This is a genomic window from Actinoplanes sp. NPDC000266, from assembly GCF_042899005.1.
GTDB lineage: Bacteria > Actinomycetota > Actinomycetes > Mycobacteriales > Micromonosporaceae > Actinoplanes.
The window spans coordinates 1-55404 of the sequence record NZ_JBIAZI010000016.1; the positions used below are offsets into that span (position 1 = coordinate 1).

At 69.5% G+C, this 55404-nt stretch carries 53 protein-coding genes, 1 tRNA gene and 1 pseudogene (1 of these 55 only partly in view); 27 read left to right on the forward strand and 28 right to left on the reverse strand.

Annotated features, from left to right (window positions below):
* From ACFY36_RS44990 to ACFY36_RS45005, 4 genes and pseudogenes are all read right to left on the reverse strand, one after another.
* A pseudogene (locus ACFY36_RS44990) lies at nucleotides 1–267 on the reverse strand (hypothetical protein); the annotation flags it as partial.
* Nucleotides 268–271: 4 nt separating this feature from the next.
* Entirely contained in the window at nucleotides 272–1282 is a 1011-nt protein-coding gene (locus ACFY36_RS44995) for a glycoside hydrolase family 6 protein (RefSeq protein ID WP_499752068.1), read from the reverse strand.
* On the reverse strand, nucleotides 1279–3231 hold the full coding sequence (gene glxA, locus ACFY36_RS45000) for a radical copper oxidase GlxA (protein WP_499752069.1): 1953 nt from the start codon (nucleotides 3229–3231) through the stop codon (nucleotides 1279–1281). Before glxA ends, ACFY36_RS44995 begins: the two co-directional genes overlap by 4 nt.
* Before the next feature lie 10 nt (nucleotides 3232–3241).
* Nucleotides 3242–4939 (reverse strand): glycosyltransferase family 2 protein, encoded by a 1698-nt coding sequence (locus tag ACFY36_RS45005; RefSeq protein WP_499752070.1) that lies wholly within the window; start codon nucleotides 4937–4939, stop codon nucleotides 3242–3244.
* Nucleotides 4940–5194: 255 nt separating this feature from the next.
* Here ACFY36_RS45005 and ACFY36_RS45010 point away from each other — a divergent pair, with 255 nt between their 5' ends.
* From ACFY36_RS45010 to ACFY36_RS45025, 4 genes are all read left to right on the forward strand, one after another.
* Entirely contained in the window at nucleotides 5195–5497 is a 303-nt protein-coding gene (locus tag ACFY36_RS45010) for a hypothetical protein (protein WP_499752071.1), read from the forward strand.
* Nucleotides 5494–6132, forward strand: coding sequence for an RNA polymerase sigma factor (locus ACFY36_RS45015; RefSeq protein WP_499752072.1), 639 nt, complete (start codon nucleotides 5494–5496; stop codon nucleotides 6130–6132). Before ACFY36_RS45010 ends, ACFY36_RS45015 begins: the two co-directional genes overlap by 4 nt.
* Nucleotides 6129–6734 (forward strand): DUF6232 family protein, encoded by a 606-nt coding sequence (locus ACFY36_RS45020; RefSeq protein WP_499752073.1) that lies wholly within the window; start codon nucleotides 6129–6131, stop codon nucleotides 6732–6734. The genes ACFY36_RS45015 and ACFY36_RS45020 overlap by 4 nt, the downstream gene beginning before the upstream one ends.
* A 200-nt stretch (nucleotides 6735–6934) precedes the next feature.
* On the forward strand, nucleotides 6935–7384 hold the full coding sequence (locus tag ACFY36_RS45025; RefSeq protein WP_499752074.1) for an SUKH-4 family immunity protein: 450 nt from the start codon (nucleotides 6935–6937) through the stop codon (nucleotides 7382–7384).
* A 35-nt stretch (nucleotides 7385–7419) separates the two neighbouring features.
* Here ACFY36_RS45025 and ACFY36_RS45030 read toward each other — a convergent pair whose 3' ends face one another.
* From ACFY36_RS45030 to ACFY36_RS45055, 6 genes are read right to left on the reverse strand one after another with little or no spacing between them, the layout of a single operon-like run.
* Entirely contained in the window at nucleotides 7420–8592 is a 1173-nt protein-coding gene (locus ACFY36_RS45030) for an McrC family protein (protein ID WP_499752075.1), read from the reverse strand.
* Nucleotides 8589–10718 (reverse strand): McrB family protein, encoded by a 2130-nt coding sequence (locus ACFY36_RS45035; protein WP_499752076.1) that lies wholly within the window; start codon nucleotides 10716–10718, stop codon nucleotides 8589–8591. Before ACFY36_RS45035 ends, ACFY36_RS45030 begins: the two co-directional genes overlap by 4 nt.
* 17 nt (nucleotides 10719–10735) lie before the next feature.
* Nucleotides 10736–11776 (reverse strand): hypothetical protein, encoded by a 1041-nt coding sequence (locus ACFY36_RS45040; RefSeq protein WP_499752077.1) that lies wholly within the window; start codon nucleotides 11774–11776, stop codon nucleotides 10736–10738.
* 2 nt (nucleotides 11777–11778) lie between these two features.
* Nucleotides 11779–12348, reverse strand: coding sequence for an RNA polymerase sigma factor (locus tag ACFY36_RS45045; protein WP_499752078.1), 570 nt, complete (start codon nucleotides 12346–12348; stop codon nucleotides 11779–11781).
* A gap of 19 nt (nucleotides 12349–12367) precedes the next feature.
* The gene (locus ACFY36_RS45050; protein WP_499752079.1) at nucleotides 12368–12790 is read right to left on the reverse strand and encodes a hypothetical protein; all 423 of its coding nucleotides are present in this window, start codon (nucleotides 12788–12790) and stop codon (nucleotides 12368–12370) included.
* 6 nt (nucleotides 12791–12796) lie between these two features.
* Nucleotides 12797–13636, reverse strand: coding sequence for a S1 family peptidase (locus ACFY36_RS45055; protein WP_499752080.1), 840 nt, complete (start codon nucleotides 13634–13636; stop codon nucleotides 12797–12799).
* Nucleotides 13637–13726: 90 nt separating this feature from the next.
* Between ACFY36_RS45055 and ACFY36_RS45060 the strand changes: the two genes are divergently transcribed.
* From ACFY36_RS45060 to ACFY36_RS45080, 5 genes are all read left to right on the forward strand, one after another.
* Nucleotides 13727–14386 (forward strand): response regulator transcription factor, encoded by a 660-nt coding sequence (locus ACFY36_RS45060; RefSeq protein ID WP_499752081.1) that lies wholly within the window; start codon nucleotides 13727–13729, stop codon nucleotides 14384–14386.
* Nucleotides 14383–15447, forward strand: a complete 1065-nt coding sequence (locus tag ACFY36_RS45065) for a sensor histidine kinase (RefSeq protein WP_499752082.1) — start codon at nucleotides 14383–14385, stop codon at nucleotides 15445–15447. Before ACFY36_RS45060 ends, ACFY36_RS45065 begins: the two co-directional genes overlap by 4 nt.
* A gap of 164 nt (nucleotides 15448–15611) precedes the next feature.
* Entirely contained in the window at nucleotides 15612–18950 is a 3339-nt protein-coding gene (locus tag ACFY36_RS45070; protein ID WP_499752083.1) for a CARDB domain-containing protein, read from the forward strand.
* A 115-nt stretch (nucleotides 18951–19065) separates the two neighbouring features.
* On the forward strand, nucleotides 19066–19569 hold the full coding sequence (locus ACFY36_RS45075) for a GNAT family N-acetyltransferase (protein WP_499752084.1): 504 nt from the start codon (nucleotides 19066–19068) through the stop codon (nucleotides 19567–19569).
* Between the two features lie 70 nt (nucleotides 19570–19639).
* Nucleotides 19640–20704 carry a CE1758 family FMN-dependent luciferase-like monooxygenase gene (locus tag ACFY36_RS45080; RefSeq protein ID WP_499752085.1) on the forward strand — a complete coding sequence of 355 codons (1065 nt, stop codon included), beginning with the start codon at nucleotides 19640–19642 and terminating at the stop codon, nucleotides 20702–20704.
* A 2-nt stretch (nucleotides 20705–20706) separates the two neighbouring features.
* Here ACFY36_RS45080 and ACFY36_RS45085 read toward each other — a convergent pair whose 3' ends face one another.
* Nucleotides 20707–20928, reverse strand: coding sequence for a hypothetical protein (locus tag ACFY36_RS45085; RefSeq protein WP_499752086.1), 222 nt, complete (start codon nucleotides 20926–20928; stop codon nucleotides 20707–20709).
* 119 nt (nucleotides 20929–21047) lie between these two features.
* Here ACFY36_RS45085 and ACFY36_RS45090 point away from each other — a divergent pair, with 119 nt between their 5' ends.
* Nucleotides 21048–21935, forward strand: a complete 888-nt coding sequence (locus ACFY36_RS45090) for an aldo/keto reductase (RefSeq protein WP_499752087.1) — start codon at nucleotides 21048–21050, stop codon at nucleotides 21933–21935.
* Nucleotides 21936–21980: 45 nt separating this feature from the next.
* On the opposite strand, the gene ACFY36_RS45095 is transcribed toward ACFY36_RS45090, so the two are convergent.
* The 5 genes from ACFY36_RS45095 to ACFY36_RS45115 form a co-directional block, all read right to left on the reverse strand.
* The gene (locus tag ACFY36_RS45095; protein WP_499752088.1) at nucleotides 21981–22412 is read right to left on the reverse strand and encodes an RDD family protein; all 432 of its coding nucleotides are present in this window, start codon (nucleotides 22410–22412) and stop codon (nucleotides 21981–21983) included.
* A 23-nt stretch (nucleotides 22413–22435) separates the two neighbouring features.
* Complete coding sequence (locus ACFY36_RS45100) at nucleotides 22436–22852, reverse strand: DUF2752 domain-containing protein (protein ID WP_499752089.1); 417 nt, start codon at nucleotides 22850–22852, stop codon at nucleotides 22436–22438.
* Nucleotides 22853–23059: 207 nt separating this feature from the next.
* Nucleotides 23060–26227 carry a ThuA domain-containing protein gene (locus ACFY36_RS45105; protein WP_499752090.1) on the reverse strand — a complete coding sequence of 1056 codons (3168 nt, stop codon included), beginning with the start codon at nucleotides 26225–26227 and terminating at the stop codon, nucleotides 23060–23062.
* Entirely contained in the window at nucleotides 26224–27309 is a 1086-nt protein-coding gene (locus tag ACFY36_RS45110) for a sugar phosphate isomerase/epimerase family protein (RefSeq protein ID WP_499752091.1), read from the reverse strand. Before ACFY36_RS45110 ends, ACFY36_RS45105 begins: the two co-directional genes overlap by 4 nt.
* A gap of 190 nt (nucleotides 27310–27499) precedes the next feature.
* Nucleotides 27500–28042, reverse strand: a complete 543-nt coding sequence (locus ACFY36_RS45115; RefSeq protein WP_499752092.1) for a TetR/AcrR family transcriptional regulator — start codon at nucleotides 28040–28042, stop codon at nucleotides 27500–27502.
* A gap of 96 nt (nucleotides 28043–28138) precedes the next feature.
* On the opposite strand from ACFY36_RS45115, the gene ACFY36_RS45120 reads away from it, so the two are divergent.
* Together ACFY36_RS45120 and ACFY36_RS45125 are read left to right on the forward strand one after the other, a co-directional pair.
* A complete protein-coding gene (locus ACFY36_RS45120) occupies nucleotides 28139–29599 on the forward strand; it encodes an aldehyde dehydrogenase (RefSeq protein WP_499752093.1) in 1461 nt (486 codons plus the stop codon).
* On the forward strand, nucleotides 29596–31032 hold the full coding sequence (locus ACFY36_RS45125; protein WP_499752094.1) for an MDR family MFS transporter: 1437 nt from the start codon (nucleotides 29596–29598) through the stop codon (nucleotides 31030–31032). The genes ACFY36_RS45120 and ACFY36_RS45125 overlap by 4 nt, the downstream gene beginning before the upstream one ends.
* A 199-nt stretch (nucleotides 31033–31231) precedes the next feature.
* Here ACFY36_RS45125 and ACFY36_RS45130 read toward each other — a convergent pair whose 3' ends face one another.
* Nucleotides 31232–32665, reverse strand: a complete 1434-nt coding sequence (locus ACFY36_RS45130; protein WP_499752095.1) for an MFS transporter — start codon at nucleotides 32663–32665, stop codon at nucleotides 31232–31234.
* A 102-nt stretch (nucleotides 32666–32767) separates the two neighbouring features.
* Between ACFY36_RS45130 and ACFY36_RS45135 the strand changes: the two genes are divergently transcribed.
* From ACFY36_RS45135 to ACFY36_RS45145, 3 genes are read left to right on the forward strand one after another with little or no spacing between them, the layout of a single operon-like run.
* Nucleotides 32768–33151: a MarR family winged helix-turn-helix transcriptional regulator gene (locus ACFY36_RS45135; RefSeq protein WP_499752096.1), complete on the forward strand. Its 384-nt coding sequence runs from the start codon at nucleotides 32768–32770 to the stop codon at nucleotides 33149–33151.
* Between the two features lie 20 nt (nucleotides 33152–33171).
* Nucleotides 33172–33735 carry a hypothetical protein gene (locus ACFY36_RS45140; protein ID WP_499752097.1) on the forward strand — a complete coding sequence of 188 codons (564 nt, stop codon included), beginning with the start codon at nucleotides 33172–33174 and terminating at the stop codon, nucleotides 33733–33735.
* Nucleotides 33735–34652, forward strand: a complete 918-nt coding sequence (locus tag ACFY36_RS45145) for an aminoglycoside phosphotransferase/kinase family protein (protein WP_499752098.1) — start codon at nucleotides 33735–33737, stop codon at nucleotides 34650–34652. The genes ACFY36_RS45140 and ACFY36_RS45145 overlap by 1 nt, the downstream gene beginning before the upstream one ends.
* Here the strand turns inward: ACFY36_RS45145 and lpdA are convergent.
* Complete coding sequence (gene lpdA, locus ACFY36_RS45150) at nucleotides 34642–36024, reverse strand: dihydrolipoyl dehydrogenase (protein ID WP_499752099.1); 1383 nt, start codon at nucleotides 36022–36024, stop codon at nucleotides 34642–34644. The two genes, ACFY36_RS45145 and lpdA, sit on opposite strands and share 11 nt — an antisense overlap.
* Before the next feature lie 82 nt (nucleotides 36025–36106).
* On the opposite strand from lpdA, the gene ACFY36_RS45155 reads away from it, so the two are divergent.
* The gene (locus ACFY36_RS45155) at nucleotides 36107–37060 is read left to right on the forward strand and encodes a beta-ketoacyl-ACP synthase 3 (protein WP_499752100.1); all 954 of its coding nucleotides are present in this window, start codon (nucleotides 36107–36109) and stop codon (nucleotides 37058–37060) included.
* Between the two features lie 29 nt (nucleotides 37061–37089).
* Here the strand turns inward: ACFY36_RS45155 and ACFY36_RS45160 are convergent, their stop codons facing one another.
* The 3 genes from ACFY36_RS45160 to ACFY36_RS45170 all read right to left on the reverse strand — a co-directional run bounded on the left by ACFY36_RS45160 (nucleotide 37090) and on the right by ACFY36_RS45170 (nucleotide 40437).
* On the reverse strand, nucleotides 37090–38067 hold the full coding sequence (locus tag ACFY36_RS45160; RefSeq protein WP_499752101.1) for a hypothetical protein: 978 nt from the start codon (nucleotides 38065–38067) through the stop codon (nucleotides 37090–37092).
* Nucleotides 38068–38077: 10 nt separating this feature from the next.
* Nucleotides 38078–39601, reverse strand: coding sequence for an alkaline phosphatase D family protein (locus tag ACFY36_RS45165; protein WP_499752102.1), 1524 nt, complete (start codon nucleotides 39599–39601; stop codon nucleotides 38078–38080).
* 191 nt (nucleotides 39602–39792) lie between these two features.
* The gene (locus ACFY36_RS45170; RefSeq protein ID WP_499752103.1) at nucleotides 39793–40437 is read right to left on the reverse strand and encodes an O-methyltransferase; all 645 of its coding nucleotides are present in this window, start codon (nucleotides 40435–40437) and stop codon (nucleotides 39793–39795) included.
* A gap of 89 nt (nucleotides 40438–40526) precedes the next feature.
* Here ACFY36_RS45170 and ACFY36_RS45175 point away from each other — a divergent pair, with 89 nt between their 5' ends.
* Nucleotides 40527–41096 (forward strand): TetR/AcrR family transcriptional regulator, encoded by a 570-nt coding sequence (locus tag ACFY36_RS45175; RefSeq protein ID WP_499752104.1) that lies wholly within the window; start codon nucleotides 40527–40529, stop codon nucleotides 41094–41096.
* 282 nt (nucleotides 41097–41378) lie between these two features.
* Here the strand turns inward: ACFY36_RS45175 and ACFY36_RS45180 are convergent, their stop codons facing one another.
* Complete coding sequence (locus ACFY36_RS45180) at nucleotides 41379–42344, reverse strand: NAD(P)-dependent alcohol dehydrogenase (protein WP_499752105.1); 966 nt, start codon at nucleotides 42342–42344, stop codon at nucleotides 41379–41381.
* Nucleotides 42345–42434: 90 nt separating this feature from the next.
* On the opposite strand from ACFY36_RS45180, the gene ACFY36_RS45185 reads away from it, so the two are divergent.
* Both ACFY36_RS45185 and ACFY36_RS45190 read left to right on the forward strand, forming a co-directional pair.
* Nucleotides 42435–43145, forward strand: coding sequence for a TetR/AcrR family transcriptional regulator (locus ACFY36_RS45185; RefSeq protein WP_499752106.1), 711 nt, complete (start codon nucleotides 42435–42437; stop codon nucleotides 43143–43145).
* A gap of 704 nt (nucleotides 43146–43849) precedes the next feature.
* Complete coding sequence (locus ACFY36_RS45190; protein ID WP_499752107.1) at nucleotides 43850–44371, forward strand: DNA-directed RNA polymerase subunit beta family protein; 522 nt, start codon at nucleotides 43850–43852, stop codon at nucleotides 44369–44371.
* Between the two features lie 160 nt (nucleotides 44372–44531).
* On the opposite strand, the gene ACFY36_RS45195 is transcribed toward ACFY36_RS45190, so the two are convergent.
* Complete coding sequence (locus ACFY36_RS45195) at nucleotides 44532–44882, reverse strand: immunity protein TriTu family protein (protein WP_499752108.1); 351 nt, start codon at nucleotides 44880–44882, stop codon at nucleotides 44532–44534.
* A gap of 477 nt (nucleotides 44883–45359) precedes the next feature.
* Here ACFY36_RS45195 and ACFY36_RS45200 point away from each other — a divergent pair, with 477 nt between their 5' ends.
* Nucleotides 45360–45773, forward strand: coding sequence for a hypothetical protein (locus ACFY36_RS45200; protein ID WP_499752109.1), 414 nt, complete (start codon nucleotides 45360–45362; stop codon nucleotides 45771–45773).
* Nucleotides 45774–45792: 19 nt separating this feature from the next.
* Here ACFY36_RS45200 and ACFY36_RS45205 read toward each other — a convergent pair whose 3' ends face one another.
* A complete protein-coding gene (locus tag ACFY36_RS45205; protein ID WP_499752110.1) occupies nucleotides 45793–46533 on the reverse strand; it encodes a hypothetical protein in 741 nt (246 codons plus the stop codon).
* 81 nt (nucleotides 46534–46614) lie between these two features.
* Here ACFY36_RS45205 and ACFY36_RS45210 point away from each other — a divergent pair, with 81 nt between their 5' ends.
* Complete coding sequence (locus ACFY36_RS45210) at nucleotides 46615–47094, forward strand: hypothetical protein (RefSeq protein WP_499752111.1); 480 nt, start codon at nucleotides 46615–46617, stop codon at nucleotides 47092–47094.
* On the forward strand, nucleotides 47013–47876 hold the full coding sequence (locus ACFY36_RS45215) for a site-specific integrase (RefSeq protein WP_499752112.1): 864 nt from the start codon (nucleotides 47013–47015) through the stop codon (nucleotides 47874–47876). The genes ACFY36_RS45210 and ACFY36_RS45215 overlap by 82 nt, the downstream gene beginning before the upstream one ends.
* Nucleotides 47877–48126: 250 nt before the next feature.
* Here the strand turns inward: ACFY36_RS45215 and ACFY36_RS45220 are convergent.
* A tRNA-Lys gene (locus ACFY36_RS45220) sits at nucleotides 48127–48202 on the reverse strand.
* Nucleotides 48203–48348: 146 nt separating this feature from the next.
* On the opposite strand from ACFY36_RS45220, the gene ACFY36_RS45225 reads away from it, so the two are divergent.
* From ACFY36_RS45225 to ACFY36_RS45245, 5 genes are all read left to right on the forward strand, one after another.
* Entirely contained in the window at nucleotides 48349–49593 is a 1245-nt protein-coding gene (locus ACFY36_RS45225; RefSeq protein ID WP_499752113.1) for a L,D-transpeptidase, read from the forward strand.
* Nucleotides 49594–49717: 124 nt separating this feature from the next.
* A complete protein-coding gene (locus tag ACFY36_RS45230; RefSeq protein WP_499752114.1) occupies nucleotides 49718–50938 on the forward strand; it encodes a L,D-transpeptidase in 1221 nt (406 codons plus the stop codon).
* An 81-nt stretch (nucleotides 50939–51019) separates the two neighbouring features.
* Nucleotides 51020–51427 carry a hypothetical protein gene (locus tag ACFY36_RS45235; protein WP_499752115.1) on the forward strand — a complete coding sequence of 136 codons (408 nt, stop codon included), beginning with the start codon at nucleotides 51020–51022 and terminating at the stop codon, nucleotides 51425–51427.
* A gap of 192 nt (nucleotides 51428–51619) precedes the next feature.
* Nucleotides 51620–52486: an MHYT domain-containing protein gene (locus ACFY36_RS45240; protein WP_499752116.1), complete on the forward strand. Its 867-nt coding sequence runs from the start codon at nucleotides 51620–51622 to the stop codon at nucleotides 52484–52486.
* 349 nt (nucleotides 52487–52835) lie between these two features.
* Nucleotides 52836–53858, forward strand: coding sequence for a 3-oxoacyl-ACP synthase III family protein (locus ACFY36_RS45245; protein ID WP_499752117.1), 1023 nt, complete (start codon nucleotides 52836–52838; stop codon nucleotides 53856–53858).
* On the opposite strand, the gene ACFY36_RS45250 is transcribed toward ACFY36_RS45245, so the two are convergent.
* From ACFY36_RS45250 to ACFY36_RS45260, 3 genes are all read right to left on the reverse strand, one after another.
* Nucleotides 53821–54168: a PRC-barrel domain-containing protein gene (locus ACFY36_RS45250; RefSeq protein ID WP_499752118.1), complete on the reverse strand. Its 348-nt coding sequence runs from the start codon at nucleotides 54166–54168 to the stop codon at nucleotides 53821–53823. The genes ACFY36_RS45245 and ACFY36_RS45250 overlap by 38 nt on opposite strands.
* A 29-nt stretch (nucleotides 54169–54197) precedes the next feature.
* A complete protein-coding gene (locus ACFY36_RS45255; RefSeq protein WP_499752119.1) occupies nucleotides 54198–54635 on the reverse strand; it encodes a response regulator in 438 nt (145 codons plus the stop codon).
* A 93-nt stretch (nucleotides 54636–54728) separates the two neighbouring features.
* Nucleotides 54729–55404, reverse strand: the 3' portion of a protein-coding gene (locus tag ACFY36_RS45260) for a hypothetical protein (protein ID WP_499752254.1). 29 nt of this gene lie beyond the right edge of the window; only the last 676 of its 705 coding nucleotides appear in the window; its start codon lies beyond the right edge, outside the window — the gene reads right to left on this strand; the stop codon is at nucleotides 54729–54731.

Below are 55404 nucleotides of genomic sequence, written 5' to 3' on the forward strand. Positions count from 1 at the left end.
GCCGCGGGCGGTGGGGTGTCGGCGGCCCCCCCCGCGGCCCCCCCCCCCGGGGCCCCGCTGGGGGCGGTACGGGTGGGCCCGGGGGCCCCCGCCGCGCCGCCCCCGCCCGGGGGGGGCGCGCCCACGGCCGGTGATGAACTCGCGGCGCCGCCCCTCGGTGGCCCGCGCGATCAGATGTTCTTCGCCGGGGAACGGCTCCTCGCCGGGGAGGTCGCCGAACGCCTCGACGATCACCACCTCCGGCGGCACGAGGTCGATCAGCGTCACGCCGTCATGATGCCAGCGCCAGCGCGTATTCGGGCCACCACTGCCCGGCCGGCGGGGCGCCGGCGGAGCAGGCGCCGTCGGACTCGCCCGGCCTCTTCACCCAGAGATAGGCGTCGACCAGCGTGTGCCCGGTGCTGGTGGTCGGCGCCTCGCCCAGCTTGCGGCCGGGCGGGTTGCACCAGTGGCGGTCGCCCGCGCCCACCTTGGCCGGGCCGTTGCCGTTGCGGCTCGTGTCGACGACGAAGTGGGTGCCGCCGAGCTGGCGGGACAGCGCCGTGCCGTACCGGACGTTGTCCGCCGTCCTCTCGAAGTTGGCCACGTTGAGGGCGAAGCCGCTGGCCCGCTGGATCCCGGCCCGGCGCAGGGCCGCGGCCATCTGGGCCGGTTTGCGGATCCAGGTCGGGTTGCCGGCGTCCACATAGACCAGCGTGCCCGGGTTGGCCCGCAACACCGTCACGGCGTGCATGAGCAGCGCGAACCGCTCGGTCGCGGCCTTCGCGTTCAGGCAGCCGCGCACGGTCTGCGCGACCGCGTCCGGCTCCAGCACCACCACCGAGCGGTTGCCGCGGATGGCCGTGGCCAGCGCGTTGACCCACTGACGGTAGGCGACGGCGGTGGCCGCCCCGCCCGCCGAATGACCGGAGCAGTCCCGGTTCGGGATGTGGTAGAGCGTGAGCACCGGGAGCTTGCCGGCCCGGCGGGCGTCGGTGACCAGCTGCCGGGCCCGGTCGGCGTAGCCCGGCGACTCGTCGGCGAACCAGGTGGCGGTGGGCCGGTCGGCGATGCGCCGCATGATCGCGGCGTCCCTCGTCCGGCCGGCCGCCTCCCAGGCCCGGACCTGCTCGGCGGCGGCGCCGGTGGGGTCGACGTAGAGGCCCTGCCCGGTGAGACGGCCGTCCCACACTTCCTCGGGCGGCGGCGTCTCTTTCTTCTCACTGGCGCTTATGGCGACGGGGGCGGCGATGCCGGCGGCGACCAGCGCGCCGGCGGTCAGCAGGACATAGCGTCGCTTCATCGGACCCTCACCCACCGGCCCACCGACGGCACGCCCCGGTCGTCGACGAGGAACAGCATGTACCAGCCGGACGGCATCACGCCGTCGCGCTTCGGAAAGGTCAGGGTGACGCCGTGCGGCCGGCGGACCAGCGGCAACGCGACCGACCGCTGGTCGACGTCGAGCACGTGGGTGACCGCGCTCGGCCGGATCAGCCGGGCCGAGACCGCGCGCCCGGCGTCCGGGGTGGGGAAGTGGATGACCGATCCGTGCGAGACCTCGCGCGGCCCGCTCGTGATGGCCGGGCGGTCGCCCTTCTTGAACAGGTATGGCGGGCTGTAGACCTCGATCCGCTTCTCGAACGAGCCGGGGTTGCGCCCGGTCTCGTCGTACAGCGGGTCGCTGCCCAGGGTGATGACGCGGCCGTCCGGCAGCAGGATCGCCTCGGAGTGGTAGTTGCGGCCGACCGTCGAGTCGGCCGCCTTCTCGAACCGGTTCGCGCCGGGCCGGTAGATCTGCGAGTTGAACAGGTCGCTGCGCGCCTCGCCCCGATAGGGCCCACCGCGATAGCCGGACGAGCCGCCGGTGGTGAAGACGCCGTCGTCGGGCAGGATCACCGCGTTCAGATAGCGGGCCGGCTTGGGCAGGTCGGGACCGGGACGATAGGCGGGCCGGGCCGCGTTCAGGTCGATGATGTCGGTGCGGGCGGTGGACACCGGCGACTCGCCGATCGCCCCGCCGCCGAAGATCATCACCTTCTGCTCCTGCGCCGGCGGCAGCAGCACGGACGAGCTGGTCTCGGTCATCCGCGGGTTCCGCAGGCCCGGCGTCGTGGTGAACGAATTGTTGGTCAGGTCCCAGATCCCGGGCGTACGGCCGATCTTGTCGGAGCCGTAGCCGGAGTTCGACCCGGAGTAGAAGAGACGCCCGTCGTCCATGATGTGGAAGGCCGGATAGGTGGGGAACTGGCGCTTGAGCCCCGGCGTGGCCTCCCACTGCCGGCGGTCCACCAGATAGCGCTCGTTGTCGCCGGGCAGCAGACGGCCGAACTCGTCGAGACCGGAGACGGCCAGCACGTTGCCGTCCGGCATCTCGGTCAGGGTCGGGTACCAGCGGTGCTCGACCATGTCGCCGACGCGCACGTAGCGCTCGGTGCGGGGGTCGAACTCGTACGCGGTCCGGTCCCCGCCGTACTCCTGCTTCTCTCTGGTGATCTTGTCGGCCAGGCCGTAGATGTTGCGCTGGTCGTCGCCGGTCAGCCCTTCGACCCGATATTGGGCGGGCTTACGGACGATGGGCCCGTCCCCGGCCTTCTCGGCGTCGACCCAGACCTCCACCTCGGAGGCGTGGATCATGTTCTGGTCGCCGTGTTTCATCGCGGTCGCCGGTTTCAGCGTGACGTCGGCCCGTGTTCGATATTTCGTGTTATCGGCAGCCAGGAGGACGGTCCCCTTACGGAACGTCCGTGGCGCGCCGTTGGGCGACTCGTTCTTCAACTTCATCACGCCGGCGGCGTGGGTGATGTCCTTCTCCAGGCGTTCGTACGACTTCGTGCCGCCGGCCACGAGCACGTTCCCGTTGCCCAGGAACGTGTGCCCGGCGCAGAACACATCCGTCGGCGTCGGCACGTCGGTGAACCGGTCGGTGGCCGGGTCGAACAGTACGGTCCGGAACGTGCCGGCCTCGAACGCCTCCCGGTTGTTGCCGCTGCCCGCGATGATCAGCACCTTGCCGGTGTGCAGGAGCGCGGCGTGGATCGCGTTGACCCGGAAGCTCTCCGGCACGTGCAGGCGCGACCAGTGGCCGTACTTCTCCTTGTAGGACTGCCGGTTGATGGTGAACTCGCGATAGGCCTCGTTCGCGGCGGCCATCATCGGCCGGTTCACCGCTACGACGAACCCCAGCACCACCAGCGTGATCACATAGCTCAGCAGGCGCCGGGCAAGGGTTGGTCTTTGTCGGGGAGTCACGAAAAATCCTTCAGTCCGATTTCCTCGTTGCCAGCCAGATGGCTGTCGGCGCCAGGCAGATGGCCAGGTTCAAGCTGGGCCAGAGCCACATCGCGCCGTCCACGTGATCACCGATCGGGGCGCTGGCCAGCAGGACGGCGTAGAAGACCGCCCACAGCAGCCCGTGCCGAAAGGTGCTCATCCGGTCGGGGCTGGTCGAATCGCCCTTGGGAGTAACGACGAACCCCGCGCGGCGACGCAGCACGGCCCCGACGTACGAGCTCACATAGACCGGCGCGCAGAGCGTCGAGGCGATCATCCCGGTGAGCCCCGACGACCCGGCCACCTCGTGCGGCGACACGTTGTGCCGCCGGTTGAAGACGTACAGCCCGACCTGGAAGAGGGCGGCGTCCGCGTACAGCATCAGCCACACCTCGTGCGGCACCTGCACGCCCTTGGCCCCGAGGATCAGATAGCAGGTCGCGTTGACCGCGCCGAGCACCCAGGCCAGGGCGGTCAGCGGGTAGTACGACATCAGCAGCCCGTAGTGCAGGCTGCGCTTGAAGCCGAGCCGCCACACGAGCCGCCAGAACTTCGTCACGACCACCTCGTCGGTGCCGCGCGACCACCGATGCTGCTGGCTGAAATAGTCGGTCCAGGACGACGGCCCCTCACCGACCGCCAGCACGTCGGGCGTGTAGACCGAACGCCACCGGTTGCCCGACTCCTCGTTCCGGGCGGCGTGCACGGCCAGGCTGGTCGCCATGTCCTCGGTGATCGAGTCCTGAAGACCGCCGATCGCTTTCAAGGCCCTGATGCGTACGGCGTTGTTGGTGCCCACGAGCATCGCGATGCCGTGCTTGTTGCCCGCACGCTGCAGCAACGAGTGGAAAAGGTACTGCTGCGACTCGGCCCACCGCGTGACCACGTTGTCGTAGTTGCCGTAGATCTGCGGCCCGACCACGAAGGCCACGTCCTCGTCGTGGAAGTAGCCGAGCAGCCGCTCGCAGAAGTTCGGCAGCGGCACATGGTCGGGGTCGACCGAGACGAAGACGTCGTACGCGTCGCCGTGCCGGTCCACCCAGGCGTTGTAGTTGCCGTGCTTGGTGCGCGCTTTGAAAGGACCGGATTCGGTGTTGTACGCCTCGACGCCCTTCCGCGAGAAATGCCGCACCCCGATCCGCGCGCACATGCCCCGGACGTCGTCGTCATCGCCTTCGTCGAGCAGCCAGACCTCGTACGTCCCCGGATGCCGCACCTGCCGTGCCGCCCAGAGCGTCCGCTCGACCATGTCGATCGGCTCCTTGCCGGGCACGATTGTCGTCAGGAACGCCACCTTGAGACCGGCCGGCGGCACCAGCGGCTGCGGATCGCGAGCCCACAACGTGGCCAGGCACAAGGTGACCACGTTGACCAGCCGGAACAGCTCGATGAGGGCGGTCGCCCCGATCATGACGGCGGTCGCGCCGAACAGCCACGGCCGCATGCCCCGGTCCGGCAGCTCGATGGAGGACACGAGCCAGAAGAAGAAGGTCGTCTCGAACGCGAACGCCAGCACCGTGATGGCCAGCGTCGTCAGCGGCCGCCGCCGGGCCAGCCGCCGCATCCGGATCCGGCCGCCACTTTCGTCCGGCATCGCCGGCGCTCCGGCAAGCACGCTGTACGCCGGGTAGTCGTAACGTCCCGCGAGCGTGACCGTCTCCCCAGAGAGCGCGGGATGTACAGGCACTTTGACGCGACCCTGCAAAACCCACAGCCTCCCCCGAGCGCCCTGACAACGTCCGGGGAGTCTTAGGGATAATTCGGGCGCAACAACGGACACTTTGTCCGTTTGGAGAACTATAGACGGATGCCGATGCCCGCGCGGTCGATCCGCTGTTCAAAGTGGCTCACGCGGCAAGCGGCGACAAAATCTTGAGCGCGAGGGTTGCATCCGGCCGCCGGCGGCGGCCTTCCTTGGTGTACCGCTGAGGAAGGAGCAGCCGTGATTCCTGTTGCCGAGCACGTGCCGATCGTGGCGATGGTCGCACCGTGGGTCTTGTCGATGGTGGGTCAGGCCGTCACGCGAATGCGCGAGCGCGCGGAGGTCACCCGCCGGTGCACCCTCACCGAAGTGATTGGTCAACTCGGCGCCAACGGCCTTGATGGCCGTGTGACCTACCGCGATCGGCGTGGGGTGCGTTGGAGCGTTGAGGTGGCCGCGACGAACGCCGGCAGCAGTGGCGACGACGAGCCGAAGGCGGCCGCCCCTGTGCGCCCAGTCCCGGAGATTTCGTCCGCCTCATGATCAGCCCGCCGCCCGATGAACAGACCCGCGCCCAGTTGCGGGTCCTCATCGTTGCGCACCACTCGGGCATCGTCAGCCGGCTCGCTTTCTGGTCCGGCGACCGTGACCTGGCCGAGGAGTGTGCCCAACAAGTGTGGGTCCAGGTAGCGGAGAACCCGGCCGAAATCTTGCAGGACCCCAAGCCCTTGCAGACGCTGGTTCAAAAGGCGTGGAACGTCCTGCACAACGACCGGCGCCGACGCGGTCGCCGTGGTGAGCAGCAACCAGGCGGCGACACCATCGCCGCGCTGTCGGACAACGCTAACGCTGAGCGATTCGGCCGGCGGCTGCTGCGGCTGCGCCCGGGCCGGCGCGACCGCGACACCCGGGCAGTGCCCCAGGCCGCCGTGGACAGCTGCGCCGATCCGGCCACCGCGGTCGACCGGAGGATCGACCTGACCACGGCCATCAGCCAGCTGTCGGATCGCCAGCAGGAGGCGCTGTACCTGCACTACCGGGATGATCTCAGTCCAGCGGGCATAGCGTTACGCATGGGCATCAGCCGCCAGGCCGCGGAGAAACTGCTCAAGAGCGCCTTTGCGGCGCTGAGAAAGTCACCGAGACTGGCCGACTGGACCGAGGAGGTGGGCCGATGAGCCGGCACGACGACGCGGAGACCCTGGACACCCGGTTGCGCCAACGCGGCGCGGCCGCCCGTATCGAGCACAACAGGGACCAGCTCGACGACGTCTACGCCTCAGTGATGGCGCGCGTGGACGTGACGGCGAAGACTCCTGTCACCACAGCCCCCGGTGAGCTCGACGGCACCGTGCTGGTCGACTCGCCCAGAAACCAGCTCTACTACTCCGGCCCGCGCATCGTCGTCACCCGCGACTACATCGCGACGCCCAGGGGGCGCTACCTGGTCCGCGATCTCAGGTCGGTGCATACGATCCACGTCGACGACCACACGGCGCGAACCGTGGCGCTGATCTGCGGAGCGATGATGTTGCTGCTGGGCAGCGGTTTGGCAGTAACCATCGGCTCGGCCGCGCTGCTCATCGCCGGTCTCATCGCCGCGGTCGGCGTGATCGCCGGCTTCTGGGCCGACGCAAGCCACAACCCCCGGCTCGCGGAGTTCGTCGCACATCACAAGGGGAAGCGCATCGTGCTCTTCGTGACGTACGACCCGCGGGTCTTCGAGCAGGTGCGGCGGGCATTGATCCGCAGTTTTGAAGCCAACCGCAGAGCGGGCTAGCCGATGCGATCCATCGACGCTCAGCGCCGCACTCCTGGCCGGCCATTCCGCCGGATCGGCATCACGATGAACGTTGTTGCGATGCCGACCGCGGTCATGTCGGCCAGTCATTCGATCTTTGTCACTCGCGCCCAGCGACGAGTGAGGATCAGCCAGGTGTCGGGGACGCCAAATCCGGGGCCATGGCAATGAGAGCGCCGATGACGGATCGCATCCGGTACAGCGCCGACTACGTGTGGGAGGTCCGGAACGAGGCGGCGCGGGTCTATCTGATCGAGTCGGGCATCCCGCGGGTGCCCCACTTCATCGAGGACGGACCGTCCGGGGCGACAGATGCCGGAGGCGGCCCACGGTTCCTGCTGCTCGGCTACTACAGGGATCTCGACGGGGCCTACTACCTCGATCGGGAGAGCGGAGCGGTCTGGTATCTGCGGCCGGGCGGCGCCTTCTTCGTCAACTCGTCGCCGCGGCAGCTTGTCGCGTCGTTCGAGGCCTACCTCGACATCACGCGCGGCGACCTGGCCGGCGACGACGAGGCGGTCGAGGAATGTCTGCGCTCCGCGCTCCGGGCCATCGACCCGGCCGCGATCGACGACAGGCACTCCGTCTGGAACGACACGCTGGGCGATGTCTCGATGGGCGTCTACTAAGCCCTGGCACATGCCGCCCAGTCGATCAATCCCAGTCAATCAACCCCTGTCACTCGGTTTGCGATGCGCTCGATCTGCTGCCGCACATCCTTGACCGGCGCTGCCAGGTCCAGCCCGTGCGCGACGACGCGGACCCCGCTGCCGATCAGCCGGTGCTCCCGGCCGGGATCGCGGTCGGCGGCGTAGACGAGGTGGCCCTCGGCCAGGTTCAGGGCCGTGCAGTAGGCGAGCATCTGGTAGAGGTCGGCGTTCGCGCTCGACCTCTTGTACTTGGCGTCGACGACGCCGAGGCAGGCGCCGTCACGCCACCAGGTGATGTCGGGGCGCAGGTCGACGCGGGCGCCCTCGTCGAGGTGTGTCCGGTGCTGGGCCACCACCGTGCCGCCCCGCCGGGTGGTGATCGCCTCCCGGAGGACGGCGGTCAGCCAGTCCTCGAAGACGGTGTTCAGGTCGAAGGCGAAGCCGGTGGCGTGCTCGGCGCCGGACCGGTGATCGAGTCCATGGCCGCCGAGCACGAGACGGGCCAGCCGCAGAGCCGGCCGGTAGCGAAGATTCAGCCTCGTCTCCACGACCGGCGGCAGCGGCGTCCCCGGCACCCAGCGCGAGACATCGGCCAGCGCCGCCGCCAGCCGGTGCAAGGCCCGCCTGGAGGCGGCGGGCACTTCGGGGGTACGGCGAAGCCGGTCGACGGCCGCCAGCAGGATCTGGTTCTCGGGGATGTCGGCGGAGTAGTCGTCGTAGCGGACCTCGAGGGGCGGCGCCAGGCCGAGCCGCCCGCGCAGCTGATCGGCCTCACGGAGCCGGCCGCGCAGGGACGGCAGCGCCTCCTCGGCGACGCGGTATCCCTGGAGAAGCCCGGCGGCCAGCGCTCGTGACGCGGCGGCCGTGAAGGCCATGGCGAGAGCGGGCGCGAAGTCGTCCGCCGTGAGGTCGGCCGCCTCGGCCCGCCAGCCCCGGTCGTCGCGGGCGTGGCCGAGCATCCAGAACAGCCGGGCGATCGGCAGCTTCGGGCGGACCCGCAGCTCGGCGACCTCGCCGCCGGAGCGCACCTGAAGGACGCCCACGGTCGAGGCCGCGGTGAGCCGGAGCCGCCCGTCGACCGTGAGCGCGGCGGTGACCAGGCCGGTGCCGGCCAGCACCGCGCCCCACGGCCCGTCGTCCGGGCCGAAGACCGCGGTCTCGTACTCCCGGAGGCCGAACCGTCTCATCCCAGCCGGCCGCGGAGCGCGTCCAGGCCGTACCGGACCCGGACGTCGACGCCGTCGCCGAGATGCCGCTCCTCCAGCAGCGGTTCGATGGCGGTACGCCAGATGCGCGCCAGCCCGGCGTCGTCGGCCACCCGCGTATTCATGAGATACGACGGGCCCACGGCCGCGTCACGGTCGCCGATCGTCCGGTTGAGCTCGTCCAGCAGGTCGGCGCGGTCCTCGGGAAGTGAGTGGGCGCGCAGCCAGCGGCGCAGCATGTCGCGCAGCGGCGGCTCGCCCGGGAAGAGGGCCTGGAACAGGAACCGGCGGCGCATCGCGGCGTCGACGAGGGCGATGGACCGGTCCGCGGTGTTCATCGTGCCGATGATGAACACGTTCGGCGGCAGCTCGAACTCCTCCTGCGGCGAGTACTGCAGCGAGATCCGGCGGCCGCGGTATTCGAGCAGGAAGTACAGCTCGCCGAAGACCTTCGCCAGGTTGGCCCGGTTGATCTCGTCGATGATGAGCACGAACGGCTGCGACGGGTCCTTCTGCGCGTCCAGCACGAGCTGCTTGAAGGGGCCGGGCTCCAGCGAGAACGCGATGCCACCGGGCTGGTCGCCGCGAACCGGCCGGTAACCCTCGAAGAAGTCCTCGTACGAGTACGACGGGTGGAACTGGACGAGCCGGTACGCGTCGTCCCGGTCGCCGGTCAGATATTGCGCGAGCTCGTACGCCAGATATGTCTTCCCGGTGCCGGGCGGCCCGTACAGGATGATCTGCTTCTTCTCCCGGAGCAGGTCGACCGTGTCCAGGAGCCAGTCGTGGTCGATGAAAAGCTTCCCGGCGAAATCCGGTGTGGGATCAGGCAGCTCGACGTCGGAGGACTCGTCCTCGATGATCAGCGTGCCCAGCGCGGCGAACTCCTCGGTCGCCGCGCCCAGGTCGCTCACCGTGAGCTGACCGGCGAGCTTGTTGCGGGCCGTGGGCGACAGCTGCTCGCGGGCGATCGGGGCGTCCGGGTTGGCCCACTCGACCGCCCGGCGACGGCTGGAGAGGTTCCCGTTACTGGGACTCCAGGTGACGTCGCCGGTCACCCGGCCGGCGTAGACGCCTTTCCAATCCACCGTGACGACCACGTCGCCCGGCTTCATGTGGTTGAGGAAACGGTCGAGCACGCCGACCCGTACGCCTCGCTGGGCTGCGGTCAGATCGGGCATCGCCTGGTGGAGCAGCTTGTCCAGCTCGGTCTTCGGCGTTCCCGGCTTCACCTCGGGCAGTTGGGGGAAGGCCAAGGAGCAGAAGCCTTCCTTGAGCCACTTCTCTACCAGGTTGTGGCCGTGGACCTTGGCTCCGCGTACGAGCCAGCCTCTCTGGGCCTCGGGCTTCTTGTTTGTGTCCGCCGCGCGCCAGCGGTCGAGCAGCGGTGGCGCGTAGAACCGCACGGCGGCGCCGGTCTCGGCGCGGAGGGCGGCGACGACCGCGGCGAGGTCACGGTCGACATCGCCGGTCGACTTGCCGAGCGCGTCGACGATCTGCTGCTTGTGCCGCCGCGCCACCACCGCCGGGAACGTGTCGGGGAAGAGCAGGTTGAGCAGCACGTTGCGCTGGCTGTAGGCACTGTTCACGGGGACCTTGTCCACCTCGGCCCGGAAGAGCCAGGGGTCGTCGAGTGCGGCCCGTCGCTGCTCGGCCGCTAGCTGCTTCCAGGCCTGGACGAAGCGGACGAGGAACGCGATCTGCCGGTCCCGCTGCGTCATGTAGGCCGTTCCGGCGCGCACCACACCCTGGTCGAGCAGCAGGTCGAGCGCGGCCGGAACGGCGACCGGCGAGGGCATCAGCTCCAGCGCCCCGCCGATCACCGCCCGCTTGGCCGGCCCGCCGATGTCCTTGGGCAGCAGCAGATGCAGGTAGATCAGCTCGCCCATGAGCTGGATCGCCTCGCCGGACGCCGACGCCAGCTGCCCGGCGAGCTTCTGGACGAAGCTCCCCTTGCCCGCGTCCGGCTGCTGGACGAATTTCGCTTCGAGCTCGTCCGCCGTCTCCGCGGTCCAGATGGCCGCGCCCGGCGTGAACAGCGAACCGTCCTCGGCCAGGCCTGCCTTCAGGACGTTGCGAACGGCTGCGTACAAGGCGTCATCGTCCATCGACACAACATAGAGGGTCAGGAGCAGCCGAGGCCCTGGTCGACTTCTTCGGCGGTCGGCGGGTTTCCGGCCACTGTGCGGTCGGCGTACTCCCAGACGACCTCGGGGTAGTCGCCCTCGTCGTTCATGTCGTTGAGGGTCTTCCACTTGTGGCTGCCGCGCAGGGCGTCGGTGGCCTTCTGCTGGGCCGCCGTGTCGCCGGCCAGCTTGGCGCGTTTCCACTCGGCTATCCAGCCGCAGGTGATGCGGCCGGTGACCTTCGCGCCGAACTGGTAGGAGTCGTTCGCGCCGAAGCCCTTCAAAGTGGCCACGTCGAAGCCGGGCGGGACCGGCATGTCGGCCAGGACCTTCTTGGCCGCCTCGTCCTCGCGGTCCGGGGTGATGATCTCGGGCGGGAGGGCCTTCAGGAAGGTGTCCACGTCGACGCGCTTGACGTCGGCCACGACCTTGTCGAAGCCGGCCCGGTTCCATTCGCCGCCCGAGGAGCCCAGCTCGACGAAGACGCCGTCGCGCGGTTCCAGCATCACCGCGAAACGGCTTTCGCTGTACGTGAACCGGGCGCCCTTCCAGCCGTCGACCACTGTGGTCTCGGGCGGGCTGACCTCGAGCCGGTCCTTGTAGTAGCCGTCGTAGTACTTCGCGGCGTACCAGTTCATCTCGAACCCGCGCCCGGTGGCGTCCTCGAACGCGATCGTGCCGTCCTCGCCGGCGAAACCGTAGACGTGGGTGGCCTTCCAGCCGGGCTGTTCGATCAGGAGCCGGGGGAACTTCTCAGAGGCCGCGAACTGCAGTATGGCCGGGGCCGACTGGGTGGCGACGGGTGTGGCCTGATTGCTCTCGGGGCGGTCGCGGATGACGGCGGACGCCACGAGGACGCCGGTCACGGCGGCCGCGGCGGCGACGGCGGTGGCGAGGCCGCGCCAGCGCGAACTCTTGCGGACGGGCTCGGTCATGATCTCCTCCAGGAGCGCGTGCTCGGCCCCGTCGAGGGGGCCGTGCGCGTCGTGCCGGGACGGATCGGCGTCGCGGACAAGCCGGTCGATCTGCTCGTCGGACATTCTCAGGCCTCCTCGGGGGTCGGTGCGGTCAGGACGTCGAGCACATGTCCGGCCGTACGCCGGTCGTTACCGAGAAGGTCGCGCATTTTCGCCCGGGCCCGGGAAAGCCTGGTGCGCACGGTCTCCGGGCTCACCTGAAGGACGGTGGCCGCCTCGCGGGGTTGCAGCCCCTCCCAGATGGTCAGGGTGAGCACCTCGCGGTCGATCGGGCTGAGCCGGGCCAGGGCGGCCCGCACCGCGAGCCGTTCCGGGACCTCGGAGCCCGGATCGGCCGGGGCGGCCGGGGTGAGCCGCTGGCGCAGCAGGTCGCCGAGCCGCGCCCGGCGGACGCCGCCACGGTGATGGTTGGCGAGCACCCGCCGGGCGACCCCGTACAGCCAGAGCCTGGTCTCGTCGCCGGGCGGCATCTCCTCCGTACGGCGCCACGCGATCAGGAACGTCTCGGCGACCACATCCGCGGCGTCCGGCGGCTGCTCGACGCGCCGCAGCGCGTACGCCAGGAGCGCGTCGAAGTTCGCGCTGTAGACGCGCCGGAAACGTTCCTCGTGCTCGATACCGGGGCTCACGCTCATCCCATGTCCGGGCGGGCCCTTATCGTGACACGGCCGTGAAAACGAGGGCCGGCGCGAGGAACGCGTTCAGGTCGGTGATGGTTCGGCCCGCCTCCAACTCGGCCTGGACCGCCTCCAGCGCCGCACCGGAGTCGTCCCCGTATTCGGCTCGATAGCGCCGGCCGTTGATGTCGATGTCGAGGACGCCGGCGCCGACGATCAATGCGAAGTCGTCACCGGGGCTGAGGGAGATGACCGGGGCCGGCACGAGCTGGACGGGGGCGTGGCGGCGCTCCCGGAGCGCCGAGACCGGAATCGCGATGAGGTCGGCCGCCAGAGTGGCGATCACCAGGGCGCACAGCAGTTGGACGATCCAGTTGTCGTGTGCCGCCCAGAACGACCAGGCGCCGATGATCCCGGCGAGGTCGCCCACGGGGCGCTTCCAGCCTCGTTCTTCCCGCACGAACGATCAACGTAGCCGACGCCGCAAAGCCCAGAGCCCGATGACGACGGCGGCCACGGCTATCAGCGTCCACTTGACCGGAAAGCCCGACGGGTTCGTGGCGATCGTGGTGGTGATCCAGGCGTTGATGTTGTCGACGCGGGCGCTGTGGTCGGGGCCGGTGTGCGGGCAGCCGGGGCCCGAGCTGACCACCGCCACCAGCACCGGGGTCTGGCCCTTCCGCTCGTGGAAGTACGGGCCGCCGGAGTCGTGCGGGCAGGGGCTCGTCTCGTCGTGCGGGGAGACGCCACTCGTCTCGAGCAGGGAGTCGCCGACGTGGTCGATGCGGAAGCGCCCGGTCTGCAGGCGCGACACCGGGACGTACTCACCGTCTCTGGTCGTCAGCCCGAAACCGGTGAGGCGGACCGTCTCGCCCGGCGCCGGCGGCGTCGTGGCGAGGCGCAGCGGGGTGATGCCGGTGACCGGGTCGGCCAGTTCGGCCAGGGCCACGTCGTGGGTGTCCGATTGGCGGACCGCGACGACCCGTACGTCATGACCGCCCTTGCCTGTGACCTTGATCCGGCCGATCGTGGCGATCGTCTCGTCGGCGACCGGGCGGCTGACCCGCTTGCCGCTCGCGTCGCGGAAGCAGTGACCGGCGGTGATCACCCAGCGTTCGGCGATGAGCGCGCCCGAGCACGAGCTGTCCCGGGTGCCGCCGTCGGTGGTGGGCAGGCCCTTCATGGTGAGCAGCACCGCGAAGGGATAGGCGCCGTCCCGCGCGTTCTCGCCGTACGCGATCGCCGCGGCCGGGGAAGCCGGACAGATGACGATCAAAGCGGCGAACACCACGGAAAGAATTCTCATCACAGGAGACGATGGTGGTGAGCGGTCAGTCCGGCGGGCGTCAGCGGCGCCCTTATGGATCCTTTATGCGAGTTGTGCGAGCGTGACGCGGTGCGAGTGCTGGTGGCGGAGGACGAACGGGTGTTGGCCGACACCGTGGCCGAGGGGTTGCGGCGGCTGGCCATGGCCGTCGACGTGGTCTACGACGGCGACGCGGCCATCGAGCGGCTCGGCGTCAACCGCTACGACGTGGCCGTGCTCGACCGGGACATGCCGGGCCGCACGGGTGACGAGGTGTGCCGCTGGATCGGGCGGCAGGAGCAGCCCACCCGGGTCCTGTTGCTGACCGCGGCGGCCGGCATCCGCGACCGGGTCGAAGGGCTGGGCCTGGGCGCCGACGACTATCTGACCAAGCCGTTCGCGTTCGCCGAGCTGGTCGCCCGGTTGCAGGCGCTGTCGAGGCGTACGGGCCCGGCCCTGCCCCCGGTCCTGGAGCAGGACGGCGTGGAGCTCGACGTCGCCCGGCACACGGCCAGCCGTGACGGGCAGATCCTCGCGCTGTCGCCCAAGGAGTTCGCCGTGCTGCACGTGCTGCTGCGCGCCGGCGGGCGGGTGGTCAGCGCCGAGGATCTGCTCGAACAGGCCTGGGACGAGCACGCCGACCCGTTCACCAACACCGTGCGGATGACCATGATGACGCTGCGGCGCAAGCTGGGCGATCCGCCGGTGATCCACACCGTGCCGCGCGCGGGATACCGACTCGGTTCATGATCCGCCGCCGCGTGACGGCGCTGTGCGCGCTGCTCCTGTTCGCCTCATTGTTCGTACGGGCGATCGCCGATCAGCTCTTGACCCTGTGGAACGATTTCGGGCCGTCGTGGTGTCTGACCCCGGGCCCGGACAGCCCGTCGGCCGTCTGCCGTCAGCTGTTTCGGCATCCGAGCATCCCGACAATTCTCACCGTGACGATCGTCCTGGTCGCGCTGTTGGTGGCGGCTTATTTCGCCGTACGGTGGTGCTTGGCCCCGCTGAAAAGCCTGATCCCGGTGATCGACAACGTCGGGCCGCAGAATCTCGGCTATCGCCTGCGCCCGGAGAGCCGGGACGAGGTGGGCGCGCTCGGCCACGCCATCGACGACATGATGGACCGCATCGCCGTCGGCTACGAGGCCCAGCGGCGCTTCGCGGCCGACGCCTCCCACGAGCTGCGCACTCCGCTCGCCGTGCAGCGCACGCTGATCGAGGTCGGCATGGCCCGCACGCTCAACGAGGATCAGTTGTCGCTGCTCACGGCGCAGCTGCTGGAGACCAACGAGCGCAACGAGCGCCTGATCGAGGGCCTGCTGGTCCTGAGCGAGAGCGATCGCGGGCTGCTGGCCCGCACGCCGATGCGGCTCGACGAGATCACGGCCGAGGTCCTCGACGCCCACCGGTCCCGGGCCGCCGAGGCCGGCGTGGCGATCACCAGCGAGCTGAGCCCGCGGGTCGTCGAGGGTGAGCGGGTGCTGCTGGAGCGCCTGGTCACGAACCTCGTGCAAAACGCGATCAAGTACAACCGCGAGGGCGGGACCATTGATGTACGGGTCGGCGACGAGCCCGCCCTGACCGTGGCCAACACGGGCGACGACGTGCCGCCGAGCGAGGTCACGGCCCTGTTCGAGCCGTTCCGCCGGCTGCACGGGGCCCGCATCGACCACAGCGGCGGCGCCGGGCTCGGCCTGGCCATCGCCCGCTCGATCACGCGCGCCCACGACGGCGTCATCGCGGCGTCCTCCACCGGCCACGACGGCCTCCGGGTTCAGGTGTCGTTCCCGCACCCGTTGACGAAATAGTCACACATCTGAAACCTTGGATGCCTGCTCACGAAAAAACTCGGCAGGCTCCGCGCAATTTTCATGGAGACGGCCGAATCTTCGGGGCAGGACTCCCCTCCATCCCCGGCCGGCCGTCAGGACCCCGAACCCTGGCGGCCGGCATCTGCAGAACAGAGGCCTTCATGAGAAGACGACGACTGTTCGCCGGAATCGCGGTGGCCGTGCTGGTCGCCGCGGGACTCTCGCCGGGTGCGGCACACGCGGCGGGCGGCCCCAACCTGGCCGCCGGCAAGTCCGCGACCGCCAGCGCGGTGAACGGCCCGTACGGAGCTTCCAACGTCAACGACGGCAACGCCGACACCTACTGGGAGGGCCCGAACAACGCCTTCCCGCACTGGGTCCAGGTCGACCTGGGTGCCACCGCCAACATCGACCAGGTCAAGCTCAAGCTGCCGCCCGCGGCGGCCTGGGCCACCCGCACGCAGACCGTCACGCTGCAAGGCAGCACCAACAACAGCAGCTGGTCCACTCTCTCGGCCTCGGCCGGTCGCACCTTCAACCCCGCCAGCGGCAATGCCGTCACCATCGATTTCACGGCGGCCAGCATCCGATATGTCCGGGCGACCATCACCGCCAACACGGGATGGCCGGCCGCTCAGCTGTCCGAGCTGGAGATCTACGGCGTCAGCGGCGGCACGAACCCCGACCCCGACCCGCCCACCGGCACCAACCTCGCGGCGGGCAAGGCCATGGAGGCGTCCTCGAGTGTCTTCTCCTTCACGGCGCCCAACGCCAACGACAACAACCTGGCCACCTACTGGGAGTCCAACGGCTTCCCGGCCACGCTGACCACGCGGCTCGGCGCCAACGCCGACGTCACCGGCGTCGTCGTCAAGCTCAACCCCGACTCGGCCTGGGGCCCGCGCACCCAGGGCATCCAGGTGCTCGGCCGGGCACAGGGCGCCTCCGGCTACAGCTCGCTCAAGGCCCGCGCCGACTACGCCTTCGGCAGCGGCAACACGGTGACCATCCCGGTCACCGGCCGCGTCGCCGACCTTCAGCTCCAGTTCTTCACCAACACCGGCGCCCCCGGCGGCCAGGTCGCCGAGCTCCAGGTCCTCGGGGCCTGGGCGCCCAACCCCGATCTGACGGTCACGTCGGTGACCTGGTCACCCGCGTCGCCGGACGAGGCCACCGCGGTCACCGTCTCGGCCACGGTGCGCAACGCGGGTTCCGCCGCGTCGGGGGCGACGTCACTTGACGTACGCCTGAACGGAAATGTCGTCGGAAGCGCGAGCGTCGGTGCGCTGGCCGCCGGCGCGACGGCGACCGTCCAGGTCGCCGCCGGACGACGGGCCCAGGGGAGCTATCAGGTCTCCGCCGTCGTCGACCCGGCCGACACGGTGGCCGAGCTGAGCAACGACAACAACACCCTGACCGCCTCGTCGCCGCTCGTGGTGGCCCAGGCGGCGGGCCCCGACCTCCAGGTCGTCAGCGTCACGCCGACTCCGGCCAACCCCGCGGTGGGGGCGCAGGTGAGTTTCTCGGTCGCGGTCAACAACAGGGGTACGTCCTCAGCCGCGGCCTCCGTCACCCGGGTCACCGTCGGTAGCACCACCCTGAACGTGAACACGGGCGCGGTCGCGGCCGGCGCGACGGCCACGGTCACGGCCGGCACGTGGACGGCGACCAGCGGCGGGGCCACGATCACGGCCATCGCCGACGCGACGAACGTGGTCGCGGAGACAAACGAGAACAACAACACGCGTACCCAATCGGTCGTGGTGGGCCGCGGAGCGGCTGTTCCTTATGTCTCCTACGAGGCGGAGAGCGGCACGTACACCGGAACGCTGGTCGAGGCGGACGCGAAGCGGACGTTCGGTCACACGAACTTCGGCACCGAATCGTCCGGCCGCAAATCGGTGCGGCTGACCGCGACCGGCCAGTACGTGCAGTTCACCTCGGCCAGCCAGGCCAACTCCATCGTCGTCCGCAACTCCATCCCGGACGCGCCGGGCGGCGGCGGCCAGTCGGCGACGATCAGCCTCTACGCGAACGACCAGTTCGTGCAGAAGCTGACCCTGTCGTCGCGCAACAGTTGGCTGTACGGCACGTCGGACGACACGGAATCGCTGTCGAACACGCCGTCGGCGGACGCCCGGCGCCTCTTCGACGAGTCGCACGCGCTGCTGTCCACGTCGTATCCGGCCGGCACCCGCTTCAAGCTCCAGCGCGACGCCGGTGACACCGCGTCGTTCTACGTGATCGACCTGGTCGACCTGGAGCAGGTCGCACCGGCCCTGTCCCAGCCGGCCGGCTGCACGTCGATCACCTCGTACGGCGCCGTGCCGAACGACGGCCTCGACGACACGGCGGCCATCCAGCGCGCGGTCACCGACGACGAGAACGGCGTGATCAGCTGCGTCTGGATCCCGGCCGGCCAGTGGCGCCAGGAGCAGAAGATCCTGTCCCCGGACCCCACCCGCGGCCAGTGGAACCAGAAGGGCATCCGCAACGTGGTCATCCGCGGCGCGGGCATGTGGCACACGCAGCTTTACACGAACACGGAACCGCAGAACGTGGTCGGCAACATCAACCACCCGCACGAGGGCAACGTCGGCTTCGACATCGACGACAACACGCAGATCTCCGACCTGGCCATCTTCGGCATGACCACGAACCGGGCCAACCGCGGCCACGGGATCAACGGCCGCCTCGGCAAGAACACGAAGATCAGCAACGTCTGGATCGAGCACACGAACGTCGGCGCCTGGGTCGGCCGCGACTACTCGGACACCCCGGCCTACTGGAACCCGGGCGACAACGTCGAGTTCACCGGCATGCGCATCCGCGACACATACGCCGACGGCATCAACTTCAGCAACGGCACGCGGAACTCGAGGGTCTTCAACTCGTCGTTCCGCACCAACGGCGACGACGCGCTGGCCGTCTGGGCCAACCCGAGGGTCAAGGACACGTCGGTCGACGTGGCGTCGAACAACCACTTCGTCAACAACACGATCCAGCTGCCGTGGCGGGCGAACGGCGCCGCCATCTACGGCGGTTTCGGCAACTCCATCGAGAACAACATCATCGCCGACACGATGAACTACCCCGGCATCATGCTGGCCACCGACCACGACCCGCTGCCGTTCACGGGCACGACGCTGATCGCCAACAACGGCCTCTACCGGGCCGGCGGCGTGTTCTGGAACGAGGACCAGGAGTTCGGCGCCATCACCCTGTTCCCGTCGTCGAAGGACATCGTCGGTGTCACCATCCGCGACACCGAGATCCTGGACTCCACGTACGACGGCATCCAGTTCAAGACCGGCGGCGGCAACATGCCGAACGTGGCCGTCACAAACGTCCGCATCGACAAGTCCAACAACGGCGCCGGCGTCCTGGCCATGAGCGGCGCCCGAGGCAACGCCACGCTGACCAACGTGACCATCACGAACTCAGCCACCGGCGACGTGGTGATCCAGCCCGGATCGCAGTTCACCATCACCCGTAACTGACCGCTGACGAGAACACGCCATCCCTTCGGGGGTGGCGTGTTCTCGTCGTTCCGCTGGACCCTTTCGCGGTCAGGGTCGTCGCTGTGCGAATGACAGGGGTTGATTGACTGCCGGTATGACCGCGCTCGAATCCGTTTCCTGGCCGCCTCTTCCGATCCGGACCGCGAGGCTTGTGCTTCGCGCGTCCGAGGCTCGGGATCGGCCGGCCTTCGTCGAGTTGCTGGCCTCGCCCGAGGTGCACACCTATCTCGGCGGGCCGCAGTCCCGTGACCAGCTCGAGCGTGATCTGCCCGACGTGCCCGAGCGGTGGCCCGGCAGCTTCGTCGTCGAGCTTGACGGGGAGATGATCGGCCAGGTCCTGCTGCGGCGGCCGGCCCGGCATCGGCCGGCCGCCGTGGGGAAGGTCGATCTCGGCTATCTGTTCCTGCCCCGGGCCTGGGGTTTCGGCTATGCCGTCGAGGCCTGTGCGGCGGCGATCGGCTGGGTCGGTGAGCCGGTCGTGCTCGTGACCCAGAGCGCCAATCTGTCCTCGATGCGCCTGGCCGCGAAGCTCGGGTTCGCCGAGGTGGAGCGTTTCCGGGCCTGGGACGCCGAGCAGTGGCTCGGGCAGCGGGGGTGACCAACGTCGCTGTAATTGACACGTCAATCAGGCGCATGATTGACGTGTCAATCAGATGCGAGGGGGAGTCATGCAGTTCGGGATCTTCGGCGTGGGTGATCTGGCGCGCGACCCGGTCTCCGGTGAGACGCCCAGCGAGCACGAGCGCCTCAAGCGCATCACCGAGTACGCCGTCCACGCCGAGCAGGCCGGCCTCGACGTTTTCGCGTTCGGGGAGCACCACAACCCGCCGTTCGTGGCGTCGTCACCGACCACGCTGCTCGGCTATGTCGCGGCCCGGACCAGCCGGATCATCCTGTCCACGTCGACCACGCTGATCACCACCAACGATCCGGTGAAGATCGCCGAGGACTACGCGATGCTCCAGCATCTGGCCGGCGGCCGGGTCGATCTCATGCTCGGCCGGGGCAACACCGGCCCGGTCTATCCGTGGTTCGGCAAGGACATCCGAGCCGGCATTCCGCTGAGCGTGGAGAACTACGCGCTGATCCGCCGGCTGTGGCGGGAGGAGAACGTCGACTGGTCGGGCAAGTACCGCACGCCGCTCCAGGCCTTCACGTCCACGCCGCGCCCGCTCGACGGTGTGCCGCCGTTCGTCTGGCACGGCTCGATCCGCAGCACGGAGATCGCCGAGCAGGCCGCGTACTACGGCGACGGCTTCTTCCACAACAACATCTTCTGGCCGCCGTCGCACACCGGCCGGATGATCCGCCTCTACCGCGAGCGCTTCGAGCACTACGGGCACGGCCCGGCCGACACGGCGATCGTGGGCCTGGGCGGTCAGTTCTTCGTCAAGGACAACTCACAGGACGCGCTCCGCGAGTTCCGGCCCTACTTCGACAATTCCCCGGTGTACGGCGGTGGGCCGTCCCTGGAGGAGATGATCCGCCAGACACCGCTCTCGGTCGGCAGCCCGCAGCAGGTCATCGACCAGATCCTGGGCTTCCGTGAGTACGCCGGCGACTATCAGCGCCAGCTCTTCGTCCTGGACGGCATGGGCATTCCGCACGCCGAGGTCCTTCACCAGCTCGACCGTCTCGGCGAGATCGTCCAGGTGCTGCGCAAGGAGTTCGCCGTGGGGCGCCCCGCGCACATCCCGGAGGCGCCCACGCACGAGTCGCTGAAGGCCGCTTAAGGTCAGACCCGCTGGCTCTCGGTCGTCGACGAGTGCAGGTCGGCGGTGGTCTCGGTGACGAAGCGGCCGGTCTTCGCGCTGCGGTGCACTTCACGGTCGCCGTCGGTCTTGTCGCCGCCGACGTGCTCGGTCGTCGTGGTGTCGGGCTGCCGCTCGGCGGTGCTGTCCTTCACGAACCGGCCGGAGCGGGTGCTGCGGTTGACGTCGTGCTCGTTGCCTGCCATGGGGGCCTCCTCATCCGTCGATGTCTTGATCGTGAGGTGCCCACTTCGCCGTCCGGGAAAACAAGGGGGGTTACGACGTAACCCCTCTCATCGGCCCGGCCCGGCCTACCGTCGGAGGCATGGTTCAGGAACTCGTACTCAACAACGGTGTGACGATGCCCGCGCTCGGCCTGGGCGTGTTCCAGAGCGCCCCCGAGGAGACCGCCACCGCGGTCGAGACGGCGCTGAAGATCGGATACCGGCACATCGACACGGCGGCCGCGTACCGCAACGAACGCCAGGTCGGCGAGGGGATCCGCCGCGCCGGCGTCCCCCGTGACGAGGTCTTCATCGAGACGAAGATCTGGGTCAGCGATTACGGGTACGACGAGACGCTGCACGCCTTCGAGAAAGCCACCCGCAAGCTGGGCGTCGAGCGGCTCGACCTGCTGATCCTGCACCAGCCGGCCACCGACCGCTTCGAGCGCACCATCGCGGCGTACAAGGCTCTGGAGAAACTTCTTTCCGACGGCGCCGTACGGGCCATCGGGGTCAGCAACTTCATGCGCCGCCACCTGGACGACCTGCTGGCGAGCACCGGCATCGTGCCGGCCGTGAACCAGATCGAGCTGCACCCGTACTTCTCCCAGCCCGATGTGCGCAAGGCCGACGCCGAGCACGGCATCCTCACCCAGGCCTGGTCCCCGATCGGTGGCATCACCTTCTACCCCGGCTGGGGTGAGGAGCGCCGCAACGTCCTCCAGGACCCCACGATCGGCGCCGTGGCCGCCGCCCACGGCAAGACCCCGGCCCAGGCGATGCTGCGCTGGCAGCTCCAGCACGGCCATTCGGCGATCCCGAAGTCGACGAACCCCGGCCGCATCGCCGAGAACTTCGACGTCTTCGACTTCGAGTTGAGCGCCGGGCAGATGGCGAGCATCGACGCGCTGGACACCGGCGTACGCAATGGGCCCGACCCGGACGTGCCGCGCCCGCAGATGTTCGACATGGTCATCCCGGAGGAGTGACCGGGTGTTCCCGGGCCGGAGGGAGCCCGGCCCGGGAACGGCGGGTCAGCGGATGACGACGGTCTTGACGATCTTGTCGGCCAGGGTCTGCCGCTTGGCGTCCCAGAGCGGGAACAGGAAGCCGATGTAGCAGATGATCGCGTCGATGAAGTGGGCCAGGTCGCGGGCGAAGGCGAGGCCGGCGCCGATCGGCTGCCCGGTCTGCTCGCCGACCAGGCGCAGGCCGAGGGCCTTCTTGCCCCAGCTCTGACCGGTCTTGCCGCCCTGGAACCACCGGTTGTAGGCGGTCACGGCCAGGCCGAGCAGCGCGAAGACGTAGTAGAGCGCGTTGATCTTGCCGTCGCTCATGCCGAGCAGCGCGCCCAGGATCGAGAACGGCGCGACGCACAGGCCGTCGATGAGGTAGGCGCCGACGCGCTGGATCCAGCTCGCGTAGCTGGTGGTCGGCGCGGCGTACTGCTGCTGCTGATATGTCATCTTTGCGCTTCCTTCGGTGTGGCTCAGACGAGGTCGAGCCGGTGAAGTTGGAACAGCCAGCTCACGAGTGCGAGCAGACCGGTGATCCATCCCGTCCGGCGGCGCCGGGCCGGCGGCCAAGGGCGGGGTGGTCGCAGGAGGCCCGACGCGCGCAGCGCGACGAGCGGAACGGCCGCGACGGCGAGCGCGGCCAGCCCGAAGACGGCGGGGTTGGCCGTCCACGCGCCGTGCGGATCGCCGTGCACGAGGGCGACGGCCGCGGTGGTCAGCCCGCAGGCCGGGCACGGCACGCCGGTGAGGGTCCGCAGAGGGCAGGGCAGACCGGCGCCGGTACGGGCGGTGAGGGCGGGCCAGACGACGGCGGCCACCGCTGCCGCGAGCCCGAAGCCACCAAGGCGTTCGGGCACGGACAGCGCACGGCGCGGCCATCGAAAGATCACGCGCCGGAGCATAAGTGCTTCTAGATAAATGGATGACCCCGTGCGGGTGTCCAGTTGGCGTACGACTACGTGATGATCGCCACTACGCCAGATCTTGCGCGAAATCGCTTCTCGTGAACACGAAAAAGCCGGGCCGACTGGAGTCGGCCCGGCGGGGCGAGTGGACGGGCAGGGACCGGTTCGGCGGACGGTCCCTGCCCGCCACGACTATGAGGCGGCGAACTCGACCCAGTTCAGGTTGAACAAGTTGGTCGCGGGGCCGCCCGTTATGGACTTGGTGACGAAGTAGAGCTCCTGCTGGCCGCCCGCCCCCGTGAGCGGGAACGTCTGGCTCGACCAGTAGGCGTTACCGGCCGTGGCGTTCACCGGCAGGGTGGCCAGCAGCTCGCCGGTGGGGGAGCCGCTTCGCACCTCCACCGCCGCCCTCTGCTGGCCGGCCGTGGCCGCTGAGCCGCCGGCCGTCCGCAGCGTGACCGACGTGACGCCGGTCAGGTCGATCGGGCGGAAGGCTATGTAGTCGTTGTTGTCCAGGGCGGTCACGTGCTCGCTGCCGTCGGTGTCGTTCGTGGCGGCGATCGCCACCGCGCTCTTCACCTGGGCGTTCTCGGCCTGCTGGCGCCACGTCTGCACCGTCGCCTGTCCCGTCGCCGAGAGGCCGCCCGCGTCCGTGTACGACGCGCTCACCCCCAGGAACAGGTAGCCGCCCGCGTGGTCGGCGCCGTCGGCCGGGCTGGGGAGAGAACCCGTACAGCCGGTCGTCGAATTGATGCCGTGCCCGTGTTCGTCGTGGCCGATGACCAGGTTCACGGAAACCTTGGAACAGTCGACCGCGCCGTCCTCCGGGTCGGTCACCCGCACCTCGAACGGCACGGTGTCGCCCCAGTTGAAGAACGACCCGTTGGCGGGTGTCACCACCTCGACCACCGGTGCTGTGTTGCCCACCGTGATGGCCCGGGTGGCCACCGCCGTACGGCCTGTGCTGTCCGTGACCGTCAGGCGTGCGTTGTAGGTGCCGTTCGCCTGATAGGTGTAGGACGCGTCGGCCGCCGTCGAGTCGGTCGTCCCGTCGCCGTTGAAGTCCCAGGCCAGGGTGATCGTGTCACCCGGGTCGGGGTCGGAGGTGCCGCTGCTGGAGAACTGCACCGTCAGTGGTGACTGTCCGGAGACCGGCGTCGCCGTGATCCGGGCGACCGGCGAGCGGCCGTCCTTCACGTAGCGCACCGTCGACAGCTGCGCCTCCGGGTTGGCCCGGAAGAACCCGTTGCCGTACTCCAATACGTACAGCTGACCGTCCGGCCCGAATTCGATGTCCATCGGATTCGCCCACGTGAAGTTGGTCAGCATGGGCTCGATGGCCAGCAGGCCGTCCTTGCCGTCCGTGCGCATGGCGAACAGCTTGTTGCGGGTGAACTCGCCGAAGACCACGGTGTCGTCGTAGTACTCGGGGAACTTCATCTCGTTGTCGAGCCGGCGGTTGTACGAGTATTGCGGGCCGCCCATCGGCCCCACCCCGCCGGTGCCCAGCGCCGGCCAGTCGTTGCCGCACGCCACCGGCGGATCCTGCAGGTACGCCGACGGGCACGGGGTGACCGCGTTGAAGGTGTAGGCGAGCGTGGGCTGACGAACCGGCGGCAGGTTGCGCAGGCCCGTGTTGCGCGGCGATTCGTTCACCGGCGTCTTGCAGTTGAAGGCCGCCCCCGACGTCCGCGTCACGAAGTCGAAGTCGATGTACGGCAGTTCCGGCGAGTAGCAGTAGGGCCAGCCGTAGTTCCCCGCCTTGTTGGTGGCGATCCACCGGCCGGTGCCCTCCGGCCCACGAGCCGCGTTCGGCACCCGGGAGTCGGGGGAGTAGTCGCCGACGTACACATAACCGCTCTTGCTCACATCGAAGCGGAACGGGTTGCGTACGCCCATCAGGAAGATTTCCGGACGGGTCTTGGCCTTGCCCGGCGGGAAGAGGTTGCCGGACGGGATCGTGTACGAGCCGTCGCCGCGGACCTTGACGCGCAGCACCTTGCCGCGCAGGTCGTTGGTGTTGGCCGCCGAGCGCTGGGCGTCGTAGGCCGGTCCCTGCGTGGGCGACTCGTTGATCGGCGTGAAGCCGTCGGAGCCGCCGGCGTTGGTGTCGTCGCCGGTGACCAGGTAGAGCAGGCCCTTGCCGTCGAACTTCACCTCGCCGCCGACGTGGCAGCAGTTGCCCCGGTCGACCGGCACCCGCAGGATCTGCTGCTCGGTGCTCAGATCGAGGCGCGGTGACGGCGTCTCGACCAGCTTGACCCGGGAGAGCTGGTTGTATCCCTTGAACTTGTCCCAGACGGCCGGGTCGGCGCTGGTGACCGGCGCGTCGCCTTCGTTGACGGCCGGCGTGGCCGGGTTGTCGACCGGCGTGTCCAGCTTCGGCGCGTAGTAGATGTAGACCCAGCGGTTCTTGGCGAAGTCCGCGTCGACGGCCACCGACTGGAGGCCGTCCTCGTCGTGGACGTAGACCGGGATCTCGGCGATGACCGGGCTCAGGCCGGACGCCGGGTCGTAGAGGCGCACCTCGCCGCCGCGGGTGTTGTGCAGCACCCGCCCGTCGGGCAGAACCGCGAGAGTCATCGGTTCGCCCGGCTCGTCGTTGAGGGTGACCTTCTCGTAGTTGCTCCGCACGGTGGCGCCGCAGTCGCCGGCCGCCTGGCCCGACGCCCACTGGATGCCGCCGAGCAGGTGCTTCTGGAAAGAGCTTTGGGTGTACGTCTGCGTGGAGTGCCCGAGTCCGGTGTACCAGGACCGTCCACCCCGGAAGTCCTTGCACCACGAGAGCGGCTTGTCGGTGCTCGCGAGCACATGCGACACCCCGGTCACGTCCTTGTCGAACGTGTACCACTGTTCGCTGTAGCTCCCCGTGCGCGGGATCGGGGCCGTCGACGGGTGGACGCGGTCGGCCACGGTCACGGTCCTCGGCTCGACCGCGGAGGCGCCGGTCGCGGCGGCGCCGACCAGATCCTGATAGAAGGTCCAGCCCGGCTCGGTCTCGGCCGCGGCGTGCACGCCGACAAAACCTTTACCGCTTTGGATGTACGTCTCGAAGGCGCTCTTCTGGCCCTCGGTCAGGATCTCGCCGGTGGTGTTGAGGAAGACCACCGCCTCGTACTTCGCCAGGCCGGCGGCCGTGAAGACCGACGAGTCGGCGCTGACCGTCACGCTGAAGCGGTGCTGCCGGCCGAGGTCGCGGATCGTGCGGACGCCCTTGTCGATGGAGTCGCGCCGCACCCCGGCCGTCTCGGTGAACACGAGCACGTCGGGCTGCTGGTGCGACGGGTGGGCGTAGGCCACCGTGGCCGGGCTGATCGTGATGACCGCGGCCGAGACGGCGGCCAGCCATCGCCGCCTCATCGGCGGTAGATGGTCAGCTCGGACAGGTTGCGGTAGCTCACCTCGGCGAAGTTCAGCGACTGGCCGGGGTTCGCGGTGCCGCCCGGGGCGGTGTCCTGCTCCCAGTTGGCGTGGTGGTAGTCCTGCTTGCCGATCTCCTCGAAGAACTGCTGGAAGTTGATGTCACCCTCGCCCAGCGGCGTCATGACGTACCCGTTGGCCTGTGTGGACTGCTTGTCGCCGTCCTTGGCGTGGAACAGCGGGAACCGGTCGGTGCGCGGCACCACGGTGAGGATCGGGTCGAACAGGTCGCTCTTGCTGCGGCCCCACGCGTCGGTGTACGTGTGGTGCTTGAACCGGGCGACGTACGCCCAGTAGATGTCCATCTCGAAGAAGACGTACCGCGGATCGGCCTTCGTGAAGAAGTACTCGAGCTTGCGGGTGCCGGTCGAGCGGGTGGGCTTGCCGGTGGCGTCGAGCGGGCCGGCGTCGAGCAGGAAGCCGTACGCGGCGTCGTGGTTGTGGGTGTAGAGCTTGAGGCCACGCTTGCGAGCCGTACGCCCGAGCTCGTTCCACAGATCGGCGGCGGCGTCCCAGTCGGCGCGGTACGCGCTGTTCGTGGGGTCGGAGCCGGTGCCGATGTGCTTCATGCCCAGCGTCTGCGCGATGTCGAGCTGCTGCTCGAAGGTCGCCGCGTTGATCTGGGTGTGCGTTCCGCTGGCCACCAGGCCGTTGTCGTCCAGGATCTTCCGGATCTCGGCCGGGGTGATCTGCCGGCCCAGGATCGAGGTGTGCTGGTTGTAACCGGCGAACTCGATCTCCTTGTATCCGATCTCGGCGAGCCGGGCGAGTACCCGCTCGAAGCCGTACGGAATGCCGGAGTCGTCGGGCGCGGCCGAGATGCGGTCGCGGACGCTGTACAGGATGATGCCCCGGTTGCGGGACGGGACGAGCGGTTCCGCCCGCAGCTTGCCGTGGCTGATGGCGGGGGTGCCGGTCGACAGGATCGGAAGTCCGGCGGCGCCCAGCGCCGCGGCGGCGCCGGCGGAGGCGGTGAGGAGACGGCGGCGAGTGAGGGCCTTCTTGGCTTGCGGCTCGGTCATGACTTCTCCACGGGGGCACGACAGCACGAATACCAGGTGCGAAGAAAGAGGAGAGCCGGCGTTGCCGAAGCGCCGGCGTTGGCGTGTGTGTGGTGCTTGTTACGCCTTGATGACAGACGGTATCCCGCGCCCCGTACGAAAGATAGTCCAAGTTGGAAGTAACTTTTGCTTCCAGATACGAAAGTGCCGCTTACCTCGTGCCCGCGCCGTGCAGGAGCGTGTCGACCAGGATGTCGGCCGCCTCGGCGTCGGTGCGGCCGGACAGCTCGGCCGGGGCCAGATGCAGCATCTGCTGCATGACGCGGCTGATCCAGTTCAGCGGCAGCTCGGGCCGGAGATATCCCTCGTCGGCGGCCCGGCGCAGGAACGCGTCGAGAGCCTGGACCGAGCGCTCCCGGCGCTCGCGGATCGCCGGGTCGACCAGCATGCGGGTCAGATCGACCGGCCAGGTGCGGTTCACCCCGATGATGCCCTCGACGTAGCGGTGCAGCGCGACCGGCACCGGCGACTCGGTGAAGCGAGCGCCGGCCATGACCCGCTCGATCGCCTCCAGGCGGGCCACGTAGATGGCCGCGAGCAGCTCCTCGCGGCCGGCGAAGCGGCGGTAGACGGTACGCCGGTCGACGCCGGCCTCGGCCGCGATGGCGCTGACGCTGGTGGCCGGGTCGGCCGCGAGCATGCGGGCGCCGGTGCTCAGCACGGTCTCGAGGTTGCGGGTGGCGTCGGCTCTCATGCCCCCAAGGTAGCACCCGATCGTGCAACTTAAGGGATTTAGCTCTACGTCACAGAGGCTTTTCAATCCGCAAACTGTCACGCTACTGTGGCACTTATGCAGAACACGACGTACGACAAGCTCTTCATCGGCGGCATTTGGACCGAGCCCACCGACCCCAGCCCTCTCGAGATCGTTTCCCCGCACGACCGGACGGTCATCGGCCGCGCCGTGCAGGCCCAGCCGGCCGACATCGACCGGGCCGTGGCCGCCGCCCGGGAGGCCTTCGACAACGGCCCGTGGCCGCAGCTCCCGCCGGCCGGCCGGATCGCCGTGCTGCGCCGCTACAACGAGCTCCGTGAGAGCCGCGGCGAGGACATCGCGCAGATCATCTCGGCCGAGAACGGGTCCGCGCTCTGGTTCACCCGGGCCGGTCAGGGCGGCCTGTCCCGCCAGGCCAACAGCTACCTCAAGGCCGCTGCGGAGTTCGGCTGGGAGGAGACGCTCACCCCGTCCGACCCGTCGGCGCCGTTCCGCTCGGTGGTGCGCCGCGCCCCGGTCGGCGTGGTGGCCGCGATCATCCCGTGGAACTCGCCGTTCTCGGCGGCCAACGCGAAGATCATCCCGGCCCTGCTGGCCGGGAACACGGTGATCCTGAAGGTGTCGCCGGAGAACTCGCTGAGCATGAACCTGCTGGCCCAGCTCATGGTCGAGGCCGGGCTGCCCGCGGGTGTGCTCAGCGTGCTGGCGGCCGACCGCGAGACCAGCGAGCACCTGGTCAGGCACCCCGGCGTCGACAAGATCGCCTTCACCGGCTCGACCCGGGCCGGCAAGCGCATCGCCTCGCTCGCCGGCGAGCAGCTCAAGCGGGTCAGCCTGGAGCTCGGCGGCAAGTCGGCCGCGATCATCCTGGACGACGCCGACCTGCCTTCGGCGGTCGCCGGTCTCAAGTTCGGCGCGCTGCTCAACAACGGCGAGGCCTGCATCGCACAGACCCGGATCCTGGCCCCGCGCAGCCGCTACGACGAAATCGTCGCCGCTCTCTCGGAGATGGTGTCCTCGGCCAAGGTCGGCGATCCCGTCGACCCTTCCACTTTCATCGGGCCGATGGTCCGCGCCGACCAGCAGCAGCGCGTCCGCGACTACATCGACCTGGGCGTGGCCGAGGGCGCCACCCTGGTCACCGGTGGTTCGCAGATCCCCGACGGTCTCGACAAGGGTTTCTACGTCACGCCGACGCTGTTCTCCGATGCGGACAACAGCATGCGCATCGCCCAGGAAGAGATCTTCGGCCCCGTGCTGGTCGTCATCGCCTACGACGACGAGGACGACGCCGTCCGCATCGCCAACGACTCCGAGTACGGCCTCTCCGGCGGCGTCTGGTCGGCCTCTGCTGAGCGCGCGCTCGCGGTGGCCCGCCGCCTGCGCACGGGCACGGTCACGATCAACGGCGCCCCGATCGGCTTCGACGGCCCGTTCGGCGGATTCAAGAACAGCGGGATCGGGCGCGAGTACGGCGCCGTCGGTCTCGGCCAGTACATCGAGTTCCAGACCGTGACCCAGGGAGTGACGGCATGACAACCCGGAAGCGGGCGGCCATGTCCGCCCTGGTCCTCGCCATCCTGCTGGCCGCGCTCGACCAGACCATCGTCTCGACCGCGCTGCCCCGCATCGCGGCCGACCTCGACGGTTTCCGCGACATCGCCTGGGTCAGCGCCGCCTATCTGCTCGCCTCGACCGCGGCCACCCCGATCTGGGGCAAGCTCGGCGACATGCTGGGCCGGCGCCGGCTCTACCTGATCGCGATCGTGGCGTTCCTGATCGCCTCGGCGCTGTGCGGCGTCGCGCAGAACCTGCCCGAGCTGATCGCGGCCCGGGTCGCGCAGGGCCTGGCCGGCGGCGGCCTCACGGTGCTGACGTTCGCGCTGGTCGGCGACATCGCCACGGCCGGGGAACGCGGCCGCTACCAGGCCATGTTCGGCTCGGTCTACGGCGTCGCCAGCGTCGCCGGCCCACTGCTGGGCGGCGTCTTCACCGACACGCTGTCCTGGCGCCTGGCCTTTCTGATCAACGTGCCGGTGGGCCTGGTCGCGGTCGTCCTGGCGATCCGGTCGCTGCCGGCGGCCGTACGGCGGGTCACCGCGCCCATCGACTACGCCGGCGCGACCCTGCTGGCCGGCGTGGCCACGGCCCTGGTGCTGGTGGCGTCGTTCGGCGACCGCTGGGGCTGGACCTCATGGCCGACGATCGCCCTGGCGGCGGCGGCCGTGGCCCTGGCCGCGGCGGTGGTCCCGGTGGAGCGGCGGGCCGCCGCGCCCGTCCTGCCACTGTCCATGCTGACGTCCCGCACGGTGGTGGTCTCCTCGGCGATCGGCTTCATCGCGAACGTGCTGATGTTCAGCGCCCTGGTCTACCTGCCCACGTATCTCCAGATCGTCGACGGGGTGTCGGCCACCCTGTCCGGCGTCTTCATGCTGCCGCTGGTGGCGGGCCTGGTCGCGAGCCAGACGGTGGCCGGCCGCCTGATCGGCGACCCGGCCCGGCAACGCCCGATCCTGCTGACCGGCCTTCTGCTGAACGTCGCCGGCCTGCTCCTGCTGAGCACGCTGACCCCGTCGACGCCGACGGCCCTGGCCGCCCTGTTCTTCCTGGTCATGGGCGTCGGCATCGGCATGGTGCCGATGGTCGTGCTGGCCTCGGTGCAGAACAGCGTCTCCTCCGAGCACCTGGGCGCGGCCAGCGCGATCGTGACGTTCTCCCGCTCGATCGGCGCCGCCCTCGGCGTGGCGGTCTTCGGCAGCCTGCTGACGGCGGGCCTCCCGTCGGCCGCCGACACGGTCCCGGCCCACTTCGCCGCCGCGATCGACCACGCGTTCCTGTGGCTGGTCCCCCTGGCCGTGATCGGCACAGCGCTCACGTTGGCGCTGCGCCGCACACGGCCCACCACACAGACCGCCGACGCCCAGGCCGAGCCCGCGTTCGTCGCCGAGGTCGCACCGGCCGCGCGATGAGACCACCGCGCCGCCCGTGCTGCCCGCGCCGCGCCGCCCTCCCGCACCTTCCGCGTCGCCCTTCCGCACCTTTCGCGTCGCCCTTCCGCGCCGCCTTTCCGCGCCGCCTTTCCGCGCCGCCTTTCCGCGCCGCCTTTCCGCGCCGCCTTTCCGCGCTGCCCTTCCTTGGCCGGCCCGACCGCCGGCCAAGGGCCTCGGGTCAGGCTTGCGGGGCGGGCCGGCGCCTGGTCAGCAGCGGGATCAGGTTGAGCAGCAGGCCGGCCACGGCGACACCGGTGACGAGGTTGATCCCCGGGTGGGACTCGGTCAGGTCGTCGCCACCGGCGCCGCCGGCCACCAGGGCGGTGACCACGGCCAGGACCAGGGCGGTCCCGACCTGCCCCGACGACTGGACCAGACCGGAGGCGAGGCCCTGCTCGGAGTCGGCGATGCCGTCGGTGGCCTGCGCCATGATGGCGCTGAAGCCGAAGCCGAAGCCGCCGCCGAGCAGCAACATCGCCGGCAGCACGGTGACCAGGTAGTGGGGCTGCGTGCCCGCGGTGGCGAGGAACCAGACGTAGCCGAGGCTGAGCGACACCATCGCGGCCACGATCAGCGGCCCGGTGCCGTAGCGGTCGATGAGCCGGCCCACGAAGGGCGACCCGAACGCCACGACCAGGCCGGCCGGTAGCAGCGCGAGCGCCATGCGCAGCGGCGACCAGTGCCGCACGTCCTGCAGATAGAGGGTCATCATGAACTGGAAGCTGACGTACGACCCCATCAGCGCGGCCATGCTGGCGTTGGCCCGGACGACCGAGCCGATGCGCAGGATGCCGAGGCGGACCAGCGGGTGCCGGACCCGGTTCTCGATGACGACGAAGCCGGCGAGCAGCACCACCGCCAGCAGGAGCGAGCCGATGGTCATCGGGTCGAGCCAGCCGCGGGTGGGCGCCGACACGACCGTGTAGACGGCCAGCAGCATTCCGGCGATCAGGGTCGCCGCACCGGCCAGGTCGTGGCCGCCGTCGGCGGCCGGACGGTCCCGCTTGATCAGCACGAAGCCGGCGATCAGGGCGGCCAGAGCGAGGGGTACGGGCACCAGGAAGTTCCACCGCCAGCCGAGGCTGGTGAGCACGCCGCCGAGGATCAGGCCGGACGAGTATCCGCTGGCGCCGAAGACCGTGAAGATCGACAGTGCCCGGTTGCGGGCCGGCCCCTCCGGGAAGGTCGTGGTGAGGATCGACATCGCGGTGGGCGCGGTGAAGGCGGCCGCCAGACCCTTGACGAAGCGGGTGGCGATGAGCAGGCCGCCGTCGTCGACCAGCCCGCCGACCAGCGACGCGACCGTGAAGACGCCGAGCGCGATCAGGAAGACACGGCGCCGGCCGAGCAGGTCGGCGGTCCGGCCGCCGAGCAGCAGCAGGCCGCCGTATCCCAGGACGTAGCCGTTGACGATCCACTGCAGCGACGTGGTGGAAAGGCCCAGCTCGGTGCCGATGGACGGCAGGGCCACACCGACCATGGAGACGTCGAGGCCGTCGAGGAAGAGAACAGCGCAGAGCACCGCCAGCACGCCCCAGAGCCGCGGGGTCCAGCGCAGTTCTCTCTTCGGCGGCGCGACAGCGGTGGACGCGGGGTTTCCAGTGATGGTCACGGCGACGACGCTATATGCACACGCATAGAATGTCGACGCATTAGATGTGGACGCATAAAATGCGAGTGCATGTTCCGGCGCGGCGAGGGTAGGATGCCGGGCATGGAGGCCGAGTCCGCTCTGATCACCCGCTGGCAGGCGCTGCTGTCCAGCTACAACGCGGTCGCCGCCCACTTGGAGCGCGCCTTGCAGGAGGCGCACGGCCTCACCCTGAGCGACTTCGAGACCCTCGACCGTCTCGTCACCCGAGACTGTGACAAGCGACGCATGCAGGAGCTGGCCGCGGCCATGTACCTGAGCCAGAGCGCGCTTTCCCGCACCGTGGCCCGCCTGGAGAAGCAGGGCCTGGTGGCCCGCTCCCATTGCGTCGACGACCGCCGGGGCATCTTCGTGGAGCTGACCGAGGCCGGCCGCCGGCGCCACGCCGAGGCCCGAACCACTCACCTCCAGGTCCTGACCGAGCGCCTGGTCCCGGCCGAGGCGTAGCCCCGGCGGGCGGCGGATCCATGGCCAGGCACGGCGTCGAGCTCGTCTCGGAGCTGCCCGCGGGCCGGGCGCTGGTCGCCTTCGCCGGCGCCTGCGGCCAGCGGGCGGCCGGGCTGTGGACGGTGGCCGAGGATCCACGGCTGGCCGGCATGCTCCGGGAAGCCCTGGCCGCCACATGGCAGTGTGCCGAGACCGGCGCGCCGCCATCGCGGCCCCGCCCCGAACAGCCGCTGCTGGACGAGACCGGCGAGGATTCCGACTTCGGCGACTTCCACGAGCAGCGCTGGGACGCCATCGTCACGGTCGCGTACGCGGTGGCCGCCGCCGCCGCGATCAACGACGAGGCCACCCTGCGGGCCCGGGCCACCTCGGCCGCCCGCGCCGAGCTCCGCATGGTGGACGACCCCGGTGTGGCCCGCGAGCTCCGATGGCAGCGCGACGACATCACCGGCCTGCTGGCCGGCGCCCCCATCGACGTGATCCGCAGCCGGGCCGCCACCGCCGCCACCCTCCTGCGGTCCGGCGTCACCGAAGGCGACTGGTCGGGCAAGGCCCCCGGCCTCGACGAGGCTCCGTTGTTCTGATGCCCACCGTGATGCCGAACTGGTTGCCGGCCTGGTGTCTCGAGCACCTGGGCGGCGAGCCGGCCGGTGTGCTGTTCCAGTCTGAACAGGTCTCGATGGTGTTCGGTCTGCGGCTGGCCGGTGGCCGCGAGGTCGTGGTCAAGGCGCGGGCCGACGAAGGCCGGGCCTCGTCGTGTGTCGCGGCGCAGGCACGGCTGGCCGAGCGGGGGTTTCCGTGTGCCCGGCCGCTCACGCCGGTGGTCAGAATCGGTGAGCTGGCCGTGCACGCCGAGGAGTTCCGCCCCGGAGGCGAGATCTTGCACGGGGACTCGCCGGACATGGCCGTGCGCTGCGCGGAGGCGTACGCCCGGCTGATGGCCGAACTCGCCGGGGTGACCGTCGCGCCGCCGCTGCCGAATCCGCCCTGGGTGCGGTGGGACCACACCGACGTCGGGTTGTGGCCGGCCATCGACCTGCTCGACCGCCGGGACCAGAGTGTCGTGCCCTGGCACATTCCCGAGACGGCCGGGCGCGCGCGGCGCCGGCTGCTGGCCGCCGGCCTGCCGTGCGTGCTCGGCCACGCCGACTTCGAGGCGCAGAACCTGCGATGGCGGGGCCGGCGGGTATGGACCGTGCACGACTGGGACAGCCTGGCCTGGCAGCCGGAGGCGGCGCTGGTGGGCGCGGCGAGCGGGTCGTTCGCCAGTGCCGGGCCGCCCACGCTGGCGCCGATCGAGAGCTCCGCGGCTTTCCTGGTGACTTACCAGGACGTTCGGGGGCGCTCGTTCACGGCGGAGGAGCTGGAGGTCGCGTGGGCGGCCGGCTTGTGGATGGCTGCGTACAACGCCCGGGAGATGGCACTGTGCGGTGGCGCCGCGGCGGGCGGCGACGCACTGCGGGCCCAGGCCGCCGAACGTCTGCGCGCCGCTAGAGGTTGATCATGTGGCCGGCGATGCCCTCGATCGCCTCCTTGACCGCCTCGGACAGGGTCGGGTGGGCGAAGACGTTGCGGGCCACCTCGTCGGCCGTCAGATCCCACATCTGGGCCAGGGTGAGGGCCGGCAGCAGCTCGGTGACCTCGGGGCCGATCAGGTGGGCGCCGACGATCTCGTTGTGCTCGGCGTCGGCCACGATCTTGACGAAGCCGGCGGTCTCGGCCATGCCCCGGGCCTTGCCGTTGGCCGAGAACGGGAACTGGGCCACCTTCACGTCGTAGCCCTTGTCCCGCGCCTGCTCCTCGGAGTAGCCGAACGAGGCGATCTGCGGCTGGCAGAACGTGGCCCGCGGGATCATGTCGAAATTGATCTCCTGGGTCTCGGCGCCCGCGATCGTCTCGGCCGCCACCACTCCCATCGCCTCGGCCGTGTGCGCCAGCATCAGCTTGCCGGTCACGTCGCCGATGGCGTAGACGCCCTCCACGTTCGTGCGGCCGCGGGCGTCGACCTCGATCGCGCCACGGTCGGTGAGCTTGACCCCGGCCGCCTCCAGGCCGTAGCCCTCGACGCGCGGGGCGAAGCCGAACGCGGCGAGCATCCGATCGGCCTCGAGCACCTTCGACTCGCCGCCGCCGGCCGGGCTCACCGTCACCCGTACACCCGAACCTGTGTCTTCGACCTTCTCCACCTTGGTGCTCAGCAGCACCTTCACGCCCAGCTTGCGATAGTGCTTGAACAGCTCCTTGGACACGTCGGCGTCCTCGGTGGGCACCATCCGGTCGAGGAACTCGACGATCGTCACGTCGACACCGAAGTTGGCCATCACGTAGGCGAACTCGACGCCGATCGCGCCCGAACCGCCGATGATGATCGACCCGGGGAGCTTCTCGTCGAGGATCTGCTCCTCGTACGTGACGACGTTCTGGCTGGTCGCCATGCCGGGCAGCATCCGCACGGTGGCGCCGGTGGCGACGATCAGGCTGTCGAACGTGTGCTGCTCGCCGTCGACGTCGATCGACTTCGGCCCGGTCAGCGTGCCCCAGCCGTCGATCTCGGTGATCGCGTTCTTCTTCATCAGGAAGTGGACGCCCTTGGCGCTGGCCTCGGCCACCTTGCGGCTGCGCTGGTGGGTCGGCGCGAAGGACATGGTGGCGTCCCCCTCGATCCCGAACGTCTTCTTCTCGTGCGTGATGATGTGCGCGATCTCGGCGTTGCGCAGCAGCGCCTTGGACGGGATGCAGCCCACGTTGAGGCAGACGCCGCCCCAGTACTTGTGCTCGACCACAGCGACCGTCTTGCCGAGCTGAGCGGCACGGATGGCGGCGACATATCCCCCGGGCCCGGCACCGAGGACAAGAACATCAAAATGACTCACCCGACAAGCCTATAGATGCTTGGTTACCGGTGAGGAATGAAGAAAACGGAGGGCACTCAGACGAGCATGCTTGTATCTGGCCATGGCCCCTGTCTTGCAGTGCCGCGCCGGTCACCCCGGGTCGCGCATCCTGAGCGTCGCCACGTACCGCCCACGGACCGAGGTGGGCAACGAGACGATCGCCGCCCTGATCGACTCGAGCGACGAGTGGATCCGCCGCCGCTGCGGCATCGAGTCGCGCCGGCGCGCCGCACCGGACGAGGACCTGGTCACGATGGCCACGACGGCCGCCTCCAAGGCCCTGGCCGGCGCCGGCGTCGACCCGGCCGAGGTCTCGGCCGTGCTGGTGGCGACGATGTCCCACCGTGGCCGCGCGACCACGGTGGCGCCCTTGGTGGCCGCCGCGCTGGGCGCCACCGACGCCGCCGGGATGGACCTGGGAGCGGCGTGCGCCGGATTTCCGCACGCCCTGGCGACCGCCGACGCGCTGGTCCGCAACGGCTCGGCCGGCTACGTGGTCCTGGTCGGCGCCGAGCGCATGACCGACATCGTCGACGAGCGCGACCGGGGCACAGCGTTCCTCTTCGGCGACGGCGCGGGCGCGGTGGTCGTCGGCCCGTCACAGACGTGCGGCGTCGGCCCGGTGGTGTGGGGCGCCGACGGCGCCAAGAGCGAGGTTCTGAGGTACGACGAGACGGGCATCCTGCGGATGGCCGGACCCGAGGTCTTCCGCTGGGCCACCTCCGTCATCCCCGGTCTGGCCCGGCGGGCCCTGGACGCGGCGGGCATCTCCGCGGACGACCTGGCGGCCTTCATCCCCCACCAGGCCAACCTGCGCATCACCGCGGCCGCGGCCAAGGCCCTGGAACTGGGCCCACACGTACGGGTGGCCACCGACATCACCACGAACGGCAACACCGGAGCGGCCTCCATCCCGCAGGCCATGGCCGCCCTGCCCGACGTGACGGGTCCCGCCCTGCTCGTGGGCTTCGGCGCCGGCCTCTCCTACGCGGCCCAGGTCGTCACCCTGCCCTGACGCGTGTCCGCTCGGAGAGGCGCCGTGACTCAGGCGGAGTTGGTGGCGCCGAGACCGAGCAGGATCTGGTCGAACAGGTTGCCGTCGTTGTCGTCGGTGTAGGCGACCGGCACCTCGCCCCAGGGGGAGACGGCCACCGTGAACTGGTCCTGCCGCCCGGTCGTCGTGCTGGTCAGGGTCTGCGCGCCGAGGCGGCCGGTGAAGCTGCCGTCCGGGTTGAGCCCGCGCAGCCAGCCGTCGGCGCCGCTCACCGTCCAGCCGACCACCGCGTACGCCTGATCGTCGAGCCCGACCGTCGGGGCGGCCGCGCCCGTCGTGGTCGAGACCTGCACCTCGGCGTGCCGGCCGGCCGCCGCCGGGGTGAACGAGCGCGCCCACACGCCGCCCGACTCCCAGGCCACGATCAGGTCGCCGTTGAAGTTGGCCGCGACCGCCGGCCGGCGCTGCTGGCCGGCCGTTGTCGCGTTCGCGAGGCGCGGGGTCAGCAGCACGGCGCCGTTCGCCTTGGCGAGCCGGGTGAGGCCGATGTCCTCGCCCGACTCCCAGACGATCGTGGCGTCGCCCGCGGCGGACACGGCGACGTCGGGACGGTGGTGCACGCCGCCGGCCGGTGAGGCCGTCACCTCGTACGCCTTGGTGGTGATCCCGGTGTATCCGGCGGCTTTGACGCTGTAGGCCGTTCCCTGCACGTCCTCCCAGACCACGGTGAAGGCCACCGCGGAGGCGTCGGAGGGCGTGCCGTCCGGGTCGACCGCGACGTTCGGCACGAGCTGATCCCCGGCCGCGTCCGCGTTGGCGCGCCCCGAGGCGAGCACGGTCCCGGCCGGTGAGACGACGCGGTAGGGGATGTTGAAGACACCGTTGCCGTCCGGGTCGTCCGCCCACACCACGACGGCGTTGCCCCGGTTGGTGGCGATGGCCGGACCGTCCTGGTCGCCCGTGGCGACGCTGTTGGCGGTGGTGAAACTGACGGCGGCCGCGAGGACGGCCGGGAGAAGGGCAAGCATCGGGGGGCTCCTAAAGCAACTCGAGGCCGGGAACGCCGTCCTGGACGACGAACGAGCGCAGGGTGGACACGGCCGCGCCGTGCTCGGTGACCACGGGGATCGAGCGGAAGTCGGCCTTCACCTCGGCCGGGCTGATCGTGGTGAGGACGTATCCGCGGCGGTTGGAGTAGAACTTGAGGTGCGGGTTCGTCGCGGCGTTGGGGATCGCGGTGGTCGCCGAGCCGTTCCCGCCCGACGCGATCGAGGTGCAGACGAGCTCCGTGCCGATGGTCGCGGAGTTCGGGTTGGCGTAATCGGCCTTCAGGTCGTTGGCCCAGGCCGCGTGCACGTCGCCGGTCAGCACGAGCGGGTTGCGGACGGCCCGGTCGCGCCAGCCCTGCTGGATGCGCGAGCGCGAGGCGCGATATCCGTCCCACGCGTCCATGCTGGCCGCGCCCGAGGCGTCGTACTGCCGGGCGAAGAAGACCTGCTGACCGAGGATGTCCCAGGTGCCGTAGTGCTGGGCCAGGCCGTCGAGAAGCCAAGCCTCCTGGGCCGCGCCGGTGAGCGTACGAGCGCTGTTGCCGGCTTCGGCGCAGACTTTCCAGCCGTCACCGCAGGCCTGGTCGTCGCGGAACTGGCGGGTGTCGAGCATGTGGAAGGTGGCGAGCTGCCCCCACCGCACCCGCCGGTAGAGCGGGATGCTGTTGCCGGAAGGCGCGGCCGCCGGGCGAAGCGGCATGTTCTCGTAGTAGGCGCGGTAGGCGGCCGTACGCCGGGCCGTCCACTGGGCGGCGGTGAGCGCCGGGCTGCTGTCGGCGCGCACCATGTTCGCGTAGTTGTTCTCGACCTCGTGATCGTCCGGCACGACGAGCCACGGCGCGATCGCGTGCGCGGCCTGCAGATCGGGATCGCTCTTGTACTGCGCGTACCGCCGCCGATAGTCGGCCAGCGAGACGATCTCAGCGCCGGCATGCTCGCGCACCGACCCGGTGGTGGTCGCGTCCTCGTAGAGGTAGTCACCCAGGTGCAGGATCAGGTCGGGCCGGTCCTCGGCCATCCGGCGGTAGGCGGTGAAATACCCGGACTCGTAGTGAGCACAGGAGGCGAAGGCCATTTTCAGCGTACGGCCGAAGGCGCCGGCGGCCGGCGCGGTGCGGGTACGCCCGACGGCCGAGATGTGGCCCTGCGCGCGAAAGCGATAGTAGTAGTCGGCGTCGGCCGGGAGCCCGCCGGCGACGACATGCACCGAGTGCGCGTCGGCGTAGCGGGCCGTGACGGTGCCGCTGGCGGTCAGCGTCGCGAAGGTGTCGGTGGCCGAGACCTGCCACTCGACGGTGACGTCAGAGTTGGGCATGCCGCCCTGACCGTCGGCGTTGAGCGGGACCGGGGCGAGCCGGGTCCAGAGCACGACACTGCTCGAGTCCGGTTCACCGGAGGCGACACCGAGCTTGAACGGGTAGGGCGTGGCGGCGTTGGCTTGTTTGGCGAGGGCGGTCATTCCGACGGTGGCCAGTCCACCCAGGACGAAGACCCGGCGCTTGATGGCAATCATGAACGCGTACGTTCCGGTCGCCACGTGAATGCCCGGCGGTGCTCGCCCGTCCGCCGGATGGCCGCCCCAGCAAGCTATCGAAAGTAGCCGATGAATCAGAGTTGACCGGAGCCTTTCGGCGTTACGCGCGGGCGGGCTGAGCTGCCGTGCCGCGCCGCCCGAAATGTTCGCTTGACGCCGCGGTCGCGAGATCAGCGGCCCGTCCAGCAGCTGAGCTCCATGCCGTCCTCGACCGGAAAGTCGATGCTGACGTAGCCGTTGGCCGGGTCGCGGACGTAGGACAGGTAGTTGCTCATCGAGTCGAATGTGGAGTCGTCGCCGACGATCAGGGAGCCCGGGGCGAGCCGGTCCTCGAGCAGGCGCAGGACGGGCAGGCACATCTCTTTCCAGCCGTCGAGCAGTGCCAGGCCGATCGGGCCGTCGACTGTGCCGAGGGTGGTCAGGGCGTCGCCCTCGAGCACAGTCACAAGGTCGCTGAGCCCGGCCTCCTCGATGTTGGCGCGGGCCGCCCTGACCTTGGTCGCACTGAGCTCGGTCGTGGTGACGTGCCCGATCCCGTTGTCACGCACGGCCGCGGCCAGATAGAGGGTCGAGATCCCGTACGAGGTGCCGAACTCGACCACCGTCTGCGGCCGGGCCGCACGGACCAGGGTGTAGAGCAGGTCGCCGCCGCGCGCCGAGATCGGCATGTAGACGTCTTCAAGCAGGTCCGAGCGTTCCTGGGCGGTGATCGTGGCTGCGGGCCGGCCCGGCGAGCGCTCGTCATCGCGTTCGGCCTCGGTGAACAGCCGGGCGATCAGGTCGCGGACCGCGGGGTCGTGCAGTGTCGTCGTCATGTCGCTAGGCTAGACGCAACGTCGCGTCTATGGAAGCCCCGGATCTTGTAACGTCTCGGGCGACCCGGGCTCACGGGAAGGAGCGCACGATGCATCACGGCAACCGGCACGGCCGGAGCGAGGCGGCCCGCGAGGCCGTGCTCCAGGCGGCGGACGACCTCGTCGCCGAAATCGGCTACGCCAAGGTCACCATCGAGGGCATCGCCGCCCGGGCCGGCGTCGCCAAGCAGACGATCTACCGGTGGTGGCGCTCCAAGACCGACATTCTCATCGACGCGTTCACCGCCGACAGCGCCCAGGAACTGACGCTGGCTGACACCGGCGCCTTCCACACCGACCTGCGCGCCCACCTCGACGAGCTGGTCCGCTTCCTCGAGGTGTCCGACTCGGGCGCGGTGTTCCGGGCCTTGGCCGGTCAGGCCCAGCACGATCCGGAGCTGGCCACCCGGCTGCGAGCGGAGGTTCTGCCCCGGCTGCGGGCCCGCGACCGGGTGCCGTTCGACCGGGCCGTGGCACGGGGCGAGCTGCCCCCCGGCGCCGACATCGACCTGCTCGTCGACCAGGCGGTCGGGCCGATCCACTTCCGGGTGCTCGTGACCGGCGAACCCGTGACAGCCGCACTGCTGGACGCGCTGGTCACCCAGGCCGGCCAGCAATAGCCCGAGACGCCACCCGGTCGAGCCCGTCGCAGCAAAGGCCGGCTGGCGAAGCGGCGGCGCCCACACAAGACCCATAAGGAATCAAGGCCGTATAGCTCGAAAGCTATACGGCCTGGTGATGCTTGGTGCGCCGCGTAGGACTTGAACCTACAACCCGCGGATTAACAGCGCTTATACCGATATCAGGCGCTAGATCGGGTGGGGTCTTGCGGCGAGAACCGGACGATGGGGCGGTAGCGCGTGGCGGTCGGCATGATCGGGCCGGTGCGGTGCCGGCACTCGTTACGACGGTCGCGCGATCTCGATAACGTGTTTGCCGCGTACACCACCGGCTTCCACGGCGTGGTGTGCCGCGATGATGCCATCGAAGGGAAAGACCTGGTCGATGACGGGACGCACGTCGCCGCGTTCGGCCATGGCGGCAAGCTCAGTCAGCAGCGTCGGGGTCGGATCGCCGCGGAAGATCCGCACGCGGCGAGGTCCGTGGATCGTCGATATGAGGAGATATGCCAGGCTGGCAAGACGCCGCTGCATGTCGATGGTGATGGCTACCATGCGGCCGCCGGGATTCAGCAAGCGGCGCAACGCGCGATGGTCCACCCCCGAAGTGTCGAGGACGACGTCGAAGCGACCGAACTCGGCCAGCGGGACGCGGGTGTAATCGATCACGTGGTCGGCGCCGAGCGATCGGGCAAAGTCGATCGCGGAGGTGCGGGCCGTGGCGGTGACGTGAGCCCCGAGTAGCTTGCCGATCTGTACCGCGAGACTGCCGACGCCGCCGGCCGCACCTCTCACCAGCAGCCGCTCGCCGGACTTCAACGCGGCCTTTTCACGCAGCGCGGTCAGGGCGGTGGTTCCCCCGGCCAGCAGCGTGACTGCCTCAGCGGCTGTCAGCCCGGCGGGCGCGGCGGAGAGCCGGGACCGCCGGATGGCGAAGTATTCGGCGGTTGTGCCGATAGGATTCTCGCTGATACCCCAAACCCTCTGCCCGGACCGCATGTCCTGCACGCCGGCGCCGGTCTCGACGACCTCGCCGACGAGGTCGATGCCAGTGCGTTGCGGGAACCGGTTGCCGAGCACCAGTCGTAGCCGGCCGGAGCGGCCCTGAATCTCCCCACCGTTCAGGCTCGTCGTGAGGACACGGACAAGCACCTCCCCTTCGCGGGGCTGGGGTCGCTCGACGTTGGCGATACGCAACACCTCCGGTGGTCCGTACCGGTCGTATATTGCCGCCCGCATCTCGCCCATGTCGGTTCTCCCGCCCTAGTCGCACCACCCGGCTGCCGACGGGTATCCACGGAGCCGGGCACGATGCCCGCATCGCGATACCGTATGGCCGTGGACGGGCCGAAGACCGCTGAGACGGCGCAAGTGAGAGCAAGTGGGCCGTCGGCGTCCCGGATGGCCGCGGCCGGCAAGAGGCCGATGCGCCGTGATGCTGAGCAGAACCGCCAACGTCTGCTAGCAGAGGCACGCGAGGTGTTCCTCGACTGCGGGCTCGACGCACCGCTGAAAGCTGTCGCCCGGCGCTCCGGCGTCGGTATGGCCACCTTGCACCGCCATTTCCCCTCCCGGGGAGATCTCATCGCCGCGGTTCTCTCCGGCCAGGTGGACGCGTGCGTGGACGGGGTTGTCGTTGCCGCGCAGGAACCCTCCGCATGGCGCGGGTTCAGCGTTGTCGTGGAACGGCTACTCGTCCTTGACGCCGTCAACCGCGTATTGTTCCGCGGATTCTCTCCCAGCGCGGCGGATCGCATCGATCTCGCGGCCCGCCGCGATCACGCAGAGCAGGTCTTCGCCGATCTGGTCCGCCGCGCCAAGGCCGAGGGATCGTTACGGCAGGACTTCCACCGGCGCGACCTCGACCTCGTCCTCACGCTGAACAGCGGACTCGAACGCCTTGACCCAGACCTCCGTCCCCTAGCGTCTCAGCGATTCGCCGCGCTCGCGCTGCGGGGGTTCGCCACGGACACCGGCACCGTTACACCGGAGAAAGCCCGCCGTCCTGCTCAGCGGCCGTTGCCACTCCTATCTCCGATGCGTATGTGAGATGATCACGCCTACACCTTGGCGGCCCGCAAATCTTGTCGCATTGTTCGCGCCGGCCAAGATCCAGTGCACGGATCTGCCGCCGATCGTGCGCGTCGGCTGAGCCCCGCCATCACTCGCCGTGTCGCCGGCTTGGCCGGGCTCGCGTGAGACGAACCCGTCAGTTCTCATGTCGCCGTTTGCGACGAGTATCAGCCAGTCCTCGTAACGCCAGCTTGGATCGCAAGCGCAGGTGGTGACGGTAAACCGGAAGTTCGCCCGATACCGGCCGATCTCCCCGTGTTTGAGTGCGAAGAGACGGGCCGGGCCGCGCTGCCGCGGGTAGGCGGCCCAGCCCGGTAACCGGTCCACGACCAACGTCCTACCCTGCACGGATAATCCGAGGTCGACGTCGCGAGCTCGATCCGGACCGCCACTGTCTACGCCGTCGTGGCGCACGTATCCGGCCGCCTCATCAGCAAGCACGTCGTGAATGACCACATCGGCGGACGGCATAGAGGACGGAAGCGCCGCTGGATGGTCTTCCTGGGCGACCACCAGCCCTCGTCGATCGTGGCCGGCGCTGACGCGAGCCACGACGATGAACGCTTTCCGGGATCGCTTCTTCGCAGCGTTCCAGTAGTGCCTGACAAACAGCCGACTGCAACCTGGCGTTCGTTCCCCGCGTGTCGGTTCAATTGATATCCATCAACGGGAGGAGCGCGATGAGCAGGTTGCTGAAGTTTGCCGTGGCCATCTTGCTGGCGATTGCCGGTGGCGTCTTGGCGGCGTCACCGGCGTCCGCCGCGTCGTTCGTGACGATCAGACATGCCCCTACCTACTACTGCCTGGACCAAACGTTCAACACGGGGGGACCGACCGTCGACGTGTCCTACCGCCCGTCCCCGTGCGCCTCCAAGGGCAGTCTCCAATGGCGCTTCGAGCACCTCGCCACCGGCGACAACTGGTACCGGATCATCAACTCGAGCGGCTGGTGCCTGTCCGCTCCGAACGGGCGAGGCAGCAGGGTGTTCGCCGAGTTGTGCGTTCCCAGCATCCCTCCGAAGCAGATCTGGCGGCCGTACGCCAACGGCATCAACGGCATGAACCGGCTCATGAGCGTCGGCTCCGGTGACTGTCTCGACCGCTCGGCGGTGTTCGACACGCTCGTCACGCCGGAGGTGCACACGTGCACCCGGGCGTACGTGTCGGACCCCGGGCAGGACTTCATCTGGTTCAGCGCCTGACCGGGTCGGTCAGGCGGCGTCGGCGTCCTAAGCGCGGGTCAGCGCGCCCGGGGCGCTGAACGCGGCGAAGACGGTCGCTTCGCGGAACACCGCGAGTTGCTCGCCCGTCACCGGTCGCCGTCGGCCTCCTCGCCGAGGATCACCGGCGGATCATCCGATGTCAGCTCGGTGTGCCCGGCCACTGGAAGACGAAGGCTTCTGGCGGGACCTCGTCCTCGGCGAGCAGCCGGACCAGTTCGTCGAGCAGTGCGTCCAGGTCTTCTCGATTGGCCAGTTCATAGTGCTTGTTCACGACTCGGTCGTCGGTCAGGCGCACGGTGGACAGGTCCGCCTCGCCGGTGCTCCAAATGCTGATCTCCACTAGCCAGACGGCAGACTCGAACTCCACGCCGGTGACCGGTTTCCCATGGTTCGGGTGAACAGGACGGGCGCGCGGATGCAGCTCGAGCCCCGCCCAGGTGCTCGCCCGTTCCTGAACCGCTGACTCCAACTCCTCGAGCGCAAAGACCACAGCGACGATGATCCTCCCAGCGGGCGCGAGGCGCGTCCGGATTTGCCGCCGACCGCGCGCGGCTACCGCTGCGGTCCACGATGCCGATCGCTATCCGCTTCGCCTACTGCTCGGGTGTCGGCGCAGATCATGGGGATGAGCCAGCAGGACCAGTAGGTGCAGGAAGACGAGCATCGCGAGATCCGGGGGTACTGCACCGTTATGTGCCGCGAGAAGCAGGTTCGTCTCCTCCGCCCGGCCTTCTTGGCGCCGTGTCCGTGGGTCGCGTTGCGGAGCAGCTTGACGTAGCGGGCGGCCGCCCGCTCCGGGGTGCCGAGTGCAGCCGCGTCGAGGAAAGCCCTTTTGCAAATCTTCCAGGGCGACGACGCCGCGTTCCGCGAGCGGGAGCAGGACTGCTGCTGCCGGGGTAGGTATCGATTGTCGTAGGCCGGCGTCGACCTCAAGACGGTGCAGGCCCAGCTGGGGCACTCCAGCATCGTGCTCACGGCCGACACCTACCAGCGTCCTGACCGACCTGCTCGCCTACGCCGCCGAGCCACCACCCGGCTCGTACTCGCCGCCGCGGCCCGCAACCCCGGCCGAGCCCATCGCCGCAACGATCACCGGGCGAAATCCGCTGACCGGATCGAGATCACCACGCCGAGACGGTCGGTGACCAGGCCCGCGAAGCGCCGACCGGGCGGAAGACGGCGGCGCCCACACACGTCCCACCGACGTCCCAAAAAGATCAAGGTCGAGGTCTTACGCTGGGCGACCTCAGTCATTCCCGATCTGGCCCGGCGCGCGCTCGACGCCGCGGGCATCACCGTGGCCGACCTCGCGGCCTCCATCCCCCAGGCGGGCTTCGGTGCCGGCCTTTCGTACGCGGCGCAGGTCGTCACTTTGCCCTGACCCGCTCGGGCCGTGACCCTCAATCGCGGGGTGACTTCGCGGTACGGCTGGGGGGTGGCACGCCCCGGCGGAGCCGGTCCTGCCAGGCCTCCAGGGTCTTCTGGTACGGCTGCCCGATGTTCTCGTCCACCCCGTAGATGGCGCCGCGTTCGGCGCGCAACTCCTTCTGCACGTAGACCAGGGCTTGTTCGCGGTCGCCGGCGTACTCCAGCGCGGACGCCAGGACGAACCAGGTTGCCCGCAGGTCCTTGTCGCTGTACGGCCGGTCCTCCAACTCAGCGAGCATCGCGCGGGACACGACGATCGACTCGGTGAGCAACTCTTCGTCCCGCAGCTGATAGGCGAGATGGCGCCGGACCGACAGTGTTTCGCGGTGGGTAGGGCCCAGCGCCTCGCTCATGTCGTCGGCGAGAGCGCGGATCAGCGGGAGCGCCGCGCTCCGGCCGTGCGCCTCGCGGTAGAAGTGGTGGAGAGACCGGCGGGCCTCGAACGTCTTCAGGTGCTCCGCGCCGAACTCTGCCGTCCGGTCCGCTGCCTCCGCCTCCGCGGATCGCTGCGCCGCGGTCGGGTCACCGTCGGCCACCAGCCAGTAACGCACCTTCAGCCGGGCCTCGGCGGTGTCGGGATGCCAGCGCCCCAGCGCCTGTGTCAGATACGCGAGCGACTCCTCGGTGCGCTCCGGTGTCATCGCCGTCGGCCGGGTCCAGCTCTCGAATCTCCGTAGCACCCGCCGGCGCCGCAGCACTGCCATCATCCCCATGCGGGAATGCTCCACCATGGCCGATCGGCAGTCCACCGGCAGGGAAGGGAAGGCCGCGTGACACGCGAGCGATGTGGTGTGATGTCGACGCTCCCGGCTGAGCCGGACCGGGAGCGCGCGGCCGCGGCCGTCCGGCTCCGGTTCGAGCCGTGCCCGGACAGGCTGGCGGCCGAGATCGCTGCCCCGGTCGCGGTCACCGTCGCGGCAAAGGTTCAAATGCACGGAGACTCCGCGGAGCGGGCCTGGGCCGCCGGCAAGGTCGGGCGAAGGCCGGTTCGTGGCTGCGCGACGGCCTGCCCGCAGTTGCCCGAGCGGGGCCATGGCAGTTGGTACTTCGACTGTGCGGTTCCGGTGCTGCCGGGCCGGCGTGAACGACTTCGGCGGGATGGCTATCCGACCCGGCGGGAAGCGGTCGCGGCCCGCGACGCGCTGCTTGGTGACGGTGTCGCGGCGACCGCCGAGGGCTGGACGGTCGAGCGGTGGCTGCGCTACTGGCTGACCACCCGGACGCGGATCCGGCCGACCACGCTGCGCTCGCCGGGCGGCACATCACCGACATGATCACGGCCATCGCCGTGACCACGAACCGGTACGGGCGCACACCGATTCCGTCGACCCTGCACCGGATCCGGGCGACCCTGCGGTCGGCGTCGAACGCGGCAATTCGGGAGGGTCTGCTGCGGGACAACCCGGCCCGCTACGTCGAGGTGCCGTCCCCGCGCCGTCCGCACGCCCTGGTGTGGACCGCCCAGCGGGTCGAAGCCTGGCGGCAGAGCGGGGAACGGCCGGCGGTGGCGGCTTGGACCACCGAGCAAACCGCCACCTTCCTCGGATTCATGGCGAAGGATCGGCTGGCGGTCCTGTGGTGGCTGATCGCGCTACGCGGGCTGCGCCGCGGTGAGGCTGCCGGGCCGCGCTGGGCCGACATGGATCTCGAGGCGGGCGTGGCGATGATCGAGCAGCAGCGGATCGCCAACGGCCGGATGGTCACGGTTGGCCCGCCCAAGACGGCCGCCAGTCGGCGTCTGATCGCCTTGGATCGGCACACCGTGCGGTTGCTGCGCGAGCACCGGCGTCGGCAGCGCGTCGAGCAACAGGCGGCGGGGGAGCGCTGGCAGGACACCGGGTACGTGTTCGTCGACGAGGACGGGGCGCCGCTGCACCCGGACTTTCTGACCCGCCGGGTCCGGCATCTGGTGATCGAGTCGGGGCTGCCACCGGTCCGGCTGCACGACCTGCGCCACGGCGCGGCCAGCCTCGCCCATTGCTCCGGCGTCGACCTGAAGACGGTGCAGGCCCAGCTGGGGCACTCCAGCATCGTGCTGACCGCCGACACCTACTGACCGACCTGCTGGCCTACGCTGCCGAAGCCACCGCGAAGCTGGTGCTCGCCGCCGCAGCCCGCAATCCCGGCCACCGACACCGGCGAAACGATCACCCGACGAAATCCGCTGACCGGGTCGAGATCACCACGCCAAGACGGCCGGTGACCAGGCCTGCAAAGCCGCGACCAGGTGGAAAACGGCGGCGCCCACACACGTCCCACAAAGAACAAGGCCGCATAGCTCGAAAGCTATACGGCCTGATGATGCGTGGTGCGCCGCGTAGGACTTGAACCTACAACCCGCGGATTAAGAGTCCGCTGCTCTGCCAGTTGAGCTAGCGGCGCTCGTTGGCAACGGGGAAACATTAGCACCCACCCCGGCCCAGCCTGAAATCCGCCCCCCTCCCGAAAGATCTCAACCCCCAGGGGGACTCGATCTCTTGCATCCATGAGGCAGGATGGCCCCGCAAACTTCAGATCGGCCTTCAGGGATGGTCAGCATGCGGCGCACGCTGGTGGCGTTCATGGCGACGGCAGTGATCACGCCGCTCGCGCTGTCGGGGTGTGGCGGTGATGAGGACAAAGGCGACAAACCACACGCCTGGGTGGATCCGTCCGCCTCCTCCAGTGCCCAGGCTCCCGTTGTCGAGTCGGCCACCGTGCCGATCAGCCTGGCGGTGACGCCGGCCGCGGGGAAGAGCAACGTGCCGGTCAGCACCGAGATCGGCTTCAAGGTGGCCGGCGCCAAGGTGACGAGCGTCGCACTCAAGGACGCGTCCGGCGCCGCGGTCAAGGGCACCCTGCGCGCCGACGGCTCCTCCTGGGTGCCGAGCACGCCTCTCAAGACCAAGCAGACGTACGCGGCGAGCGTCACCGCCACGAGCGACGGCGGACAGACCAAGACGGCCACCACCAAGTTCACGACGATGGGCGCCCCGGGCAAGAAGACGGGCACCGGCCTTTATCTGTTCGACGGCAAGACGTACGGCGTGGCCATGCCGATCGTCGTCGAGTTCAGCCCGGGCATCAAGAAGGCCGACCGGGCCGCCGTCGAGCGCCGCATGTTCGTCACCACCAGCCCGGCCCAGCCCGGTGTCTGGTCGTGGACGTCGAGCGGCACGCAGGCGTACTACCGCGGTCCTGAGTTCTGGAAGTCCGGCACCACGATCGCGGTCCGGGTCGCCGTCGGTGGCCTGCCGACCGGTGGCGGGCGCTACGGCGACCGCGACCGGAGCGCCACCGCGAAGATCGGCCGGGACTTCGAGATGAAGGTCGACAACGCGAGCAAGAAGATGACCGTGTTGCAGAACGGCAAGACGGTCAAGACGATGCCGGTGAGTCTCGGTAAGAAGAGCACCCCGTCGTCGAGCGGCACCATGGTCGTGATGGACAAGCTGGCCGAGACGGTGTTCGACACCCGGGCCGAGCTCGGCCCGGTGAACGGCTACCGCACCGAGATCCAGTACGCCCAGCGCCTCACCTGGTCGGGTCAGTACATTCACTCGGCGCCGTGGTCGACCGGCGCCCAGGGCAGCCGCAACGTCTCGCACGGCTGTGTGAACGTCTCGCCGTCGAACGCCCGCTGGCTGTTCGACAACACGCTGATCGGCGACCCGGTCACGGTGAAGGGCACCGAGGACAAGCTCGACTACGGCAACGGATGGACGCCGTGGGACGTCAGTTGGGATGAGTTCAAAAAAGGCAGCGCCCTCCCTGTGCCGGAAAGCCTGAAATAGCCGGAGATGTCCGCTCTTAAATCCGGGAGCGGCACGATTCCGGGATTGGTCATGGGGGAAAAACAAAGCAGTATTGGGCGCCGGGGATGACGACGCCGTGAGAGGGACCATGAAGACCTGGGGTATGAAACGCTGGCGACTCGCCGCGATCACTGTGGTCGCGGGAAGCGTGCTGCTGAGCGCGGCCGCCTGCGGCGGGGACGACAAGAAGTCGTCGTCGGCGTGGCAGGGCGCGACGCCCGGCAGCAGCGCGGGCGCGCCCGCGGGTGACTCCCAGTCGGAGGCGCCCAAGCCGAGCACCGTCGCGGTGACCTCGCCGGCCGCCGACGCCAAGAACGTCGTCGCCATCAGCCCGATCAAATACACGACCGAGGACGCCGACGTGACCTCCGTCGCGGTGACCGACGCCGCCGGCAAAGAGGTCGAGGGCACCCTCGACAAGGACGCCAAGACCTTCACACCGGCCAAGGCGCTGTCGTACGGCACCAAATACACCGTCACGGTGACCGGCCCCGAGGCCGAGGGCAAGACCAACACCACCACGAGCACCTTCACCACCATGGCGAAGCCTTCGAAGACGATCCGCGCGACGAGCTTCCTCGGCGACAACCAGACCGTCGGCGTCGGCATGCCGCTGATCATCAAGTTCAACCAGAGCATCCCCGAGAGCTACCGCGACGACGTCGAGCGCCGCATGACGGTCACCGCCACCCCGGCCCAGGAGGGCACCTGGCACTGGACCAGCGCGACCGAGGTGCACTACCGGCCGAAGGTCTACTGGAAGGCCAACTCCAAGGTCTTCTACAAGGTGGCCCTGGGCGGCGTCCCGCTGGGCAACGGCTACTACGGCCGGACCGACATGACCGTCGACCTCAAGATCGGCCGCTCGCTGATCATGACGGTGTCGAACAAGACCAAGCAGATGACGGTCAAGGAGAACGGCAAGGTCATCAAGACCCTGCCGGTCAGCCTGGGCAAGCCCAAGACCCCGTCCTCGAGCGGCACGATGGTCGTCATCGAGAAGAAGAAGCACACGGTCTTCGACACGATGGACGAGCTCGGTCCCGAAGAGGGCTACCGCACGCCGATCGACTTCGCCCAGCGCATCACCTGGTCCGGGCAGTACATCCACGCCGCTCCCTGGTCCGAGGGCAAGCAGGGCAAGGTCAACGTCTCGCACGGCTGCGTGAACGTCTCCGAGGCGATGGGCGCCTGGCTGTTCAACAAGACCCTCATGGGCGACGTGATCACGGTCTCGGGCACCGAGGAGAAGCTGAAGAACGGCAACGGCTGGACCGACTGGAACATGAGCTGGGAAGAGTACAAGAAGGGCTCGTACCTCTAAGGGCAGCGTCGCAAGGGCTCGGCCGTCTTCGGCCGGGCCCTTTTGCTTTTGTACGTCGGTGAGCGCCCCTAATCTGGATGAATGAGACAAATCGCGGGGTGCCTCGCGTTGGCTGCCCTTCTCGTGCCGGCCGGGTGCTCAAGCAAGCCCGCGCCTACGCCGGCCGTGTCGACCGCCGCCACGTCAGCGCCGAGTGCGGCCGCCGAGATCGCCGACGATCCGCCCGGCACGCTGACCTGCACGGCGCTGGCCGCCGCGGTGGCCGACGCCAGTCTCATGCAGGAGGGCGTCGTCGACGGCATCGTGAACGTGAGCGCCACCGCCGACGCGCCGGTGGCTGACGCCGCCCAGGCGCTCGCCGTGGCGTACACCCAAGCAAGCGCAAGCGAGGGCACGGAGAGTGAGCCCGACGCGGTCGCCGCGGTCAGCGCGGCCGCCGCCGATATGGCCCAGGTATGTGCGGACAGCGGGCTACAGACGGTCGGATGAGCGCCCAGACTGCCATTGATGATCGTAAAAGCGGACAAAGAACTCGCCGCTGACCTGCGGAATCAGACGATCGGGCAATGCCTTCCGGCTGTTTCTCCATCTGTAGCGAGAAGGTGACGCTCATGTCTTTCGCGATCACCGGACGACGTGCAAGATGCACTCCCGGAGCGGGGCTCTTAGAAAGGAACCGCGATGGCGCAGATCCATCATTTCGACCACGGGTGGATCACACCGACGGTCAGCTACGTCCTCTCGGTGCTGGGTTCGATGTTGGGTCTGACCTGTGCCGTACGGCTACGCTCGGCAACCGCGCGCGGCGAACGCGCCTGGTGGCTGGTGCTGGCCTCGCTGTCGTTGGGCGGCACGGCGATCTGGAGCATGCACTTCGTCGCCATGATGGGCTTCAAGGTCAACGGCACGCCCATCCGGTACGACGTCGGCCTCACCGCGGCCAGCGCGATCATCGCGGTCGTCGCGGTCGGCGTGGGCCTCACGATCGCGGCGCTCGGCAAGGGCGCTCAGAACTTCCGGATCGTCGCCGGTGGCGTGATCGCCGGTCTCGGCGTGGCCGCGATGCACTACACCGGCATGGCCGCGATGAACCTCAACGGCGACGTCTCGTACGGCATGACGTACGTCGGCCTGTCGATCGGCATCGCGGTCGTCGCCGCGGCGGTGGCGCTGTTCCTCGCGGTCACGGTCCGCCGCCCGCTGGTCATCTTCGCGGCCGCGCTCGTCATGGGCATCGCGGTCAACGGCATGCACTTCACCGGCATGCTCGCGATGTCGGTGGAGACGCACCCGTCCACCGGCGCGCTGCCCGGCGCGACCGCCGGCGGCATGCTGGTCCCGATCGGCCTGGCCGTGGTCTTCGGCATCATCGGCCTGGCGTACGCCCTGATGTCGGCCCCGACCGCCGAGGACCGCGCCGCCGCGGCCTACCTGGCCCAGCGCCGCGAGGAGGCCGCCGCCCGCGTCCCGCAGCAGGCGACCGGCCCCGAGCGGGCCGGCGGTCTGAGCTCCGGAGCCTGGACCTACCGGGACCGCTCGTCCCGCTGATCCCACCCTGGCCGGCTGTCCCCCCGGCCGGCCACTGAGAAAGCCGGCGCCTCGGCGCCGGCTTTTTCTGTGCCATTTGTCTCCGGGCAACTACTTGCCCTTTCCGCGTAGCGACGCGTGACGATCGAACGCGTTTTGCGAGGGTGGGGCCTTGCTGGGCGGTTCTGATCACGGAGCGTGCCCGGGGTCATGACGCTTCGACCTTGTTGATCTTCGCTTTTCCTTACTGTTCCGAGCGCTGATCCCCTTCCCGTCGATCGCGGAGATGATCATGGCCGATTGTTACAACCAAAGGCGGTTAGCCTCTTTCCTCGACGGCGGGTGGGCTCGACGGAAGAGGCAGAGCGACATGGGCGTGGGCATCCTGGGAACCGGCTCCTACCTGCCGGTTGAGGTAGTCACCAACGAAGATCTGGTGCGCCGGGTGCCGGACGCCGACCCCGCGTGGGTCAGCCGCAAGACCATGATCGAGGCCCGTCGTTTCGCCGCCCCCGACGAGGCGGCCTCGGACCTGGCGGCCAAGGCCGCGGTCCAGGCCCTGGAGGCCTCCGGGCTCGAGGCGGTGGACATCGACTACCTGATCGTCTCCACGTCCACCGGTGACTCTCCGCAGCCGCCGACGTCGACGCTCGTCCAGGAGAAGATCGGCGCCGACCGGGCCGCCTGCTTCGACATCAACGTCGTCTGCGCCGGCTTCGTCTTCGGCGTCGCCCTGGCCAACAGCCTCATCGCCACCAGTCCCGGCGCCAAGGTGCTGGTGATCGCGACGGACATCTACTCGCGCATCCTCGACTTCGGCGACCGACGCACGGCCGTCCTGTTCGGCGACGGCGCCGGCGCCGCGGTGATGGGCGCCGTCCCCGACGGCTACGGCCTGCTCGACCTGGAGCTGGTGTCGCGCGGCGAGGCGAACGAGCTGATCCACGTGCCGGCCGGCGGCAGCCGCCTCCCGGCGTCGGCCGAGACGGTGGCGAACGGCGACCACTACTTCAAGATGAACGGCCGCGGCGTCCGCGAGTTCGTCAACAGCGGCGTCCCGCCGGCGTTCGAGACGCTGCTGAAGCGGGCCGGCGTCGCGGTCGACGAGGTCGACCACTTCGTGCCCCACCAGGCGAACGGCGTCATGCTGGCCGAGCTGGTCGAGGCGACCGGCCTGACCGCGGCCACCACCCACCTGACGCTCGACCGCTACGGCAACGTCGGCAGCGCCTCGGTGCCGGTGACGTTGGACGACGCGGCCCGCAAGGGCGCGCTGAAGGACGGCGACGTCGTCCTCATGGCCGGCTTCGGCGGCGGCATGTCGGTGGGCGCCTGCCTGCTGCGCTGGAAGGCGCCTACTTCGGCTGGATCAGCCAGTTCCACGCCTTCTTGAGCGTGTTCCGCAGCCCTTCATCGGCGACGGACGCGGACGGGTCCTCGCTCGGTTCGGGCAGTTCGGTGGCCGGCACGGCAATGATCACCCCGTGCTCGAAGAGCCCGTCGACCTGCGCCGCGGGCGCGAACCGGTGCCCGTTCCCGGTGTCGATGACCAGCCCGTGGAACACGTCCTGCTGATCGTCGGAGAGCACGTGCTCGACGGTGCCGGCCTTGGCGCCCGACCGGTCGTAGACGGCGGTGCCGTCCTTCAGCACGAGATAGGCGACAGGCGCACCGAGATCCTCGGGTGCTTGGTTTTCGGTCATGTGCCCCCGATACCCGGGGGCGGGAGCCGTTAAGCCTGGCCGGCCTGCGGCAGGCTGGCCACCTCACGGTAGAACCGGTTGATCAGCTGCACTGTGCTCTCGAAATCATCGAGCCCGAACGGCTTGGTCACGTAGGCGTTGGCCCGATGCTGATAGCTGGCCACGATGTCTGGAGCCGCGCCCGAGGTGGTCAGGATGACCACCGGGATCGCCTTGAGCACATCATCGCTCTTGATGGCGGCGAGCGTCTCCCGCCCATCCATCCGCGGCATGTTGAGATCGAGCAAAATGAGATCGGGCCGGTGCGCTTGCTCGTACGGACTCTGCCGGCGCAGATAGTCCAGCGCTTCCCGCCCGTCGGCCACCCGATCGACGGACGCGCTGGTGTCCGCCGTCTCCAACGCCTCAGAAATCATGAGAGCGTCGGCATCATCGTCGTCAACGACGAGGATCTGCAGACTGCGCACGGAAGCCCCTTTGTTTGCCGTCCCGCAAGCATAGGGGTACCTGCCCCGTCCAACTACTGCCGGGCGACTGAAATCCTACTCACTCAGTTCCCTTCACGGATGACCTTTACGAGCCCGCCGCCGCGAGTCTCGGCCACCCTCTTCGGCAGCTTCCTCACCGCCACCTTTGACTTTCGCCGCGGCGGCGCGGGCGCGAGCTTTGACCGCCGCGGCCCCCGCCTCAACCTTCTCTTTGGCCGCGTGGGCTCCGGCCTCAACTTTCTCGGCCGCCGCATGAGCCCCGGCCTCAACTTTCTCCTTGGCCGCGTGCGCTCCGGCCTCAACTTTCTCCTTGGCCGCGTGGGCTCCGGCCTCAACTTTCTCGGCTGCCGCGTGCGCGACCTTGGCCGCCGCTGCCTGCGTCCCCGCCTTGACCTTCGCGGCGACCGGTCCGGCCTTGGTCAAGCTCTCCTCATCCGAACCCTCAACCTCCACGTCCGCCGCGGGCGTCCCACTCGCGTCCGCCGCAGTTCGCCGCTGCTCTCCGCCGGCTAAGTCTTTTTCCGTCGGCTGACCAGCCTCAACACGCGTGTCTTGAGAGTTGGCAAGCCGGCTGATCACTGGCGTTCCCCCGCCGTTGGCGCCATCAGCCCTCTTCCCGTCTCCCGACACTTCGACATCGGCCGCCGGAGCAGCTCCGAGCGGCGCCTCGTCGCCACTCACGACCCTTCCAGCCGCGGACTCACCGGTAGACGGCAGCGCCTGGTCGGCGTCTCCCGCTGTCGGCGTC

What these genes read in the sequence shown, in the direction of transcription:
- ACFY36_RS45190 (WP_499752107.1), top strand. Translation starts at nt 43,850, where the DNA reads ATGAGCAGGTTGCTGAAGTTTGCCGTGGCCATCTTGCTGGCGATTGCC.
- ACFY36_RS45225 (WP_499752113.1), top strand. Translation starts at nt 48,349, where the DNA reads ATGGTCAGCATGCGGCGCACGCTGGTGGCGTTCATGGCGACGGCAGTG.
- ACFY36_RS45240 (WP_499752116.1), top strand. Translation starts at nt 51,620, where the DNA reads ATGGCGCAGATCCATCATTTCGACCACGGGTGGATCACACCGACGGTC.
- ACFY36_RS45015 (WP_499752072.1), top strand. Translation starts at nt 5,494, where the DNA reads ATGATCAGCCCGCCGCCCGATGAACAGACCCGCGCCCAGTTGCGGGTC.
- ACFY36_RS45230 (WP_499752114.1), top strand. Translation starts at nt 49,718, where the DNA reads ATGAAACGCTGGCGACTCGCCGCGATCACTGTGGTCGCGGGAAGCGTG.
- ACFY36_RS45155 (WP_499752100.1), top strand. Translation starts at nt 36,107, where the DNA reads ATGGCCCCTGTCTTGCAGTGCCGCGCCGGTCACCCCGGGTCGCGCATC.
- ACFY36_RS45235 (WP_499752115.1), top strand. Translation starts at nt 51,020, where the DNA reads ATGAGACAAATCGCGGGGTGCCTCGCGTTGGCTGCCCTTCTCGTGCCG.
- ACFY36_RS45245 (WP_499752117.1), top strand. Translation starts at nt 52,836, where the DNA reads ATGGGCGTGGGCATCCTGGGAACCGGCTCCTACCTGCCGGTTGAGGTA.
- ACFY36_RS45035 (WP_499752076.1), bottom strand. Translation starts at nt 10,718, where the DNA reads ATGGACGATGACGCCTTGTACGCAGCCGTTCGCAACGTCCTGAAGGCA.
- ACFY36_RS45095 (WP_499752088.1), bottom strand. Translation starts at nt 22,412, where the DNA reads ATGACATATCAGCAGCAGCAGTACGCCGCGCCGACCACCAGCTACGCG.
- ACFY36_RS45210 (WP_499752111.1), top strand. Translation starts at nt 46,615, where the DNA reads ATGTCGACGCTCCCGGCTGAGCCGGACCGGGAGCGCGCGGCCGCGGCC.
- ACFY36_RS44995 (WP_499752068.1), bottom strand. Translation starts at nt 1,282, where the DNA reads ATGAAGCGACGCTATGTCCTGCTGACCGCCGGCGCGCTGGTCGCCGCC.
- ACFY36_RS45085 (WP_499752086.1), bottom strand. Translation starts at nt 20,928, where the DNA reads ATGGCAGGCAACGAGCACGACGTCAACCGCAGCACCCGCTCCGGCCGG.
- ACFY36_RS45090 (WP_499752087.1), top strand. Translation starts at nt 21,048, where the DNA reads ATGGTTCAGGAACTCGTACTCAACAACGGTGTGACGATGCCCGCGCTC.
- ACFY36_RS45055 (WP_499752080.1), bottom strand. Translation starts at nt 13,636, where the DNA reads ATGAGAATTCTTTCCGTGGTGTTCGCCGCTTTGATCGTCATCTGTCCG.
- ACFY36_RS45020 (WP_499752073.1), top strand. Translation starts at nt 6,129, where the DNA reads ATGAGCCGGCACGACGACGCGGAGACCCTGGACACCCGGTTGCGCCAA.
- ACFY36_RS45070 (WP_499752083.1), top strand. Translation starts at nt 15,612, where the DNA reads ATGAGAAGACGACGACTGTTCGCCGGAATCGCGGTGGCCGTGCTGGTC.
- ACFY36_RS45250 (WP_499752118.1), bottom strand. Translation starts at nt 54,168, where the DNA reads ATGACCGAAAACCAAGCACCCGAGGATCTCGGTGCGCCTGTCGCCTAT.
- ACFY36_RS45025 (WP_499752074.1), top strand. Translation starts at nt 6,935, where the DNA reads ATGACGGATCGCATCCGGTACAGCGCCGACTACGTGTGGGAGGTCCGG.
- ACFY36_RS45080 (WP_499752085.1), top strand. Translation starts at nt 19,640, where the DNA reads ATGCAGTTCGGGATCTTCGGCGTGGGTGATCTGGCGCGCGACCCGGTC.
- ACFY36_RS45105 (WP_499752090.1), bottom strand. Translation starts at nt 26,227, where the DNA reads ATGAGGCGGCGATGGCTGGCCGCCGTCTCGGCCGCGGTCATCACGATC.
- ACFY36_RS45065 (WP_499752082.1), top strand. Translation starts at nt 14,383, where the DNA reads ATGATCCGCCGCCGCGTGACGGCGCTGTGCGCGCTGCTCCTGTTCGCC.
- ACFY36_RS45125 (WP_499752094.1), top strand. Translation starts at nt 29,596, where the DNA reads ATGACAACCCGGAAGCGGGCGGCCATGTCCGCCCTGGTCCTCGCCATC.
- ACFY36_RS45205 (WP_499752110.1), bottom strand. Translation starts at nt 46,533, where the DNA reads ATGGGGATGATGGCAGTGCTGCGGCGCCGGCGGGTGCTACGGAGATTC.
- ACFY36_RS45160 (WP_499752101.1), bottom strand. Translation starts at nt 38,067, where the DNA reads ATGCTTGCCCTTCTCCCGGCCGTCCTCGCGGCCGCCGTCAGTTTCACC.
- ACFY36_RS45045 (WP_499752078.1), bottom strand. Translation starts at nt 12,348, where the DNA reads ATGAGCGTGAGCCCCGGTATCGAGCACGAGGAACGTTTCCGGCGCGTC.
- ACFY36_RS45110 (WP_499752091.1), bottom strand. Translation starts at nt 27,309, where the DNA reads ATGACCGAGCCGCAAGCCAAGAAGGCCCTCACTCGCCGCCGTCTCCTC.
- ACFY36_RS45165 (WP_499752102.1), bottom strand. Translation starts at nt 39,601, where the DNA reads ATGATTGCCATCAAGCGCCGGGTCTTCGTCCTGGGTGGACTGGCCACC.
- ACFY36_RS45115 (WP_499752092.1), bottom strand. Translation starts at nt 28,042, where the DNA reads ATGAGAGCCGACGCCACCCGCAACCTCGAGACCGTGCTGAGCACCGGC.
- ACFY36_RS45075 (WP_499752084.1), top strand. Translation starts at nt 19,066, where the DNA reads ATGACCGCGCTCGAATCCGTTTCCTGGCCGCCTCTTCCGATCCGGACC.
- ACFY36_RS45140 (WP_499752097.1), top strand. Translation starts at nt 33,172, where the DNA reads ATGGCCAGGCACGGCGTCGAGCTCGTCTCGGAGCTGCCCGCGGGCCGG.
- ACFY36_RS45135 (WP_499752096.1), top strand. Translation starts at nt 32,768, where the DNA reads ATGGAGGCCGAGTCCGCTCTGATCACCCGCTGGCAGGCGCTGCTGTCC.
- ACFY36_RS45145 (WP_499752098.1), top strand. Translation starts at nt 33,735, where the DNA reads ATGCCCACCGTGATGCCGAACTGGTTGCCGGCCTGGTGTCTCGAGCAC.
- ACFY36_RS45120 (WP_499752093.1), top strand. Translation starts at nt 28,139, where the DNA reads ATGCAGAACACGACGTACGACAAGCTCTTCATCGGCGGCATTTGGACC.
- ACFY36_RS45040 (WP_499752077.1), bottom strand. Translation starts at nt 11,776, where the DNA reads ATGTCCGACGAGCAGATCGACCGGCTTGTCCGCGACGCCGATCCGTCC.
- ACFY36_RS45030 (WP_499752075.1), bottom strand. Translation starts at nt 8,592, where the DNA reads ATGAGACGGTTCGGCCTCCGGGAGTACGAGACCGCGGTCTTCGGCCCG.
- ACFY36_RS45175 (WP_499752104.1), top strand. Translation starts at nt 40,527, where the DNA reads ATGCATCACGGCAACCGGCACGGCCGGAGCGAGGCGGCCCGCGAGGCC.
- ACFY36_RS45170 (WP_499752103.1), bottom strand. Translation starts at nt 40,437, where the DNA reads ATGACGACGACACTGCACGACCCCGCGGTCCGCGACCTGATCGCCCGG.
- ACFY36_RS45180 (WP_499752105.1), bottom strand. Translation starts at nt 42,344, where the DNA reads ATGGGCGAGATGCGGGCGGCAATATACGACCGGTACGGACCACCGGAG.